The organism is Paenibacillus glycanilyticus, assembly GCF_023715145.1.
Lineage (GTDB): Bacteria > Bacillota > Bacilli > Paenibacillales > Paenibacillaceae > Pristimantibacillus > Pristimantibacillus glycanilyticus_A.
On the sequence record NZ_JAMBNP010000002.1, the window covers coordinates 346,029 to 403,699 of the forward strand.

A 57,671-nucleotide genomic window follows, 5' to 3' on the forward strand; every position below is an offset into this window, starting at 1 on the left:
CGTTACTTTCGTCCAAATCGATGCCGCCGGCAAGATCAAAAAGCTGATCGTTTAGTTCCTTCCGATCCCAACAACCGCACATTAGACAAACAAATACTAGCAAAGTTAAGCACGCTTTGCTTCTATTAATCATTCCCCGTTCTCCTCCTAATCAAGGAAAGGCTATTTCGGATTCGGCTATTTTTCGATCGTGGTGACCTTACAAAAACATCGTTAAGTTGTCGGAATCTCAAAGGCGAAACAGGGGAGAGGTAAGGAACGCCAAATGACTCCAATCGACATAAATGAATTAATAGCGAAATCGTTCCTATCGCTACCCCGTATAATCCAAACATGCCGGACAACAGAAGCATTGGGAATCTTAAAATCCGAAAAGCAACGCTCATGTTATAACGGGGAATGGCAAAAGACGCTATACCGGTCATGGATACTACGATTACCATAGGCGCGGATACAATGCCGGCTTGTACGGCTGCCTGACCAATGACGAGCGCGCCTACAATGCTAACAGCTGATCCTGTCGCCTTTGGCAGGCGAATACCCGCCTCCCGCAGTCCCTCGAACATGAATTCCATTAACAATGCCTCGATCACGCTGGGAAATGGTACGCCTTCCCGAGCCGAGGTAAGACTAAATAAAAAATTTGTCGGCATTAGTTGTGAATGAAACGTCGTAATTGCCACAAAGAGCGAAGGTAGATATAGCGATACAATAAAAAGAAACAGTCTTGTCCATCTAATAAGCGTTGAAAAGATAAACCGTTCATAATAATCTTCGGCTGACTGAAACGTAGCCCAAAACGTCATTGGGACGATTAACGCGTCTGGCGTACCGTCTATAAGCAAGACAACTTTGCCCTCCAGAAGATTGGCTGCAACAATATCCGGGCGCTCTGTATTTTGGATTTGTGGAAATGGAGTAAACGAGACGTCCTCGATCATTTCTTCCATATAACCTGAGTCTAAAATAGCATCTGTGGAAATCTGCCCGATTCGTTCCTTTACTTGACATAAAACCTTTTCATCAACAAGGCCATCCAAATAAACGACGATAGTTTTTGTGCGAGATAACGACCCGACAGTGAAGGCCTCCAGTTTAAGTCTCGTTGATTGTAATCTTTTCCGAATTAATGATGCATTCACTTCAACTTGTTCAGTAAAGCTGTCACGTGGACCACGAATCGTTTGTTCAAACGCAGGTTCCTCAATACTACGGCCTTCCTTTGCTTTTAAATCCAGTAATACGCACCGAGAATGGCCCTCCACAAATACGGCTGCGTGTCCTTGAAGAAGCCGATCAGCAGTCTCAAGAATGGAATGGGTCACGCTGCTAGTAGCAACGGAAGATAAATGAATATCCGTAAACAGATCTTTCCATTCATGGGTGTCAGGCCGAAATAGATCGTTGTTTATTTTGTTTGCGTCAGTTATACCGGTGATATAGACAATAAGAGTGGCTAAACCCTCGGGGGTTTTAAACGAGCGGAACGTGATATCGAAGCATGCATCGAACAATTGTCGAAGCATTTGCTCATTCTCCGCTATTGTTGATTTTATTGTCGGATCTTTGAAAAGAAGCGTGTCCAACGTGATTCACCTCGTCATTGCCACATCTGATTCTAATAGCTTTCCTCTGATTCCCATGCGTATACATAAAATCAATGTATTTCAAGGGCTCTTCGTAACAGTGGATGAAAGATACCAGTATTCCCCTATTATCCGCTGTGGTATAGGAAAATCGGTGCATCATGATGCGCTGCGAAGCAAAATATTTCCCTATTTAGAGTATACTTCACTTGACAATCGGACTGCAGTCCAGTTATATTATACCACAAGCGGATCACAGTCCATTTGATGGGCGAAATGTAATTGCAAATGACTACAATAAGGAGATAATAATCATGAATCAGCATAACGGTTTACAACGTGCAGTCTTTACGCATAGCAAGGATTTGGAATGGTTTACAACGATGCCGGGCGAGCAAATGGCAATTCGAATTCACAGCAGTCAGGTTGGCGGGGCGGTCACGATTATGGAAGCGCGCGTACCGTTTCTTAGCGGCCCTCCGAAGCACTTCCACAAGGAACGGGAGGAAATCTTCGAAGTACTAGAAGGCACGTTTCGTTTCCAGTGCGGCGAAGATGATTTCGAAGTTACCCCAGGGACAAGTGTCGTCGTCCCGCGCGGCGTTCCGCATGCTTGGACTAATGTGGGCACTGAGTCGGGACGTATTCTCTTCACATTCGCCCCTGGCGGAATTGATGATGTTTTCGCTAAGATTGGTCTTACGCCGCCAGAGGGCTGGCAGGAGCTATGCGAAAACTACGATACTTGGATTGTAGGTCCTCCAATGCTTATTTCAAATAAATAATAAAATAGATAAAACAACGACAACTCAATGTTTGATGGCTGTTGAAAAGCAAAGGGGCCGTCTCAAAAGGTGGTCGCTCGCTGGAGAAACGGCTCGCATCAGTAAAATAAGAATTAATTCTCACAAAAATAGTGTTGCAGAGGGCTATCCCTGCAACGCTATTTTTCGATTTTGATCCTTTGCAGCTTTCTTTAGCAAATTGTGGGCAAGCGAAAGCCACCCGACCTCTAGGCTGACTTTCGACAAGCCTCGAAGCAGGAACCGCCGGAATCCCCGGTTATTCTTAATTTGGCCAAACACACTCTCCGGTTCGTGCATTCGCCGAACCGACAAGGCATATCCATCTTCGCTCTTTAATTGCTCCCGAGCTTGTTGTTTGAGGCGAAGATATTCCATGCTGACCTTTATTTCACGATCGCCTTGTGCCTTCGTGCATCTCTCCTTCAGCGGACAGCCTTCACATGAGAGACTGCGATAATGGCGAGTGGTAATTTCATAGCCACTTTCCGTGGTGCTTTGGCTTTCGTAACGGAACAGGAGCTTTTGTCCTGCTGCACATGTCCACGTGTCCTCTTTCTCGTCATATAACCAATGCTCGAATTTACTAATGTCTTGCTTCCACGCTTTCGTGTTTTCTTTGTGATAGGTATTATATTTTACAAGTGCCCGTTGCCCCTCTGATTCCAGATAAGCATAGTTTTCTTCGCTCCCATAACCAGCATCTGCAATGATGGTCCCCGGCAATTGACCAAGCGAGGCTTTCGCTTTGTCCAGGTGTGGCATGAGACAACGCGTGTCTGTTGGGCGTTGGTGAAGGCTGTAACTAAGGATGAACTGATCTTCTGTTCCAATCTGCACGTTATATCCAGGCTTCAACTGGCCATTGCGCATATGATCTTCCTTCATGCGCATAAACGTGGCATCGGTGTCGGTTTTACTAAAGCTGTTGCGTCTTCCGAGCGTCTCTTGTTGATTCATATTTCTGCAGCCGTGGGAGGAGGTCTTTTCGCACTAGGCGAACAGCTTTCTTCAGTGGCTTGTCTTTCGGCTTTTCTTGAAGCTTGTTTTCAAGCTGCTGAACAGCCTGCTCCAGTTTTTCACTCGTGATGGCGGAAGCCTCTCCGAGTTCAGGAAGGTCGGAGTTATTTAGAGCTTGATCTTCCTGCTTCTCTGCCTCTTCAATGGCAGCGAACAAGGTCTGCACTTTCTCTTGCAATTTCAGTTTCTGTTTAACGACAGCCTTGCCCCAAACAAACGTGTAGCGATTGGCATTTGCCTCAATCTTTGTTCCATCGACGAAGTAGTGGTCGAGCTTGACGTAGTTTTCTTCAACGAGAAACTGAAGAACAGCTGTAAAGATGGTCTCCAGCACGTCTTTCATGCGTTCAGAGCGGAAGCGGTTAATGGTGCGGAAATCTGGGAGCTGTCTAGCGGCTAGCCACATGAACATGATGTTTTCGCGTACCGCTTTCGCGATTTGGCGAGAAGAGTAAATGCGCTGTGTGTAGGCATAGATAATAACCTTCATCAGCATTTTGGGGTGGTAGCTATCTCGGCCACCTCCGGGATAAGCTTTGGTGAAGAGTCTCATATCTAAACGATTGACCGCATCGTTGATGACGCGAACGAGATGATTTTCGGGGATATCTTCCTGCAAGTCCATTGGCAAGGACAGTTGATCCATGGTATATTCTTTGTACAAAAGAAGCCTCTCCTTTTTTGATGGTTGGTCGCACTTCCATTCTAACAAGGATCGGCTTCTTTTTGTTTAGTCCTTAAAGCTTTTCATTGACAGGTTAATGGCAAACCGGAGCATTTTAATGATTCTGGAGAAGCGTTAGCGGTCGCTTTTGTGAAGGGATTCCAACCTTACCTCGTTGATTCAAGGAATCCCTGAGCAATGGCGATTGGAAGAACATTAAAATGCGCAGGTTGCTGTTTAAACCCGAATACGAAGGGGGTGTCCCATCGACATTTTCATGATTTTTGGGACACCCTCTTTAAAACTGCATATAGGTCAATCCTCGAACGGAAGATACAGTTCAATCATCGACCATACCCCATCAGGCAGCAGCAGTTTTGATTGATCCCCACGGAATAACTTCGTCTTTATTAGATCTTCTTTGCCTTCCTGTACCTTTTTAACCCATCTAGGTTCCAACAGCAATCCCCTTGCGATTGCGACAAGCTCGACGCCGGTTGAAAGTGCTTTTGAAGCATCTTCCGGTGTTTTTATTCCGCCTACACCGATAAGGGCTGTACGGTTACCGATAACATCCTTAAAGATTTCCATCCGGGCACGTTTATCGTTCACGCCACGACGAGGTGTAGACCAGAAATCATGAAGGGATACGTGAATATAATCCAGTCCCTGGTCCGCGAGAGTATCTATGTTTCGAATGGCGTCCGCATCGCCAAATTTCTTGATTAGATCCTGTATCTCGGCATCGCTCAATTCGCGAGGTAGAGGAGAAGCGGAATTATCTGCCACTACGGCGCTCGGTGCTTCATTATCCTCTATTCCACTTGCCCCCTCATGAAATAATTGCAGAATGGCAAGAGCTCCATGGGATTTTAAGACTTTGCTGAGTTTGCGCAGCCCCGGAATATGTTCATCGGTCTCCGCTGCCGGTAATCCCGGATAGTGCTTTCCTTCTTTAAACGTCGTTGCCGACGTAATAACCATCCCAACGTCTTTGACACGTATGTTATAGTACGCCAATTCCTCCTCGGAAATAAATCCGCCGGGAATGAGCCCAAATGACCCATTGGGGACATAACGATCCTATTTTTTAATTCCTTGCCGCTGCGGAGTCGAAGTGGTTCGAAGATCATCTTGTTGTCTTCTCTCATTATGTTCTCTCCTTCTGGTGAATTTGAAGCGTTTCTCACACAATTCTGCTTTTTTTACTGTGTTATCCATCATTAATGCCTTCAAAATGTAGGACAATTGAAATGGACTGCGGTCCACTTTTTTTCACTATAAACGGACTTTGGTCCACTTGTCAAAGTTAATGTTGCGAATATGTTGATTTACATTTTCGCCTAAGAAAAAAAGTTAAAAATTATCGCTTGCCTTAAAGTCGGCTTTAAGGGTTAAAGTGGTTTTTGTAGCCGGCACAATCCAATTAGGAAAGTACAAATATAAGCTCAAAGGAGAGTTGCATCATGAGAACGATCGATCAAATTTATATTAACGGGAAATTCGTAAAGCCGCATGGCACTGAGGTGATGGATATTATTAATCCTGCGAATAAGGAAGTAATCGGCCGAGTGACGCTCGGGGATGAGCAGGATACTCGCGATGCGATTGCGGCAGCGAAGGCAGCCTTTATAACTTTCTCCAAGACGTCGATAGAAGAACGCGCGCAGATGCTGCAGCGTCTGCATGATGTAATGATGGAGAAGTTTGACTTATTGAATGAGGTGGCGGTCGAAGAATACGGAGCTCCAGCCGCTGCGACAGCCGGACGCACCATGTATGCGGCCAAAAACTTCCTTCATAATCTGGATGTCATGAAAGAATTCCAATTCGAGAAGCGAATCGGTCAAGCAAAGGTCGCTCTTGAACCGCTCGGCGTTATTGGTTTAATTACACCATGGAATGCGAATTACACGCATATCTCAACAAAGCTTGCTCCTGCCATTGCGGCCGGATGCACAGTGGTTATCAAAGCCAGTGAGCTAAGCGCTATTCAAACGCAGGTAATCGCCGAATGTTTTCACGAAGCCGGTATTCCTGCCGGTGTTATCAACTTCGTTAACGGCAGAGGCGACGTGGTTGGCGCGGAATTGACGCGTCATTCGGATGTGGCGATGATATCGTTCACTGGCTCCACGAATGTCGGCAGAATCATTGCCAGGGACGGAGCCGCAACGATGAAGCGACTCGTGCTAGAGCTTGGAGGGAAGTCGCCAAATGTCATTCTGGACGATGCTGATTATCATAAAGCTATTCCACTGGCCGTCATGACCGCTTTCAGCAACAGCGGACAAGCTTGCCATGTCGGATCGCGATTAATCGTTCCCCAGCATCGCTTGGAGGAAGTAAAGCAGTTGGTGATCAAAACGGTGAAAGGCATTAAAGTCGGGAACCCTTGGGAAGAGGGAACGTTTATCGGTCCCATGGTCAGCCAAAAGCAGTATGATACCGTCCAACGCTATATCCATCTAGGCGTAGAACAAGGCGCTGAATTGATCATCGGTGGCCCGGGTCATCCGGAAGGTTTGGATAACGGTTATTATGTTAAGCCTACCGTATTTGCCAATGTTACCATGGACATGTCAATTGCTAAGGAAGAAATTTTCGGACCTGTGCTATCGATTCTGACCTACACAACAGAAGAAGAAGCGATAGCGATTGCCAACGATACGATTTATGGCTTGTCTGCTTATGTTAGCTCAAGCAATCTGGAAAGAGCGAATGATGTTGCATCCCGGATTGTGTCGGGACGAGTACTCATTAATGGTTTATATGACGAGCCGAAGGCCCCCTTCGGAGGATTTAAACAGTCCGGTATCGGAAGAGAATTTGGCGCTTATGGTCTTGAATCTTATGTTGAACCAAAAACGATCTTGGGACACGATGTAATATTGCAATAAGTTACACTGGCAGCAGTTTGGGGTCCCCACAGAGGGGCCTCCTTCTTGCCTGTCCCCATTCACCTAGAATAAGTCCATTTTCATCGGATATACTATCCTCTAATCTAAGGAAAGAGGAGATAGTTAAAGGTGCGTACATTTAATCAGCATTTTATAAATGGTCAATTCGTACACTCAATCGGAAAAGAAATGCAGGAATTGGTAAACCCTTCTAATAAAAAAACGATCGGTAGACTCGTTCTAGGAAACGAGCAAGACGTGCAATTGGCCATCGCAGCTGCTAAAGAAGCATTTAAATCGTTTGCCAAAACAACGGTAGATGAACGAAGTCAGATGCTTCAGAGACTCCACGATTCTATTATGGCAAGAGAAGAGGAATTAACAAGAGCCGCAGCGGAGGAATATGGTTCTCCGTTAAAGCCATCTAAAGGCCGTACCACCTTTGCTGCGCTGACCTGCCTTTACGCCAAGGAAGCATTGAAACAGTTTTCCTTCGAGAAGATGCAAGGTACAACCAAAGTCATTCTTGAACCATTAGGCGTCATAGGCGCGATAACGCCATGGAACGCCAATTATACGCATATTTGCAATAAAATAGCCCCGGCCATAGCTACGGGATGCACGATTGTCGTGAAACCTAGTGAACTCAGCGGACTTCAGACTCATCTATTAATGGAATGCATAGCCGATGCGAAATTGCCGGCAGGTGTTGTAAATATTGTCAATGGTACAGGCCAAGTCGTAGGGGCAGAGCTTGTCAGGCATCCGGATATTGCTAAAATATCGTTTACCGGTTCGACTCCTGTAGGGAAAATTATCAGCAAAGATGCATCCGACACTCTCAAAAGACTGGCCTTAGAGTTAGGTGGGAAAAACCCCAACATCATTCTGGATGATGCCGACTTCTCCAAAGCCATCCCAATGGCTATTGCCATCGGTTTCAGCAATACAGGGCAAGCCTGTCATGCGGGAACGAGACTGTTGGTGCCTGAGAACCGATTGGACGAAGTCAAGAAATTAATAAAACAAGCTGTTGCTTCAACCAAAATTGGTAATCCCATGGATGAAGACTCCATATTAGGCCCGCTTGTAAGCCAAAAACAATACGATACCGTGCAGCGCTACATCCAAGCAGGAATTGACGAGGGGGCAGAATTAATCGTTGGAGGGTTAGGTCACCCGGAGGGATTGGATGAAGGGTTCTATGCCAAGCCAACCGTATTTGCCCATGTAACCAATGATATGAAAATCGCCAAAGAGGAAATTTTCGGTCCGGTACTTTCGGTCATTTCTTACAGAACAGAAGAAGAAGCAATTAACATTGCAAATGATACGGTATTTGGTTTGGCCGCATATGTCAGCTCCTCGGACATGGAAAGAGCTCGGCGAGTAGCTTCGCAAATAATCGCTGGGCGTATTTTGATCAACAAGGCCGTGCAAGACGATCCCTTTGCCCCGTTCGGCGGATTTAAGCAGTCCGGTTTGGGCCGAGATTCCGGCGTATATGGTTTGGAAGAGCATGTCGAACCGAAAGCCATACTTGGATATGAAGTTCACTAACCGGACCAGGCCATGATGGAACGCCAGGCGCGGTTTGATTAAGTCATGTACTTATGACAGCGACTGCAGCCTGGTTGTACACCAAGCTTAGCCACCGTTGTTTTTAGTGGCTGAAAGGAGCAGGCTCTCATGAAAAATGGCTTTAAAATCACTTTGCTCGCATTGGCGGTTACTTCAACTTTGGCACCCATGCTAGCGGCACCGGCAGTCAAGCTTCTTATGCTCGACTTCACAGAGGTGAATACGGTGCTTATTCAACTCGTCGTCACGTTCGCGTCGTTCTTTATTTTGCCGAGTTTGCTGATTGGAAACCTATTATCCAGATGGCTTTCGAAGAAAACGCTACTTGTCATCGGCCTGCTATTATATGTCATTGGCGGAGTTGGCCCCGCATTCATGAATTCAATTGGTGGAATTCTAACCCTGCGAGCGGTACTGGGTCTAGGTATCGGCTTCATTACACCTCTGATGAATGCAATCGTAGCCGAGTATTTCGAAGGCGAGGAACGCTCCAAAATGAACGGTCTCACTGTCGGGGTAAACGGTTTGGGAGGCGCCTTCTTCCTCATTATTGGCGGAGCGATTACGGCATTGGGATGGAGAGGCGTGTTTTGGACTTATTCATTCGGCATCGTATTGCTCATTATGGTATTGGCTTTTGTTCCTAGCGGCAAATCGGTTACTACTATAGGTGTAGGTGAGACCGCTAGCAACGAAAAATTGTCATTGCCGGTAGGTGTTTATGCAGTTGGTTTGTTAACGACAGGTCTTATGGTGCTGTACTATGTCATCCCGACAAACCTTGCTTCTTTTGTCGTAGATAATCATCTTGGCAACTCTGCAACATCGGGTTATTTAACAGCTGTTTCGTTCGTATTCGTCTTTCTTGCCGGGATCGTCGGTACCAAACTTCAGCATGTATTGAGAAAAGGCTCTGTTGCCTTTATTTTATTCTTATTTGGTGCAGCGTTTTTGATGTTAGGCGAGGCGCATAACCTATGGATGGTTGCTGCTGCGGTAGGTATCGTCGGATTTGGATTTGGATTTGCATACCCGATTTTGTTAAATAAAATGGCGATTGTTGCGACTGCCGCTCATCGAACGTTGGCAATCATGCTAATGACCGCTTTTGCCAATGTAGGTCAGTTTATTTCGCCGCTTATAACCAACGGGATACGATCAGCTTTGTATTTTAATTCCATTCGGGGCGTCCTACTCCTAGTAGGGGGATTAGTAACAGGTTTATTCGTAGTCTCCGTTATTAGAATGATCGTCAACAAAAAGGAACTTGCCCATGCCTGAACCTAATATAAGGAAGGGGATTGAATGAATGGGAATGTCAATAAAAGAGGCTTCCGAGCAATTAGGAATCCCCGCTCATACGATTAGGCATTACGAGAAAGAAGGCCTAATACCGTTCTTGGGGCGCGACGAACATGGAAATCGTATGTTTAAGCCTGAGGATGTAGAATGGATCAGGCTCATGACCTGCTTCCGCGTAACCGGCATGCCGATAAATCAGCTTAAGAGAATTGTAGATTTGGCACTTCAGGGAGAGTCTACACTGGAATCCAGAAAGCAAATACTAGAACAGCATAAAGAAGAATTAAACAAGCGTCAGCGGGAACTGGACCTTGCTTTTGAAGCCGTTAATCGGAAGCTCGAGCGTTACAGAGAGATCCAGAATGGAACAATAGATGAGGAGTCGGCTTTCCGGATGGAATAAAGATCTTTTTATCGTCCGGACACGGAGGCTGTTTTTCTTGTATTCTCTCAGCTAAAAAGCAGATGACTCCTGAATTCATCAGGAGTCATCTGTTTTTCATTTTGTTTTTTGAGTTAGTTATGTAAAAACTCACTCAGTTTAGTCGAAGCCGTATTCGCGCGTTCCGGGCCGGTACATGGTAAGACATAAGCTTATCGAGCCGAATTAAAACGGCTTATTGTGGAAGCAGTTAAAGTGTAATTTATTGCATTAAATCATAGTATTACACACATTCTAAATACGCTGGATACAAGCACAGTTTGCGGCAGTCTGGACAACACCTTGCTTTAAAAAGCCAGAATCAAAACAGCCTTCAGAATGTGTGTCAAAGCAAATTGCTCAAATAATGATGAATCATTTTATACTTATTTTGGATACAGTTCTCCTCGATCAGGCCACAGAACAATTCGACTTTTTTATAACTTCGATATAGGATCCTTATCAACGCCTGCTTCTCTTGCGGAGTTGCCGCATACTGATGTCTTCCCCCTGTATATGGCGAGCAGCCTTCTCGAGTATTGTTTGTCTTTGTTCTTGCGCAGCTCACGTTCCAGCATTGACCTCACTTTTTTTCAGTTCTGCTTGACAATCGGACCACAGTCCGGTTATATTAATTGATGTAAAACGGATCGCGGTCCGGTTAATTGCATTTTACTTCTAGGAAGATTGCAGGTCAATAACCAGGGACGAACGAGAACCTTAGTCTTTGGCTTTATTCCAATATTTTTATTAATTGAAGGAGGAAGAACAATGTCAAATCAATTCCAAGGAAACAACAGAAAAATCGGTGTAGGTGTTGTTGGAGCAAGCGCGACAAATCCAGGATGGGCGGTATTCGCTCACCTTCCTGCAATTCAAAACCTGCCTGATTACGAATTGCGCGCCGTAAGCACTAGCAGGCGCGATTCCGCCGAAGCATCGGCAAAGGAGTATGGTGTGGCTGGTTACGATAATTATCAGGATATGATTAATGATCCGAACGTGGATCTGATCGTTATAGCTACGAATGTGGATACTCACTACAGTATCGCTAAAGCCGCGATTGAGGCGGGTAAAATGGTGTTCAGTGAATTTCCGTTGGGCGTGACTACAGAAGAGGCTTACGATCTAGCTTCTCGAGCGAAAGCGGCAGGCGTTCGGACGATGGTCGGAACGCAGGCCAGATTTTCGCCGGCAATTCAATATGCGCATGATCTGGTCAAAGAAGGTTACATCGGAGAGGTGCTTTCTACAACGATGAATGGGACATCGCTTATCTGGGGTCCTGTTACGCCGAAGAAATTTGCTTATACGTACGATGTGACCAAAGGCGCGACTTTGCTAACATCTCCGACATTGCACGCAATCGACGGCCTGAATTATGTGCTTGGCGATTATGAAAACGTGACGGCTAAGTTCGCTATCCGTTTCCCGGAAGTGAAAGTATTGGAAGATGAATCGACGGTAAAAGTAACGGCGCCGACTCACTTGGCTATTACGGGTACGCTGATGAGCGGAGTTCTTTCAACCGTCGTTTACCGCGGCGAGACTTCGCGAGATGTAGATATGCGTTGGGAAATCAACGGAAGCAAAGGACAACTGGTAATCATTGCGGAAAATAACGGAAATATTCAAAATACCGCGCTGAAACTATTTGGAGGCGTCGGGGAACAAACGGATCTAACCGAAATGGAAGTTCCAAGCAAATATTTTGATATCGTCAAAGACATTCCAGACGGACCGAGCAAGCTTGGCAATGTTGGATATGTCTATGCAAGCTTCGCCAAAGATCTTCGCGAAGGCACGCATGTAACACCTGATTTCGCGCATGCTGTTAAGCGCCACCGTTTGGCGGATGCGATTACGAAAGCGAATGAGACAGGTACAGCGCAGAAAGTAGACAACTCTCATCCGTTCAAAGATTGATGAGAAATGGGTGACTTCACCGAGTCATAATCGCAGTTCAGTCTATATATTTCAATATAAAATTAACCCAAACGAGCCGAAAGGAGATTCATGCATGTCGATATCTACAATGAAAGCCGCGATTTTGGAGCAATTCAAAGAACCGTTTACAATCAGAGAGACTCCGCGGCCTGTTGCACGAAAAGGAGAAGTGCTTGTTAATATCAAAGCGAGCGGCGTGAATCCACTTGATTTAAAAATACGCGATGGCGCAGCCGCACATACCCGTACAACGACTCCTGCAATTTTGGGGCTTGATATGGCAGGGATCGTCGAAGAAGTTGGCGAAGGTGTTTCTGGATTTAAACCTGGAGATGCTGTTTTCGGCATGACTGGCGGAGTTGGCGGTATTCAAGGCTCCTTGGCGGAATTTGCCGCGGTGGATGCAGCTTTACTGGCTAAAATGCCGTTAACAATGTCGATGCGAGAAGCAGCTGCATTGCCGTTGATCGCCATTACCGCATGGGAAGCTCTCATTGATCAAGCAAAGGTCCAGTCGGGACAAAAAGTGCTCATTCACGGTGGTGCGGGAGGCGTCGGTCATATTGGTATCCAGCTTGCCAAGATGCGAGGTGCTGAAGTGTTCGCGACCGGATCTGAAGCGAGTCAAACTGTCATAAAAGGCCTAGGTGCCACGCCAATCAACTATACGGTCGCATCGGTTGAAGACTATGTGCTGGCGCACACTGGAGGAGAAGGCTTCGACGTCGTGCTGGATACCGTAGGGGGCACAACGTTGGATAATTCGTTCCATGCGGTTAAAAGGTATACGGGTCACGTGGTAAGTATACTGGGCTGGGGAACGCATAGCCTCGCGCCTCTCTCTTTCCGTGCGGGAACGTATTCTGGTGTATTTACACTAATGCCTTTACTTACTGGCAATGGGCGAGCGCATCATGGCGAGATTCTCCGCGAAATCGCGGCATGTTATGACCAAGGCTTGTTAAAACCGATTTTGAACGAGCGGTTATTTACTTTTGATCAAATCGAGGATGCTCATCGCGCTATGGGTGAAAAGCAAGTCGGAAAAATTGTAGTGAGTATCGAGTAAAGGAATACGAAAGTCATAGCGGTAGGCTATCGTTACAGGTAAACTATCTATTAAAAAGTGCTGTTCGTGACGTGTGTACGACAGCACTTTTTTTGTTTGTGTTTGTTCTTATAGCATGTATTAATGAACATCCGACAACTTATCAGGTATATTTAGAGGTGAAAAAGCTATGAGTTACGATGATACTCATCATTTAATATCAAAATTTATGAATGAAAGTAACGATAAGGTATATTGTTTTATAGAAGCTAAACATTTAGCGGGTGAGTCTTTACACGTAAGAGGTACTGCAAAGATATCGTTAATACTACATATGCTGCATTCAATAGATGTACCTTTTGTAAAACAATATCAAAATGAATACTTGATACACTTGTTGTGTTCTGAACTACTCAACAAGAAAATTTCGCACTTTGTACTTGAAAATATTCAGGAATTAAAAACTATCAAAAATAGGGTTGAGATATTTGAAGTTTTGAGATATCTGAACATTAATACAGACATTAGTTAGGTTTGTTTGCGTAAGTGATAGTATATCGGCGAGCTTAACGGCAGAAATTGTAAGAAATAGCGATTTTTTGGGGTAATTTGATTTCGTAGTAATTTCGTTTATAAAAAATCCCGATCAGCGTGCCGGTCGGGATTTTTTTGTTGAAATTTTGTTTTTCTATCTTCTATACATTTAAGTTCTCAGTAATTATGAAAACCAGGCTACAATGAGCCGTTTTCAGAAATTACTTTCTCAATAATTTTGAAAGTGACTCTTAGCACATCAAGCTTTTACGGTGCTATATTCTCAATAATTCTGACGTCAGACACTCCTCATCAGCAGCAGAGCAAAAGCTGTAGATGAGGCTGTCTTTGTTGAAATTAACGGTTAAGCTCGGGAACATGCTGTTCCACGTAAGAGCGGACTTCCTCCGCATCGTCCAGATCAAGCACCGCTTCCGCAAGGGAAGCAAGCTTCGAACGGTCAAGGCGCGAGAGGAGTGCGCGGGCAGGAAGGACGGCGGAAGCGCTCATGCTGAACTCATCCAGTCCCATGCCCAGCAGGATCGGAAGCGCAACAGGCGTTCCGGCCATTTCGCCGCACATGCCAACCCATTTATTCTCTTGATGAGCCGCCCGAATAACCTGATCGATCAGCCGGAGGACAGGAGGATGGAGCGGATCGGATAAATAGCCAAGCTTCGGATTCATCCGGTCTGCGGCCATCGTATATTGCACAAGATCATTGGTTCCGATGCTGAAGAAGTCCACCTCGCGGGCGAAACGGTCCGCCATTTGGGCGGCAGCCGGAATCTCGATCATAATACCGGCTTCGATTTGTTCGTTAAAGGCGATATTCTCGCTTCTAAGCTCCTGCTTGGCTTCTTCGAGCAAAGCCTTCGCTGCACGCCATTCGGCAAGCGCAGCAATCATCGGGTACATGATCTTCAAATTGCCAAAGGCACTTGCGCGCAGCACCGCTCGCAGCTGGGTCTTGAACAGGTCCGGCCGGTCCAGACAGATCCGGATCGCGCGGTAGCCGAGGAACGGATTGTCTTCCTTCTCCAGCTGAAGGCCTGGAAGCTCCTTGTCTCCGCCAATATCCATCGTTCGGATAACGATAGGAGCATCAGGTCCAAAGGCTTCGGCTGCTTCTTTGTAAGCCGTGAACTGCTCCTCCTCTGTCGGCAGATCGGGACGGCCCATGTACAGAAACTCGGTACGGAACAGGCCAACGCCTTCGGCACCGTGTTCCCGTGCCTGACGGGCATCCTGCACGGAGCCAATGTTGGCAACAAGCTCGACCTGATGACCGTCCGCGCTTATGGAAGGCTTGCCGCGGTATTGATCGAGGAGCGCGCGTTTACCTGCAGCCTGCTCCTGCAGCGCCTGATAATGAGCTAACTCTTTGTCCTCCGGCTCAATGAGAACAAGCCCAGCAGCGCCGTCAACGATGACCAATTGGCCCTCTTCAATATGAAGGGCGCCTTCGCCGGCGCCAACGATTGCCGGAATGCCAACCGATCGCGCAATGATGGCAGAGTGGGAGGTACGTCCACCCGCTGCCGTTACAAAGCCGCCAATAACCGACGGATCAAGCTGAGCGGTATCCGATGGTGTCAAATCGAAGGCGAATAGAATCGATTTCTCATTCTTGTTAGCAACGGGCGCTTTGGCTGCCTCGGAATCCGATGCGTTGCCCAGCTTGCGGATGACGCGGCGGCTGACATCGCGTACATCAGCCGCGCGTTCCCGCAAATACTCGTCATCCAGTGAGGCGAGCATCTCCGCAACCTCTTCGCCGGATTCATTCATGGCAGACTCCGCCTTGTAGCGTTGCCCGCGTATCCGTTCCTGCGCCGCACCAATCAGCTCTTCATCTTCAAGGAGCATCAGATGGGCTTCGAATATTTCCGCTTCCTTCTCGCGGCCGTCTGACTTCATCCGTTCAAGCAGCGCTTCAAGCTCGACGCGCGCGGCTGCAACAGCCGAATCAAACCTGTTCAACTCGGCTGCTTCATCACCGGATTCCACATAGGTAATCCCTTCTGGGACAGCATCTTCGCGAAGAATAACCGCACGGCCGATTGCGTAGCCTTCCGACGCGGCGATTCCTTTAATCTCGGTTGCCATCATAACGGGCCTCCTTACTCTGCTTCCGCAGTAGCCAGTACAGCGCCAATAGCGTCAACCGCGGCTTCGGCTTTCTCTCCTTCGGCACTTACGGTTACGGTATCGTTGTGCTTAGCTCCGATCGACAAGACGTTAACCAGGCTTTTCGCGCTGACTTTCCGTCCGCCTTTCTCCAGATAAACCGTACCCTCACAAATTTTTGCGGCTTCAACGATTTTTTTGGCAGGACGGGCGTGGATGCCCGTCGGGTTCATTACTACGTATGCTTTCTCCACCATAATGCCTCCTAAAAGGAATAATCACAAAACGGACCGGGTTCATGCTGCATGTGCAGTGATTATTCGTACTTCGTAAGTTTTTTATATTTGGTTACATGCGTTTTTTAATCTGTTCCTTCAAACGCTCCGACTGGGTTCCGAAGATCGCCTGCACGGCGCCTTTGCCAAGACGCATAACGCCAGCCGCGCCAAGACGTTTCAGTTCGGCGTCGTTTACGGCTTTCTCGTCTTTGACAATCAGGCGAAGACGGGTAATGCAGGCATCGATGCTTTCGATGTTGCCGGATCCGCCGAGCGCTGCGAGAACTTGACTTGCCTTATCGTCGGCTGCGCCTGCCGGGGCACTATCCTTGCCGCCATCTTCAACCAATTCATCATCTTCGCGGCCCGGCGTCTTCAGGTTCAGCTTCACGATAACGACGCGGAACAGGACGTAGTACACAACAGCGTATACGAGACCAATCGGAATAATCAGCCAGCCCTTCGTAGAGAGCGGATAGTTGATTGCGTAGTCAAGGAAGCCTGCTGAGAAGCCAAAGCCATGGTGAATGCCAAGCTCAACAACGAGCCATGCAGAGATACCGGTTAATACGGCATGGATGACGTACAGCACAGGAGCTACGAACATAAACGCAAATTCAAGCGGTTCTGTAATACCTGTCAGGAACGAAGCCAGAGCAGAACCGATAAAGATCGAGGAAACAAGCTTGCGTTTTTCCGGTTTGGCCGTGTGAATAATCGCAAAGGCAGCAGCCGGAAGAGCGAACATCATGATCGGGAAGAAGCCGGTCATGAACATGCCCGCAGTTGGGTCGCCCGCGAAGAAGCGGTGCAGGTCGCCGTGAACCACATTGCCGGCAGCATCGGTGTAATCACCGATTTGGAACCAGGCAATAGCATTGATGACATGGTGCAGACCAAACGGAATGAGCAAGCGGTTGGCCGTCATGAAGATAAAGGCGCCGAGACCGCCAAGGTCCACGATCCAGCGGCCGAACGTATCAAGCCACGATTGGACGGGGCCCCAGATGAGACCAAAGATCAGACCAACGATAACCATTGCAAACGAGGTAATAATAGGTACAAAACGTTTGCCGCCAAAGAAGCCGAGCCAATCCGGCAGCTTGATGTCATGATACTTGTTATAGAAGTAGGAAGCGACAAGACCCGCAATAATACCGCCCAGTACACCCATGTTAAGCGTAGTGTCTTTATCGACAAGACCCGTGAATACCGTGGGGATCTTGCTGAGTACGTTGGTAAGCACGAGATACGCAATTACGGCAGCCAGCGTAGCTACCGCGTCGCCGGCCATCCCGATCGCAACGCCAATCGCGAAGATAAGGGGCAGGTTGTCAAAGATCGCGGAACCGCCGGCGGCGAGGAATGGAGCAATGTAATGGTTCAGGAACTCGCCGAAGCTGCCGAACCCGAAATCTTTTACATAATCGATATTACCGAAACGAAGCAATAGGGCTGCCGCAGGCAAGGCTGCGACGGGAAGCATTAGAGATTTACCGATTTTTTGCAAAAATGCGAGCATCTTATCTCACTCCATGTCAATAGTTTAGGTTTTCAGAACAACCTTGATCGTATCCGGATCCCCGGCCGTGACGGTCTTGAATTCGCATTCCACTTTCTCAGCGCCGTCCTCGTTCGCTACGATAATCGGAGTTACAACCGGGTAACCGGCGCTCCGGATTTTGTCCAGATCGCATTCAAGCAGGGTTTGACCCGCTTTGAAGGAATCGCCCGTGCTCACGAGTGCCTTGAAGCCATCGCCATTCAGGGCTACGGTATTGATTCCAACGTGAATGAGCAGCTGCAGTCCGGAGGAATGCTCGATGATCAGCGCGTGATGCGTATCGATCAGATGGCTGACTACACCGTCGAACGGTGCGATAACGCGTCCTTCCGAAGGCTCGATCGCAACGCCGTCTCCCATTAAGCCTTGTGCGAAGGCTTCATCCGGCACCTCGCTGAGCGGAACAAGCTTGCCGCTCAGCGGTGCAGCTACACTAACGGAATTCGTTTTTTTGCCAAACCATTTCATATGATCTTCTCCTTGCTATCCATGTTGTTGTTTTCTATGTTTTAATCTTCATCCACGGACCGGAATAATCGGTACAGGTGCATGGCGAGATAACCGATTTCATCGGAGGAGACCTTAACGCTTAGTCTTTCTCCAATCATTTGCGCGATAATTTCGGCATGCTTATGTTCCGAGGGCAGCTTTACTCTGATCTCTGCGGCAAACGGATTCTCGGATTCCTTGTTCTGCAGGATCCGCTCCATCATATAACGCAAATGCATGATCAGCCTTGCGTAATCAGAGCTCTTCTTGGGAAGAGGCGCTCCACGCCAGCCTTCGATCCGCTCTACGATCTCGTTCATCAGCTCCGTTAACTGAACCAGCTGTCCTGCGGTAACGGACCCTGCTGCCGAATATACGTGATACGTCAGAAATCCAACCTCATCTTCAGGGATGGAGAGATCGAATTTCTCGCTGATCATTCTGGCGGCTTTGGCTGCAATCTTGTACTCCTGGGGATAACACATCTTCGTTTCGTACAGGAAAGGATTGACGATTTCCATGCCGTTTCTTAACCGGTAGACGACAAATTGAATATGGCTCGGCAAGGCGAAATACACTTTCGGATCAACCGGGGTTCCCAGCTGCTCCCGAATTTCATCAATGATCTGCTCGGAGATCTGCACCACTTCAGGGTCCAATTCTTCAAGCAGGGAATGGTATTGCACCGCTTTATCCCGGTCGTCGAGCCGGTAACGCTTTTCAATTCGTGGGTCTTCCGCATCGATGTATTTCTGGCCCTTGCACGAGAATCCAATGCCTTTGCCAAACAATACATATTCTCTCGATGAATTCGGCTCCATCGTAAGAATGACATTGTTGCCAACGATCCGATCGATCCGAAGTGGTCCCGTAAGTCCCACGTCAATCCCTCCTCTCAGTAGTAAATTCCCCATTTTGAGCACAAAAAAACCAAGGAAAGACACCGCCGTTATTCCGGGCGGATACTTCCTTGGCTAATGCCTAGTCGAACTAGTAACATGCCGTAAGGCTTGTTATATATTTGGCTCGTTATCACTATAAAACATGGAACCGTTTACGTCAATTGAAAAATATTCATGGCTTCGTTTCCATTGCCGTGATTCTCGAGACCTAATACGCGCGTATGGCGGAGCACCTCTCTTAATCGGCTTTCATATAATAATAGATAAGATGCATTTGGTAGATTACGAGTTGGGGGGGACAAAATGGCGACGCTTATTTCCCATTTCTATAATGAGCAATATTTATTGCCTTGGTGGCTGATGCACCATGTCCCCTTATTTGATCATGGCATTTTGATTAACCGCGGATCGACGGACAGCTCGGTTGGGATCATACGGAAGCTTGCCCCGCATTGGGAGATAAGGGATTCGAAAGTGCCGGATTTCCATGCCGTGAAGGTGGACCGGGAAGTGATGAATATCGAGAAGCAGGTATCCGGCTGGAAAATGGTGCTGAATACGACCGAGTTTCTTGTCAGCCGTTACCGCAATCAGCTGTTCGCGGTCCTGGATTCTCTAGGAGGGGACATGTATTCGATTCGGACGATCACAATGATTGATCCTCCCGGCTACTATCATGATCCTGTTTATGCCTTGCCGCTCGTCAAGCAGCGATATCATGGCTTGTTCCCGGCTGATCCTAATGCTTTGTACAACGGGAGATTTATCCACAAGCACAGAAGTGGCGACTATACGGCGGGCAGGCATTGGACGACCAAGCCTTACGAGGTGCTGCGGCATCCGGCCTTTATTATGAAATTTTCGTTTAGTCCCTGGAATGGCCCAATGCGCGCAAGAAAGCTGCAGATTGCTCCGACCATTCCGCAAGACGCTTTGCGCAGCAACATGGGGGGACATCATCTCTATAATAGTCAGGAGCTTGAGGCCCTTTATATGGCGAGTGCGGTTATTGCAGAAGACATGCGCCATATCCCGGAATTCCGGGCGATAAGGCTTTGAAAGGATATAACGACGGAAGGTGTGGTAGACGATGCATAAAGTAGCGGTGACCGGAGCAACCGGCTGGATTGGCCGTTATGTTGTCGCCCTCCTTCTCCGCAAAGGCTACGAGGTTCATGCCACTTATCGAAAAGCGCCTCTTGCGGCAGGGGGACACTGGCATCAGGTGGATCTGCTGAGCGCGGATAACGCAGCCCGTTTTATTGAGGAAGTAAGGCCGGATTCCCTCGTTCACCTTGCCTGGGAGGCGGTTCCTCCGGCATGCTACCGGTCTCTGGTCAATTATGAATGGACAAGGAACAGCATGGCCCTTATTCAGCAGTTTGTCCTTTGCGGCGGGAAGCGGATAGTTGTATCGGGGACCGGTGCGGAATATGCATGGGATGAAGGGGTGCTGCTGACGGAATCGGCATCGCCCGATTCTTATGCGCACGCTTATGCGGCCAGCAAAAACAGCCTGCGGATCTGGCTTGAGTCCTATGCCGGAGTAGCCGGCTTCAGCGCGGCGTGGGGAAGATTGTTTCATATGTATGGCCCTTATGATCCCGGCAATCGGCTTGTGGCTTCCATGATTACGTCTTTGTTGAACAAGCAGGAGGCGTATTGCAAATACGGCAGTCTTCACCGGGACTATTTATACATTGAGGACGCGGCGGATGCGCTGGTTGCTTTATTGGAAAGCTGCTGCGAAGGAACCGTTAATATCGCATCCGGTCATCCCGTTCAACTGCAGCAGCTTGTAAGGCAGATTGGCAGCATGATGGGACAGGAAGAGAATATCCGGTTTGGAGTTGAAAGGCCGAATGAACCGGTATTTGTAGGGGTGGATATATCAAGACTTGCTAATGAAGTGAAATGGAAATCTTCCTATTCGCTAGCTGAAGGGCTGGAGCGGACAATCAGATGGTATGCAGACCAGGCCAAGTAACCTGACTTCTGCGCCGGTCCACTCTGATATGGACGCTTCTTTTTTGCGGGTATTGCTTGACGAGAGGAGCAGAATTAGGCACAATTACTTACTAGAGAATTATACTTACTATACGTATACTACTTACTTTACGTACATGAATAGGAATGGAAGCAAAGCTAATCATTAGATTATCGAATCACGGTTGGCTTTGCCGAGGAGGAAATAAAGGATGGATTCATCAAAGAATGACGGGAAGTTCGAGTTTGGCGTTTATACCCTAGGCGATCTTGCGCTTGATCCTCGGACGGGCGGGCTCAAAAACGCAGGAGAGCGGATCAAGGAAATTATTCAGGCGGCTAAAGCCGCGGACGAAGCGGGAATCGATGTGTTTGGCGTAGGGGAGCATCACCGCCTCGATTTTGCCTTATCCTCGCCTCCGGTTCTGCTCGCGGCGATCGCGCAGGCGACCTCCCGCATACGCCTCACAAGCGCAACAACCGTGCTTGGGACGGCAGACCCTGTTCGCGTATTCGAGGACTTTGCAACGCTGGACCTTATCTCGGGAGGGCGAGCAGAGATTATTGCGGGACGCGGCGCTTATATTGAATCCTTCCCTTTGTTTGGCTTCGAGCTGAATGATTATAAAGAATTGTTCGCTGAAAAGCTGGAGTTAATGAAACAGCTGAATCTCTCCGACCGCATTACATGGAACGGCCGTCTTCGCACGCCTCTGGAGAATGCGGAGATTGCGCCGCGTCCGGAACAACCGGGAATCCCCGTATGGGTAGGCGTCGGCAGTACGGCGGAGAGCGCCGCTCTCGCCGGCCGTCATGGGGCGGGGATGGCACTTGCCTTGCTCGGAGGTGAAGCTTCCAAATACAAGCATTTGGTTGATTGTTATAGAGAGGCCGGCACCGCTGCCGGCTACCGTGAAGATGAGCTAAGAGTAGCTATAACCGGCCACTGTTACGTGGCCGAGACGACAGAGCAGGCACTGGAGGAATTTTATGCCGGTTATTCGGCGTATTATTCCCAGTTCATGGGCGGCAAGGAGAACGGGATTTCTCGCGAGGATTTCGGGAAGCTGGCGGACTCGCTCGCCATTGGCAGCCCGCAGCTGATTGCGGAGAAGATTGTTGAACAGCATAAGCTGTTTGGGCATTCCCGGTTTATGGCTCAAATGGACATTGGCGGCATGCCGTCAGGGCAAGTGGAAGCCTCGATCAGGCTGCTTGCGAAGGAGGTTGCGCCGCTTGTCCGGGAAGCCCTGCAAGTAAAGGTGTAGTCAAGCTGATGCCTAATCCTTCCCAAATCTTACTATTCATACTAGACAACTCGGAAAAACAGCGTTATACTCAATCCAATCATTAAAACAATCTAATGGAATAAGGATCTTCGGGGCAGGGTGAAATTCCTGACCGGCGGTAAATGCCGCTTCTGCTTGCAGAGGCTAAAGCAAAGCCCGCGACTCCCTGAGCTGACAAGCGGCAAGGGGACTGACTTGGTGCAAATCCAAGGCCGACGGTATAGTCCGGATGATAGAAGATCACTTAAATAAGCCTGCAGAAGGCGGGAAACCGCCGGTATGCATGTTTATTTGAGACGGCCCCGATTCGCTAGCAACCAGGCGGATCGGGGCTTTTTCAATGCGGGACGCTGCTGCTCCAACATAAACGGCTGCAGCCGCGTACGCTTGCTCCGTCCTGTATTCAGAAAGGGTAATCGTTATGAGCAATATGACAGCATCATCAATGGTTCGTACCAAATCACCTGTGAGACCGGAGTTTTGGCTGGTCGTCCTGGGAGCCGCGCTATGGGGCGTGGACCCCGTATTCCGGATTATTTTGCTGAGAACGATGACGTCCACGCAAATTGTACTGCTCGAGCATGTCATCTTGTTCCTGGCAGCAGCGCCGGTCTTGTGGAAGTACAGGGATGATCTTCGAGGAGTCCGTCTCCGTCAGCTTGGAGCCTTGCTGTTTGTATCCTGGGGCGGCTCGGCGCTTGCGACGATCTTGTTCACGCAAGGGCTGGTGCATGGCAATGCCAATGCGGTTCTGCTGCTGCAAAAGCTTCAGCCGCTCTTCGCTATCGTGCTGGCGAGGATTCTTCTGAAGGAGCTTCTGCCGAAAAAAATCGGCCCGCTGCTTGTTGTCGCGATGGTCGGAACGTATCTGCTGACGTTTGGCTTTACGCTTCCATTCGGCCATATGAATGAGTTTGTCCAGGTAGGCAGCCTGCTCTCGCTTGGCGCTGCCGCGTTATGGGGCGGTTCCACGGTAATGGGGCGTTACCTGCTTGGCAGCATGAAATACGAGTCCGTTACTTCATTACGATTCATCTTGGCTTTACCTTTGTTGGTAGTTGTTACCTTGTCCGAAGGGGCGGCATGGAAGCTGTCCGAAGGGACGGATATTGGCGCGGTTATCGTCAATCTGCTGCTGCAGGCGCTTTTGCCGGGACTTGTCAGCTTGCTTTTCTATTATAAGGGGTTAAGCAAGATCAAGGCTTCCTATGCGACAATTGCGGAACTCAGCTTCCCCATGGTTGGCGTTCTCCTGAACTGGACGGTGTTCGGACAGGTGATCACGAGCGCGCAGCTGGTTGGCTTTGTCTTTATATGGTTTACGCTATTTATGATTTCAAGACAACAAAATTAAGAGCGGCTCTTGCGCCTTTAACCGCTTTCACATCTGCTGAAATGCTGATATACTGCGGTTGGAGGTGTAGGAATAATGGAGAATAGAACGATCAAATGGGGCATTCTTGGAGCCGGCTGGATTGCATCCCAATTCGCGCGCGATTTGGCGCATGCCAAGAATGCTGAATTTACGGCTGTTGGCTCCCGCTCATTAGACAAAGCGGAAGACTTTGCCGGTAAATTCGGCGCCAAGCGTGCCTATGGAAGCTATGAGGAGCTGGTGAATGATGCCGAGGTCGACATTATATATGTAGCGACTCCTCATCCGTCCCATAAGGAAAACGTCCTGCAATGTCTGCGTGCGGGCAAGGCGGTATTATGCGAGAAGCCGTTTACCGTAAACGCGAAGGAAGCGGAAGAAGTCGTGCAGTTCGCAAGAGATAATAAAGTCTTCTTGATGGAAGCCATGTGGACACGGTTCTTGCCGGTCATCCGCAAAGTTCGCGAATGGATCGCGGAAGGCCGGATTGGCGAGGTTCGTCTTCTGAAAGCCGACTTTGGCTTCCGTACCGGAGTTAATCCGGAAGGGCGTTTGTTTAACCCGGCGCTTGCCGGCGGCGCATTGCTGGATGTGGGCATTTATCCGCTCTCTTTCGCTACTATGCTATTAGGCGCCACGCCTAAGCAGGTGCTCACTACGGCTCAACTGGGCGATACCGGCGTGGATGAGGAATGCAGCATTTTGCTCTCCTATGACGCTGGCCAAACAGCCATGCTGAGCGCGGCAATCCGCCTGAATTCAGGCAGCGATGCTTACATAGTCGGGACTGAAGGCTCGATCCGTATTCCTTCCTTCTTTAATGCCAAATCCGCAACTCTTGTGGCAGCGGACGGTACGGAAGAGACGTTTGCCGATGACCGTACAACGCTTGGGTATGTTTATGAGGCGGAGGCGGCAGGACAATATCTCCGCGAGGGCAAGCTCGAGAGCGAGATTATCCCGCTTGACGAAACCCTGCACCTGATGCGCTTGATGGACGGTATCCGCCAGCAATGGGGACTGCGTTATCCATTTGAATCCTAAAGATAGAAAAGGACCGGTTCTGTACCGGTCCTTTTGTTATTAGAATAAAAAAAAGCGGCCCGTATTCGGGGTACGGGCCCAAGAGACAAGCTATATCAAATAGGGAGTATGGTTTATTATGTTCTGCCAAGATTAAACAAAGCTGAAAACTTCATTAGTTTCACATAAAAAAATAAAGACAAATGCCAGCAAAGCTACGGTATAATGTTCAAATAAATTGTTTGCTATTAATAGCGATAAGGGTGATTACATATGGAGAATGTGAATTTTTGCCTGGCATGCGGAGATAAGCTGGAAGTACGCGAGATCGGCGGGGAAAATCGCAAGGCCTGCCCTAGCTGCAGCTTTGTTCATTGGGGGAATTACAGTATTGGAGTGGGCGCGTGCGTCGTTAAAGACAATAAAGTCCTGCTCGTTCGGCGTGCCCAGGAGCCGGGCAAAGGGTATTGGACAACGCCAGGCGGATATATTGAGCAGTTCGAGCAGATTAGGGGCTCGATTGCCCGCGAAGTATGGGAAGAGACGGGCGTCCGCGCGATCGTGACCCAAATTATCGGCTTGCGCGACCGGCCTCATACCGTACATGATGTCTACATCACCTTCGAAATGGAATACATAGACGGCGTGCCTCGTCCGGACGGGGTGGAGGTAGACGGCGCGGGCTTCTTCAGCCTCGAAGAAATGGAGACGATGAACGTCGCCGACTTGACTGTCTGGCAGGTTGATATCGCCTTAAACGGCGGCGACGGCGGCCTCCTGGAGGATAAAAAACCAATCCGCGAGAGCCTTGCGAAGTACGGGCTATACCGGACCAAGTAACTGCGTCAGTCGTATCAGGAACATCCAGTCTTCTGGATTAACGCCGTTCATAAAGAGAGCCCCGGAATCAAATCCGGGGCTCTCTCTATTGTATAAACCAGCCATAAAATACACTTATGGCATACTTATGGCTCTCCACAAAACAGGTGGAGTGGGCGGAGGGAAAGGTAATGTCTGAAGGAGCGAAGCGCTTGCCTTTGTGCTCGTGAGATACCCTTTGACCAGTTAAATTCAAATCTCATGAGTACAACAGCAACCGAAAGACATTCCTTTTCCGCAGTCCCTGGATCACCTATTTTCCATCCTCACATCTGCTGCTTCGTCTTAAACAGCGTGTTTATCGATCCGCCATTATTAATGATCTTCAACGCCGTAGCCAAAAGATCCGCCATCGGCAGAACAACGAACTTATCCGAACGGTTCGGATCAATCGCGATCGTATCCGTGATGACTACCTCTTTAATATAAGGATGCGACAGCTTCTCCAGGGCATTCTCCGAGAACAGGCCATGTGTCGCGCAAATGTAGGCATCATGGGCACCGCGTTTCTTCAATGCTTCAACAACCTTGATAATGGTACCGCCAGTATCAATTAAGTCTTCGATGATAATTGGAGTCCGGCCTTCGACTTCACCGATAATATGCGTGATTTTGGAAGTGTTATGGGCAGGACGGTTCTTGATCATAATCGCAAACGGACAGTCCATATAGTTCGCGAGCTTTTCCGCCGTTGTAGCACGTCCGGCATCCGGGGAGACAACGACTGGATTTTTGATGTTCTTGCTCTTCAGATAATCCGTAATGAGATCAAGAGCGGTAATATGATCGACCGGGATTTCGAAAAAGCCTTGAATCGGATCGGCATGAAGATCCACCGTAATAAGCCGGTCAGCTCCAACGGTCGTCAGCACGTCGGCAACAAGCTTGGCCGATATCGGCTCGCGCGGAGCGGATTTCCGTTCCTGACGGGCATAACCGTAATAAGGCATGATAATATTGATGGTTTTGGCGGAAGCCCGTTTCGCTGCATCAATCATAATCATAAGCTCGACGAGATTTTCATTCACTGGATGAGACAACGATTGTACGATATAGACGTGAGCCGAGCGGATTGATTCTATGTAGCGTAAGCTGATTTCACCGCTTGCCTGTCTAGAAATTTCAATATCTCCAAGCGGAACATTAAGCTTCCGGCATAGCTCTTCCGCGAGCGGCCGGTTCGACGAGCCGGAAAAGATTTTTACATTTTGCATCCGATTTTCTCCTTACGTTCATTATACAGATAGTCCCATTATAGCCTTTCCGGCTACAAATTCAAAATGACCTAATACCCAAGGTGAAACGGCTATCCAAATGAAATGAAGAAAAGCAGTCTTGAAAAGTCTGTTTCAGACTCTTCAAGACTGCCCGATCACCGCTTATTTGCTCACGATTTCCTGAATAGCTTTCTCCAGCTTGTCAAAGAGCTGGTCTTTATCAATCGATCCGCCTTGGTACTCTTGCATGGCAGCACCCCAGCCTTGCGGTACGCCGTCCGGGTAACGGCCCCAATGCCAGCCGCCCGCTGTTGCCGCTTGCTCAGATACCGCTACGCCCATTTGACCGATTTCGTCAGCTGTAGGCTTGATCGAAGTAAGAGCCGGAATGAATTTGAATTCTTTTGTCAGGTACGTTTTGCCCGTCTCGGAAGTGACCATCCAGTTCAGGAATGCTTTTGCTTCTTCCGCGTTTTTGGATTTGCTGTTTACGATCCAGAAGTTCGCGGGACCTGTGTAGATGTGAGCGTTGCCGCTGTCGTCAATCGGAATAGGGAGAAGGCCAACGTTCAGCTTCGCTACTTTGTCGACATCGCCTTGGATCCAGTTACCTTGCTGGATCATCGCGGCTTTACCGGATGCGAAGTTCGCAACTTGCGTGGCATAATCCGTTGTCAGCTTGTCTTTTTGGCTGTATTTGAATACCACGTCAACATAGTTAATCCATTTCTTGAATACATCGTTGTCTTTGAAGTTTGTGCTGCCGTCTTTTGTTCCGTTGATGAAAGCGATAGGGTCCGGCTGCTCAGCAAGACCAACGTTGATTGTGTGGTGACCAATCGACCACCATTCGTTTGTTGTCGAGAACGGCGTGATGCCCGCTGCTTGGAGTTGCTTAGCTGCTGCCTCTAGCTCCGTCAATGTTTTAGGAAGAGTAGTAATGCCGGCTTTCTCAAACAAGTCCTTGTTATAGAAAATGCCGTAGCCCTCGATGTTCATCGGCATGCCGAGCAGCTTGCCGTCTACTTGCGCGGGACCTGCCGCTGCCGGGATTACGTCCTTCGCCCAAGCTTCGCCGGACAAGTCTGTTGCACGGTCATAGTAAGCTTCAAGCGCGGCGTAACCTTCGGAGTTGAAAATTTCCGGTTCGGAGCCGGAAGCGATTTCAGCCTTCAGCAGGGCATTATAGTCTTCGCCGCCGCCATGCGTTTCAACTTCAACCTTAACGCCGGTTTCTTTCTCATATTCTTCAGCCATGCGGTTAAGCGCATCGGCGATTTCCACTTTGAATTGGAATACCTTGATCGTTACGTTCTTTTTAGGAGTTGTAGTTGCTTCAGTTGTTGCGTTCGCCGACTCGGCAGGTTTATTGGTGGCTTCGGAACCCGAGTTATTGCCGTTGTTGCCGCAGCCGGCGGCCGTCAAAGTCAGGATTGCCGCAGCCAGAAGAATAGAAAGCTTTTTCATTTTTGTTAACCTCCCCATTTTTGTCAAAAGGTTGTTCTCTTTACAAGTTTGATTATATGGAAGCTTAAAGCCAAGAAACACAGACGTTTTTGTCGTGAAAAGTGCAAAATATTGATTTTACCCTTTGAGCGACCCTGAAGAGATTCCCTCGATAATATGTTTTTGCAGCATCAGGAACATGATAATAATAGGCGTAATGCCCATCGTCAGACCGGCGAGAGCTAGATCCCATTGCTTGGTATATTGCCCAAAGAAGCGGGTAATCGCAAGCGGAATCGTCGTCAGGTCTTTGTTCGAGCCGATAATAAGCACCGGCAGCAGGTAGTCGTTCCAAATCCATAAGCCGTTCAAAATAATGACGGTTACAATAATCGGGCGAAGCAGCGGGAACACGATCCGCCAGAATACGCCGTAAGGCGAGCATCCGTCAACGACAGCGGCTTCTTCAATCTCAAGCGGGACGCTCTTGATAAAGCCGTGGAACAGGAAGACGGACAGCGATAATCCAAAGCCGAGATAACAGATGACGATGCCAAACAGATTCGCGCGAAGCTCCAGGAAGCTGGTTACGCGAACAAGCTGCAGCATAACCGACTGGAACGGGATGATCATCGCCGAGATGAAGCAGGTGAACAGAATTTTATTGAACACCGTTGGCTTGCGGACAAGCCGGTAGCCGGTCATGGCGCTGATTACGACAATTCCGGCCACGCTGATGCCGGTAATGAGAACGGAATTCCATAAGGCTTTCGGGAATTTAATAATATCCCATACCTTCGAGTAATTCGAGAACAGGTACTTGTCCGGGAGAGAAGCGGCATCCACCATAATCTCGCCAAGCGCTTTAACCGAATTGACTAGCACGAAGTAAAAAGGAGCTATGAAAAGCAGAGCAAGCAATATGGCTGCAGCTGCAATGGCCCAAAGCCGGGAACGGGAAGCCGTCATTTACGCTTCAACCTCCTTACGTTTGGTCAGCCACACTTGCGTGACGGCAATGATGGAGACGGCAAAGAAGAACAGCATCGCTTTGGCGGTTCCAAGACCGTAACGGTTGTTGACAAGCGCCTCGGCATAAATGTTATAAGCAAGCGATTGGGTGGAAGTACCGGGACCGCCTTTGGTAAGGGATAAGTTCAGGTCGAACATTTTGAACGCGCCGGAAGTGGTCAAGAACAAGCAAACCGTAATGGCCGGCATCACAAGCGGCATAATGACCTTGCGTACGGTCTGGAAATAGGTCGCTCCGTCGATCGTTGCGGCTTCCATCAAGTCCTTCGGTACTCCAACGATAGCCGCGATGTAAATAACCATCATGTAGCCGGTTGTCTGCCAGACGAAGACGATAACGAGTCCCCAAAAGCCGGTCTCCGGCGTGCCGAGCCATGGAAGCTCGAAGAAGTGCCAGCCCGTCATTTCGCCGATGGTTTTGAAGCCTTTGGTAAAAATAAACTGCCAGATGTAGCCGAGCAGGATACCGCCAATCATGTTAGGCAGGAAGAAAATCGTACGGAGCGTATTGCGTCCCCGCATCGGGCGGGTCAGCAGGAGCCCCAGAAGAAGAGCGAGAATATTCGTAACGACTACCGTAACGACAGTAAATTTGAGCGTAAACTTAAAGGCTGCCCAAAACTTGTCATCGTTGGTGAAGATGCGGTGGATATTGTCCATGCCGATCCATTTGGCTTTGTCGAGGTCCAGCCCGTTCCATTCCGTGAAGGAAAAGTAGAAGCCAAGCAGGAACGGGATAAGCACAATAATCGTGAAGACGATCATTCCCGGTCCGACAAATACGAGCTGCTGCATCCATTCGTTTGATCTTTTTCGTAAATTCAATGTGAGTCCTCCTTCGTAATGCGGCTTCCTAGTTGGTGTATAGCTAGACTATAAACAGTTATTGAAATTTGAACCACCGATAGATATGATGGGTTAGGTGTAAAATATTGACCTTGGAGGTAGGACGTCATGTTTGCGTTCGCAACAAGCATCAACCGAAAACTGATGGCGCTCTTGCTTGCCGTCACGATTATTCCGATCACCGTATCAATGATTATCTCGAATTATTACATCAAGGATAAGGTCACGGCGCAGTCGATTCACGAGAATCAGAACCTGCTTGCGCTCGGCAAAAATAACATACTGGGCTATATGGACAAGATCAACGAAAACTCGCTTGACGTGTATTTGAATATCAACAAGTCCAACTCGCTGTATGCCTTGATTGAACGGGGAGAGTCGCCTAATGTGAACGTTCCGCTGTTCGACGAGAAAAATAATCTGCAGATTTACGCCCATATGCTGAACATTTATCAGTCTACGAACGGCATTCATCAAATTCAGCTGCAGATCGGGGAAGGGAAGCTGACGTACCTGATGGCACGGGGGTTTTTCCGCAGAGGGATCAATCAGCCGCTGGAATGGCCGGTTGGACAAGGCACGAGTCCGAAGCCTTTCGTTGAGGCGACGCATACAAGCGCGCATTACAATCTGGATTGGAGCTCTGCCGTCAAAGAGGAAAGCGTTTTCACCCTCCGCCGGCCGATTATCCGTACACCTAGCGATGAAGTGATCGGTTATTTGTCCATGGATGTCAAATCCGAAGAACTGAATCAAATCTGCCGGCAGCTCACGATGTCGACCGAGGAGCAGCTCTATATTCTCGACCGGAGCCGTAATTTCGTATGCTCGGTGAATGGCCGGGAAGATCAGTCCCAGCTGAAATGGACGGATCAGGTACTTGCTTCCGAGCAGGGAAACGGCGTCATCAAATGGAAGGATCAGTCTTTTTCCGGCATTGTGATCTATGATACACTGAGTACCAATTATATGGATTGGGTCGTTGTGAAGCAGCTTCCTTACTCGTATCTGTACGAGAGCGCAACGGCGATCCGGACGATCAATACGTCTGTCATCGCCATCTTTATGGTGCTTGCGGTTATCGCAAGCTTCCTGGTCAGCTATCAATTCACGAAGCCGATCAAACGGCTCATCGGCCATATTAACCAGGTTCAATCCGGGAATTTCAATGTCGCCGTTCCCGTGGACCGGAAGGATGAGATCGGCATATTGGCAAGGCGTTTCAACACGATGATTCAGACGATCCGGGACCTGATTAACAGTGAATACCGGCTTGAAATCGCCAATAAGACCAATCAGCTGAGAGCGATGCAGGCACAGATCAATCCGCATTTTCTGTACAATGCCCTGCAGTCGATCGGGACGCTTGCCCTGCATGCCGGAGCTCCCAAGGTGTATACGCTTATTACGTCCATTGCGAAAATGATGCGTTACAACATGAACACGAGCGAGTCGATTGTTCCATTTGTGATGGAATTAAATCATGCCAAGGCCTATCTGGAGCTTCAGCAGCAGAGATTTAACGAGCAGCTGACCGTGCATTACGCTATTGATCCGGCGTCCCTGCAGGTGCAAGTGCCGAAGATGCTGCTGCAGCCGCTGATAGAGAACTATTTCAAGCATGGCTACGAAACATCAGGACGGAACGGAATTCTTCGGCTATTCTCGGAGGTCACGGATGATGGAGGCTGGCTCACGATTCGACTCGAGGATAATGGCAGCGGAATGGATCAAGAAAAGCTGCGCGAGTTGAGACAGCTGTTGTTCCGTTCGACGGGAGCATTGCTGGAGGAGCAGAAGAGTATTGGCATCAGCAATGTGTGGATGCGGCTGAAGCTTTATTATAGCGAGGAAGCGGAGATGAGCATGGACTCATCGCCTGCGGGAGGATTTACCGTTACCCTGCGAATACCCGTGCAAGAGCTGGAGGAACGAGCATGAAAATACTGATTGTAGACGATGAACAACATGTGCGCGAAGCGATCAAGCTGCTGATTGATTGGGAGCTGCTTGGGATCAAAGAGATCTATGAAGCCGATAACGGCGATACAGCCATTGAGCTGCTGGGGAAGATTCAGCCGGAGATCGTCATTACGGATATGCGGATGCCAAGCAAGGATGGCGTGGAGCTGCTGGCCTGGATGAAGGAGCATGGGCGCAGGAGCAAAGCAATCGTCATCAGCGGTTATGATGATTTCCATCTGGTGCGCAGCTCGATGAAATACGGCGGTCAAGACTATTTGCTAAAGCCGATTGATCCCGAGCAGCTGATGGAGGCGCTCCAGAAAGCAAAGCATAGCTGGGAGCAAGAGGAAGAAGCGCGTAAACGGGATCAGCAGCGAAGCATAGAGATGAATCAGATCAAGCCCGTTTATCGGGACAAGCTCTTCTCGTCGATGATCAGCGAAGCCGGCGCGGGCGGTCAAGTGGCGGTTCCCGCCGTGCTGAGGGAGGAGTTCGGGCTTGACGGCGTTGAGCAATGCCAAGTGATCATTCTGAGCACGGGAATGCTGGAGCCGCAGATCTCCCGGAAGTTTGACGGCAACCGGGACCTGCTTACCTTTTGCCTGATTAACGTGTGCAACGAAATATTGAAGCAGAGGAATGGCGGCTTCGCATTCCGTTATTGGAACAGCGACAACGAGATTATTATTTTGCTGTGGGACCGGCTTGCGGACTGGGAAACGCTGCTGAGCCTCATAACGGAAGGAATCTTGAAGTCGATTCATGGACGGTTTCATTACGGGGTGGGGCAGCCGCAGCCTTTTCCTAGCGGATTATCTTTATCGTATCAAGCGGCCCGATTGGCGCTTAAACAGCGTAATTTGCTGGAGGAGAGCAGCTTTATTCATAAAAGCGAGCAAGCCTTTAAGGCTGGAGTATATTCCCTGAGCATCGCCTCTTATGAAGAGCGCTTCAGGCTTGCGGCGTGGAGCGGCAAGGAGAAGGATATGGGGACGGCGGTAGACAGCTTCCTGGAGACGGCTCGGCAGCTGCCGGTCATTACGCAAGAGCAGATGGAGTTATGGCGCTTTGAATATGAGTCGATGCTAAGCCGCTGGAGACAGGATCTTGCGGCGAAACAGGACATGCAGGCAAGCGCTGAACCGCCTTCCGGCCGGCCGTTATTCCTGCTCTTGGACGAGCGGGGGAGATTGTCTTTGGAATTATGCAGGCGCGAGCTTATGAACGGATTAACCGCGTTTGCGGCTATTGCCGGCGCCGGAGGCAACAAAGAGCATAGCATCATGCGGGATATTGCGAAATACATGGAGCAGCATTATAACCGAGAGGTGACGCTTCAGGACATATCCGACAGGTTCTATCTAAGCCGGGAGTATATCTCACGTCGCTTCAAGCAGGAGATGGGAGAGAATGTATTCGATTATCTTGGCCGCATAAGGGTCGAGAAAGCGAAGCTGCTGCTGCAAAATCCGAACCTGAAGATCGCCCAGATCGCCGAGATGGTCGGGTATGACGACGATAAATATTTCAGCAAGGTGTTCAAGAAGTTTGAGGGGCAGTCGCCCAACCAGTACAGGAAATTGTGATGCGCGCAAGATTCAAGTAAGGTTCAGGCGTAACTACGAATTCGAATGTTCTTCCGACCGCTGTTGCTCGGGGATTCCTTGATTAGATTATTTTTAAGGTTGGAATCCCCAAGCAAAGGCGGGCACTGCGTTTCTCCAGAATCATTCGAGCTTCTTCGTTACCGTTTAACCTTCTTAAAAAGTGCGCTCATAAAGGAAAAAAGCGATATGTAAAGGAGCTGGCCATGAGGCAGCTCCTTTTTTGATGGATAGCAGGATTGGTTTGTTATTCGATCATGCTTTTTGTGGCGTGGTACATGCTCTCCGCGTATTTGTCGATTTCATCGCGCGACATGCGGAGGCGGTCTACGGAGGTGCCGTAGCCGATCTCCGGCTTGCCTTCCGCAAGGCCCTGGAAGATGCCTTCAGCGAAGGCGTCGAGCGGTTCTCCGTGCACGTGCAGGCCAGCTCCGCCCAGGTTGGTATTTACTGCCGGAGGGGCTATCTCAATGACCTCAACGGATGTCTCCGAGAGCTGATGTCTCAGACTCATCGTGAAGGAATGAAGTGCCGCTTTCGTAGCAGAATAGATCGGTGCAATTGCAAACGGAGTAAAGGCAAGACCCGATGTGACGTTAAGGATTGCGGCATTTTCCTTAGCTGCAAACACTGGAGCGAACAGCATCGAAAGATGGAAGGGAGCCTCAATGTTTGTTGTGATTTCTTTGTTGAAATAGGCCCAATCCAATTTCGCATCGGCTTTTAACACGCTGAACCTTTGCTGGATTCCGGCATTGTTAACGAGCACATTAACTTCCGGATAATTGGCTGTTACCCAATCAAACAAGGCGATCCGCTCGGCTTCATTTTCTAAATCACTGACACGAGTTATAAGGCCCGGGAGCTTCTCTTGTGCTTCTTGCAGAACATTCTCGCGTCGTCCAGTCACAATAACGGTATTTCCTGCTTGGATAAAGCGCTCTGCAAAAGCGAGTCCGATTCCGGAGCTTCCGCCTGTAATAAGAATCGTATTTCCTGAAAGTTTCATCGTAGCGCCTCCTGAGTGCGTTTAATATAACGCGTGATTTTCTCCTGGATTCCTTCCAGGGACTCTGTCATTGACGATATTTCAGCTAGTACAACCTGTTTATGGTTGTTCAGCATATCAAGCCGTTGTTCAATCGTGCTGTCCCCCGCAACTACCCAATCGATATATTGCTTGATATCGCTTATGGACATGTTTGTGTTCTTCAAACAGCCAACCGTTACAAGAAGCGAGATTTGATCTTCCGAAAATAACCGCCTCCCTGCGCTATCGCGCTCGATTAAGGGCAGCAGGCCTTTTTTTTCATAAAAACGCAAGGTTGATTCCGGTATTTTTAATCTAGCCGCAGCCTCGCCAATTGAATAATATTTCATCTGGAGTCCTCCAATATGATGTCGACGAAATTATCATACGACTTAAACCTTGGTTTAAGTCAAGCGGAATGATGAGATGAAAATTTTACACAAACATCATGCAGATTTTATATACCGCAACATGTCCTTTTATATACTTATTTCGACGGATTCCATGGACTAGGGTGGTAGAGCAAATGTTGAAAAAACGCGACCTGCATGAATGTCATTCCTTATACAGCTTGATGATCGACCCTGCGGTGTTTCCTTACGTTCGTTATAAATCTCAATCCTACGAAGAGTATCTATTCGCTACCAAGCAGCTGATTGTTGAAGAAGAGCAGAAGACGGCCATCTCCAGAACCATCCTTGATGAGCTGGGACATCCCATCGGCACCATCGATTTATATGATATTGTGAACAAAACAGGCTTCTTGGCCACCTGGATTGGCATTCCTTATTTCGGAAAGGGTTATAACCAGCGGGCAAAGGAATCATTTTTTGCGGAGCTGTTCTTTGAGCATGGGATAGAAACCGTCTATCTGAAAATCCGAAAACAAAATATCCGGTCGAAAAAGGCGGTGGAAAAACTGCCATATGCCCAGTTGGCCAACGAGATCAAGCCGCTTATGTACCAAATGATCAATCATGCGCAGCCTATTTACGATTTGTATCAAGTGGAACGTTCAAGCTTCTTGGAAGGCTGTGCGGCTTTTCCGCAGGATATTGCCACCTAACCAAAAAACGCCGCAAGGATTTTCCCTTGTGGCGTTTTTTTATATAAAAATTATTGCGGTTTGCACGCTTCCGAGCAGTGGCGCTCATGCTCCGCTTCGCATTCCTCGCAGCAGATATGCCGCTTGTCGCAGGTCACGTTCGCGCAGTTCACGTAACGGTCTTCCGGCTTGCCGCAATGATGGCAGGCACCGATTACGACATCTTCTTCCGTCCGGTTGATCGGCACGGAGATCCTGTCGTCAAACACATAACATTTGCCATCCCATAAACGGCCCTTTACTTCCTCGTCTTTGCCGTAAGTGACAATGCCGCCCTCGAGCTGGGCAACATCCGTGAAGCCTTCTTCCAGAAGCACTCCCGTCAGCGTCTCGCAGCGAATTCCGCCCGTGCAGTAGGTAAGGATCGGCTTGTTCTTCGCATCCTCGGGCAGGTTCTTGCGGAGCCATTCCGGGAATTCGCGGAACGACTCGACCGTAGGTCGGATTGCGCCGCGGAAGTGTCCGATATCATATTCATAATCGTTCCGGCCGTCAATGATAATGACGTCATCCTGCTGAAGCTGCTCGTAAAACTCCTTCGGAGACAGCCGCTTGCCCGTCAGAACGTTTGGATCCATCTTCTTCTTGTAGCGCAAGGTTACAAGTTCGTTCTTGTGGCGGACGAATAGCTTCTTGAACACATGACCTTCGGATTCGTCAATCTTGTAGACGATGTCCTTGAATAGGGGATGTTCGTTCATATAAGCCATATAGGCATCCGTCTGTTCAATCGTGCCGGAGCAGGTGCCGTTAATCCCTTGATCGGAGATGAGGATACGTCCCTTCACGCCAAGCTGCTTGCAGAAGCGCAGATGCTCGGCAGTGACTTGCTCGGGGTTCTCCACATGCACGTATTTATAATAAAGCAGAATGCGGTAAGGTTTATTTTCGGTCATTGGCTTACTCTCCAAAAAACTGTTTGATTTCCTCTTGCACGGCTTCTTCCACCTGTTTGAGGCATTCTTCCTTGGTGTCCGCGTAAATCCGGGTCTCGTTCACCATCGCATAAGGTCTTGCCCGGCACAAATTGCACATATTCAGGCAATCGGTGCGCATGACCGCGGATTCCGGGAATTTCTCCTCAAGCTCCTCAAGAGGCAGCAGCGCCATTTCGTTGCGGGTGCATACCTCGACAACAACCAGCCCTAGTCCCATCACTAATCACCGACCAGACAAAACTTTTAATTGACGTTTCGGCTCGTCATTTACTTTACATTCCGGCGAGCAGTAGCTCTCATGTTCAGCCTCGCATTCAGGGCAGCAAATATGCTTGCGATGGCAGAGATCGTCCGCGCAGTTGATGTAGCGGTCTTCCGCTTTGCCGCAGTGGTAGCACTTGCCAACGACAATATCTTCGTCCGTCCGGTTGATCGGCACGGAAATGCGCTCATCAAATACATAACATTTGCCGTCCCACAGATGACCTTTTACTTCTTCATCTTTACCGTAGGTGACGATGCCGCCCTCCAGCTGATTCACGTCCGAAAAGCCTTCTTCCAGAAGGACGCCGGTCAGGGTCTCGCAGCGGATGCCGCCCGTGCAATACGTTAGAATCTTTTTGTTCTTCGCGTCTTCCGGCAAGTTCTTGCGGATCCATTCCGGGAATTCGCGGAAGGATTCGACCGTTGGACGGATCGCGCCGCGGAAGTGTCCGATATCATATTCATAATCGTTGCGGCCGTCGATAATAATAACGTCATCTTGCTGTAATTGCTCATGGAATTCCTTCGGCGACAGGTGTTTGCCCGTGCGGACGTTAGGATCAAGCTTCTTGTCGTAACGCAGGGTAACAAGCTCTTTCTTGTGACGGACGAAGATCTTCTTGAATACATGGCCTTCGGACTCGTCAATTTTATAGACCATATCGGCAAACAGAGGATTGCTGCGCATATGCGCGATATAAGCATCCGTCTGCTCGACGGTACCCGAGCATGTGCCGTTGATGCCTTGCTCGGAGATCAGAATGCGGCCTTTAACGCCAAGATCCTTACAGAATTGAAGATGCTCTGCAGTAAGCTCCTCAGGGTTGTCGATGTGAACATATTTATAGTACAAAAGAATACGGTAAGGTTTGTTTTCGCTCATGTCTAACGCTCCATTATATAAGATTATCACTATATGTTAAAACTCTTAAATGACTTAGTCAACAACGATTCGAAGGCATTCTGTTGAACAAATCATGCCTATTACCACAATAGAATTTATGTGTTTTCAAAGCAATGGAAAATATTCTGCGATAAAAATGACTTAAAGTACAGGTCTTCATGGATTCATTACCTCTTTGAGGAAAATGGACGAGCAGACAGGCAAAGTGGCGTCTTTCCGGGTGACCACGCCGATGGCGCGGGTGGGGAGAACCTCTGTCAATTTCGCCTCGAATAACGTTCCGTTATTCAGCTCCTGCTGGGCGAACCGGCGGGTGAGGAAAGCCGTTCCGTAGCCCCTCTGCGCGAATTCGATAATCATCTCCGTGCTCGTCAGTTCAATATCCGGTTCCTTGTAGATACCATGGCCGGCGAGCCATTGCTCGACGAAGAGCCGGGTACTGCTGCCCGTAGTAGGCAATAATAAAGGAAGCTTAAGAAGCTCCTGAACGGATACTGGCTCCGCTGCCAGTTCCTTATAGGCTTCGCCAACAAGGAAACAGTCCTGTATGGACATCAGCGGCTGAATCGCCAGCTCCTGATCGTCAAAGGGCAAATGCACAAAGCCAAGATCGATATTCTCTTCTTTAAGCTGCTTCGAGATCTCGTTGGTCTTGCTTTGCTGTAGACGGATCCGAACCTGCGGATGCTCCGCGTGAAAATGCTCGATATGAGGCAGCAGAATATGCTTGATAATCGGGCCGCTTGCTCCGATCCGAAGGTCGCCTCCATGCAGGTTCGCAAGCTCCAGCAATTTGCGTTCTCCGCGCTCAATAAGGTGGAACGACTGCTCGATATAGTCCAGCAGTGCTTTTCCTTCTATAGTAAGCTTTACGCCCTTGGAGCCGCGGTCGAATAATTTGACCCCGAACGAATCCTCCAGCTGCTTGATCGCGTAGCTGACCGATGGCTGGGTTACGTGTAGAATTTCGGCAGCTTTTGTAAAGTTGCCCGTTCTTGCCGTGTATAAGAAAATCCGGTAGCTTTCCAGGTTATTCGATTTGTTTGGCATAAACCCTCTCTATTGCAAGGCTATTGTATTGTGATTTCATTTATCGCACATTTGAAATTATAATGAATTTAAACAAGATAGTCAAAAGAGAAAGGTTGGTTGTTTATATGTCAGGAAGCAGCTTTGGCACTCATTTCAAAATGACAACGTTTGGCGAATCGCACGGCGAGGCAGTTGGAGTAATTATTGACGGCGTTACACCGGGAGTTGAGCTTACGGAAGCGGATATTCAGGTGCAGATGGACCGCCGCAAGCCGGGTCAATCCTCGGTTACGACTCCGCGTAAAGAATATGATATTATCCGCATTCTGTCCGGTGTCTTCGAGGGCAAAACGACAGGCGCGCCGCTGGCCGTTATGTTGAACAATACGGACATGAAATCGAAGGATTATGAAGCGAACCGCCGATTGTTCCGCCCGGGTCATGCCGATTTCACATACGTGCAGAAATACGGTCACCGCGATCACCGCGGAAGCGGACGTGCTTCGGGCCGCGAAACGGCTGGCCGCGTAGCCGCTGGCGCTATTGCCCGCAAGCTGCTGGAGCGCCGCGGCGTCTCCATCGTGGCGTACACGAAAGAAGCAGGCGGAATTAAATGCGAGACGTTTGACGAGACCGTTATTGAGAAAAATCCGATGCGCGCTGCTGATCTGAACGCGGCGGACAGAATGGTAAAACTCGTGGAGGAGCTCGCGGCGGCAGGCAACAGCTGCGGCGGTGTCGTGGAATGCATCATCCGCGGCGTGAAGCCGGGGATTGGCGAGCCGGCGTTTGATAAGCTGGATGCGGAGCTGGCGAAGGCCATGCTGTCGATCGGCGCGGTAAAAGGCGTTGAGTTTGGCGCAGGCTTCTCGGCTACAACGATGCTGGGCAGCGAGCATAATGACGGAATGGACGCCAACGGCTTCCTGACGAACAATGCCGGCGGCATTGTTGGCGGCATCAGCACGGGTCAGGATATTGTTTTCCGTATCGCGGTAAAACCAACCTCGTCGATCTCGCTTCCTCAGCAAACGGTTGATGAGGATGGTACGGAGCACACCATTCAAACGATTGGCCGCCATGATCCGTGCATCTGCCCTCGCGTTGTGCCGGTTGTAGAAGCGATGGCTTGCATGGTGCTTGAAGATTTGTACAAACGCCACGCTGCTCTTCATGATTAATTTTATTTTATCAATAAATATTACATCCCTCGTAGAAAATAAACTATAATGATTGGTGTTATGGTTTATCATGCAAGAAAGAAGGGGAATTGGACTTGACGCCGTTTGAATTTCTAACTACTTTGCTGTCCATTGTATTTATTGATCTTATCCTGGCTGGAGATAATGCGATTGTAATCGGTATGGCGGCAAAACGGCTTCCGAAGGAACAGCAGAAGAAAGCGATTCTGTACGGTACCTTCGGAGCCGTGTTGCTGCGGATAATTGCCACGGTGCTGGTTGTGTATCTGCTGGAGATTCCTTGGCTGCTTGTAGCAGGGGGGCTTATGCTTCTCTGGATCGCGTACAAGCTTCTGGTACAGGAAGAGGATCATGGCAACATTAAAGCGGGCAATACGCTGTGGGCCTCCGTATGGACCATTGTTATTGCGGATGCGGCAATGGGACTGGATAACGTTATCGCCGTAGCAGGCGCCGCTCATGGTCATACGCTGCTGGTCGTCATTGGTCTGCTCATCAGCATTCCTATTGTTGTATGGGGAAGCACCTTGTTCATCAAGCTGCTTAGCAAGTTCCCCTGGATTATCTACGCCGGTTCTGCCGTATTGGCTTATACGGCTTCCAAGATGATTACGCATGAACCGGCCTGGCAGGATTGGTTCGAGGCTAATCAGGTCGTCAAATGGCTTGTGATTGCTATTGCGGTCGTAGCGGTGCTTGGCGCCGGATTGTGGACGAATGAATGGAAGAAGAAGCATCCGGAAGCTGCTCACGAGTAGCTGACGATAAACCGCCCTTCAAGCAAATTTGCTTGGAGGGCGGTTTTGTTTTATCTATTTTTTAGCGTCAAACACTGATTTTTGTACCTTTATGTCTGGTATTTGTATAGAGGTTTTCCAATTATCCCCTTACAATGGGCATGGTCAAGCCTTTCAACAAGAAGAAGCGCACATTGAAATTCATGTAACAGGTACAAGTCACAAGGATAAGAAAGGAGGAGCCCGAACCGCGCATTCCCGTCTTTGCCTATGATGGTTACTATGAATGGAGGTTGAAATGGATGCTAGCCGCTCGCAAAAACTACTCAACAGCTTGGACAAAGCTTCTTATTATATGTATGCTTTCTACTTTTCTAATACCGCTCAACATGACTCCCGCATTTGCAGCTGATTCGGCTGTTGTTAAGGAGGATTTCTCCGCCTATCCCGTTGGTGCTCTTACAATTGGAAGCGGTAACAATTGGACGAAGGAAGGAACCGCTCCGGCTGTCGAGGTTGTTAACAATGCGGATACGAGTAAACAATATGCCGCAATAAGTCATGATTTAACGGGCTCCTCCTACTTCGGTCAACGCTTCGCTCCCCAGACCGGAGGCATGATTCTGCAATTCGATCTTAACATGCCAACAAGCAAAGGCGGCACCTTTTGGGTGATGGAAGGAAAGGTTAACGCCACAAACGCGGCGGTTACGCGCATGGTGATGGACGGCGGCGTGTTCAAACTGCAAAATGGACCCACCCTTGTCACATATGACACCACGCACTGGTATCGCTTCACGATGATCTATAATATCCCGCAGAAGAAATACGCATTATCCATTCAAGATTTGAATACGGGCGATACCGTAACCTCGAACGAAAACTTCTACAGCGCCAGAGAGCGGATCAGCAGCTTTGGCTTTTTCACCAACGCCGGCGGCGGCCGCTATAATCTGGCCAATATCCAAGTAACCGCGCTTGATCTCGCACTTTCGAATGTACAGCTTAGCGCGGGAGAATATGCGCCAAACTTCTCCTTTGACCCTACAAACAACAATTACAATATCGATGTGCCATACTCATCGAACAGTCTGACGGTTACGCCAACCGCGAGCCATGCGGCAGGCGTTCGTCTGAAGGTCGGTGATTCCGATGTTGAAAGCGGTTCCGCGGCCGAAGTTCCGTTAAGCGGAGCCTCGTCATCGGTTGAGATCACGGTTGCTTCCAAGGATTATCCGGATGTAGCCCGCACGTATACGATTGCTGTCCATAAGCTGGACAAGGCTCCCGTCGTGACGGACCTGGCTGCGGAAGGACAAGACGGCAAGGTGCTTATCGGCTGGAAGGCCCCGATTGATCCGGCTTACAAAGAGGCCAATATTTACAAGGTAAATGGAGACGGATCGGAGACACTTGCAGCTTCCGTGCCAAAAGGAACGTACATTGCCGCCGTTAACGGACTTGAGAACGGGACGGAATATTCGTTTAACTTAAAGGCCGTGTACGAATACGAGGGTGAAGAGATCACCGAGTCAGCTCCCGTAACGATTAAGGCAAAGCCGCAGCTGCTGCCAGCCCGGCAAATGGAGGACTTGGGACGTGGTCTTGTCGCGATTGGACAAGATGATCATGTCTTCCTCTCCTGGCGTCTGCTAGGTACGGAACCGGATAATATCGGCTTTAACGTGTATCGTGACCGGGTGAAAATCAACTCCGCTCCCGTTCAATCGAGCACCAACTATGTGGATGAAGAGGGAAGGGCAGATTCCTCCTATTATGTTCGAGCTGTTCTGAACGGTACGGAGCAGGAGCCATCCGAAACGGTTCAGCCATGGAATGCCAGTTACTTGAACGTGCCGCTAGATAAACCAGCAGATGGCGTGACGAGTGCGGCCGAAGCTTACAGCTACCGCGCAAATGACGCTTCCGTAGGTGATTTGGATGGAGACGGCGACTACGAAATCGTGCTGAAATGGGATCCAAGCAATTCGAAAGACAATTCCCAATCGGGTATTACCGGCAATACGTATCTAGATGCTTACCAAATGGACGGTACGCGCCTGTGGAGAATCGACATGGGTCCAAACATCCGTTCAGGAGCGCATTATTTGCACCCGATGGTCTATGACCTGGATGGAGACGGTAAAGCGGAGATCGCTGCACGTACGGCTGACGGCACGATTGACGGCACAGGTACGGTTATTGGCGACGCGGCAGCAGACTATCGCAATTCCGGCGGTTACGTATTGGAAGGGCCGGAGTTTTTCACGATCTTTGAAGGAGCAACAGGTAAGGCGTTAGCTACGGAAGATTATGATCCGCCAAGAGGCAATATCGGAGACTGGGGAGATACGTACGGCAACCGGATCGACCGATTTGGCGCAGCGATTGCCTATTTGGACGGCGTGCGTCCTAGCCTTATTTTACAACGCGGTTACTATACCCGAATGGTGCTGGTTGCGTACAACTGGAGAGACGGCGAACTGAGCAAGCTGTGGAAATATGATTCCCCGGCCCAATCGTACGGACAAGGCAATCATCAGCTCAGCGTGGCGGATGTGGACGCGGATGGCAAGGATGAGATTGTGACCGGCAATTCGGCCATTAATGAAGACGGGACATTGCTTTGGAGTACCAACTATGGCCATGGAGATGCGATGCATCTTGGCGATCTGAATCCTTCCCATCTGGGACTCGAGCTATGGACCGTGCATGAGGAGACCGGCGCTCCGTACTCGGCAACGATGATTGATGCCCGGACGGGACAGGCTTTGTATGGACAGCCTCAGGTTGGCGCGGATACGGGCAGGGGCTTGTCGGCTGACGTAGATCCAAGATACAAAGGCGAAGAATCCTGGGCGATTGATGCCACAAAGTCGGGTGCAACGGAAAGCAACATGAATGGCTTTATGTTTAACTCGGAAGGCACAAAGATCTCGACTCAAATCCCAACCTCAAACTTTGCGATCTGGTGGGATGGAGACTTAAGCCGCGAGCTGCTTGATCATGACTGGAATGCTTCAACGGGCAACGGCGTTCCGAAGATCGATAAATGGGATTACGAGAATAACTCGCTTGATCGCCTTGAAACGTTTACCGGCACGTATTCCAACAACGGGACTAAGGGCAATCCGTCTCTGCAGGCCGATCTGCTCGGTGACTGGAGGGAAGAGGTTGTTGTAAGAACGGAAGACAGCAGCGCGCTTCGTATCTATTCAACAACAGACGTTACGGATCAGAAGATCCGCACGTTAATGCATGATCCGGTATACCGGTTAAGCATCGCCTGGCAGAACACCGGCTATAATCAGCCTCCGCATACAAGCTTCTATCTGGGCAACGGAATGGAAGCGCCGGATGCGCCAAACATGTATCTCGTACAAGCGCCCGTTACTTCCGTTAACGGCGTATCGCTTAACAAATATGCCCTCAGCTACAAGGTTGGCGGGACAGAAACCTTAACGGCGACGGTAAATCCGGAGGATGCCGCTAATAAACAGGTAACGTGGTCATCCAGCAATACAGCTGTTGCTACGGTGAATGCTTCCGGGGTTGTGACGGCCGTCGGTGCAGGTACGGCTAATGTTACGGCAACTACGGAAGACGGTCATCGCATCGCCACGGCTGTCGTGACCGTAACAACAGCCGGCGGCGGTACGACACAGCCGGATACGCCTTCAACGGGAACAACGGGTTCCGTGACGGTTCAAGACGGTCAGATAACGGTCGAGTCTAGCGCGGATGCATCCGGCAACGTTGCCGTTTCGATTAAAGACCAGGATATTCAAAAGGCATTGGCGCAAGACAATGATCAGCTGCTCGATATAAGGGTAAAACCGGGTGCGGGAACAAAATCCGTTACGGTAGATACTCCTGTTCGCGGCGCGCATCATATTCGGATTGCTTCCGGACTTGCGACCTTTACGGTAAGCGGAGAGCTGCTCACGGAGAAGTCGGCCTCCAAACTTCAAGTGAAGGTATCGAAGGTCGAGGACAACCAGCTGTCCGCCGAGGCGAAAAAACAGCTGGGCGGTCATGCGGTGTACGATATCGAAGTCAGTCTGGACGGTGTTAAGCTGACGGATCTGAAGCCGGGAAGCATTCAATTGGCTATTCCCTATGTATTAGGAGACAAAGAGGATCCGAATCAAGTGGTCGTCTATTACGTGAATGCAAACGGTCAGCTTGAAGTCGTTAAGAACGCCAGATACAACAAAGCGACGGGTATGGCGGAGTTTACGCCAGCTCACCTGAGCAAGTACAGTGCGGCTAATGCGGGTCTCTCCTTCTCCGATCTTGCTAAAGCAGCCTGGGCAAAAGACAGCGTTCTATTCCTCGCCGCGAGAGAAGTTATTCAAGGGGTTGGAGCAGGGAAGTTTGAGCCTAACAGCCATGTGACGCGCGCGGCATTCCTGAAAATGCTGATGGGTGCATTAGAGCTGAACGATCCGGCAGCAACAGGAACGTTTACGGATGTGTCAAGCGGCGCTTGGTATGCGGAGTCGGTATTTAGCGCACAGAAGCTGGGGATTGTAAACGGCAAGCCTGATGGCAGCTTTGGCGTGAACGATGATATTACCCGCGAAGAGATGGCGGTGATGATTTACCGTGCGGCTCAGCTGGTTAAGCTTGATCTGGCCGGCGATTCTGCGGTGAAGCCATTCCTTGACCAAAGTAAAATCAGCAGCTATGCTTCGGAAGCCGTACAGTCGATCTATAAAGCCGGACTGATTCAAGGAATGGGTGATGGCAGCTTTAAACCTCAGGGGGATGCAACTAGAGCGGAGGCTGCTCAGCTCATATATAACCTGTTTACGAAGGTGAACGGGTAAAGAAAAATATATCGAAAGAAAAAAAGGTGAGCCGCTAAGGACTCACCTTTTTCTTATAAGGAATGAATTAGTTCTTGATCATTTGACGCAGAACGGTTTGCAGGATGCCGCCGTTACGGTAGTAGTCAACGTCCACGAGGGAGTCGAGGCGTACGATAACTTTGAACTCAAGCTGCGAGCCGTCTTCTTTTGTCGCAATAACCGAAACCAGGTCGCCAGGCTGAACATCGTTCGTCAGACCAACGATATCGAAGGTCTCGAAGCCTGTCAGACCAAGCGCCTGCCAGCCTTGGCCAGCTTGGAATTGGAGCGGAAGAACGCCCATGCCAACCAGGTTGGAACGGTGGATACGCTCGAAGCTCTCTGTAATAACGGCTTTAACGCCGAGGAGGAACGTACCTTTAGCTGCCCAGTCACGGGAGCTGCCCGTACCGTACTCTTTACCGCCGAGTACAACCAGGTTCGTTTTGTCCGCTTGGTATTTCATCGAAGCATCGTATACGGAAGTCACTTCGCCGGTAGGCTGGTAAGTCGAGAAGCCGCCTTCTGTGCCTGGTGCCATGTGGTTGCGGATACGGATGTTCGCGAATGTACCGCGAACCATAACTTCGTGATGACCGCGGCGGGAGCCGTAGGAGTTGAAGTCTTTCTTCTCAACGCCGTTAGCGATCAGATATTTACCGCCTGGAGCATCTGGACGGATGCTGCCTGCAGGCGAGATATGGTCCGTTGTAACCGAGTCGCCGAGAGCAAGCAGAGTTTTCGCTGCTTTGATGTCTTCAACGTCGCGGATGCCGTCAGCAAGGCTGTCGAAGAACGGCGGGTTAGCGATGTAAGTGGATTTTGGATCCCACTCGTACAGTTCGCCTTCCGGTACCGGAATCGCGTTCCAACGCTCGTTTTGCGTGTATACATTCTCGTATTTTGCACGGAACATTTCCGGGGACAGCGAAGCGCTCATCGCGTCGGCGATTTCTTGGTTCGTTGGCCAGATGTCTTTCAGGAAGACAGGCTCGCCTTGCGGATCGAAGCCGATTGGCTCGCTAGCAAAGTCGATGTTAACCGTACCAGCCAGCGCGTAAGCAACAACAAGCGGCGGCGATGCCAGGTAGTTCGCTTTGATTTGCGCGTGGATACGGCCTTCAAAGTTACGGTTACCGGACAATACGGCAGCAACCGTCATGTCGTTGTCGGCGATTGCTTGGCTTACGTCTTCAGGCAATGGACCGGAGTTACCGATACAGGTTGCGCAGCCGTAACCGGCAACGTGGAAGCCAAGTGCTTCGAGGGACTCGAGCAGGCCAGCTTTTACGAGGTAGTCGGTAACAACCAGGGAGCCTGGAGTCAGGGAGCTCTTCACGTATTCAGGCTTAACGAGACCGCGAGCGACAGCTTTTTTCGCAACAAGGCCCGCGCCTACCATTACGCTAGGGTTGGAAGTATTCGTACAGGAAGTGATAGCGGCCAGAACGACTGCGCCAGCTTTCATTTCGCTTACTTTACCGTTAGCGTGGTTGATTGTAACAACTTCGTCCGTTTTCTCGTCAGTCAGGCCATAGCCGCCTTTGTCGACCGGCTTGCGAACGATTTCGTTCCAAGCATCCTTCATCGAAGTCAGCTCGATACGGTCTTGCGGACGTTTAGGACCGGCAAGGGAAGGAACAACCGTCGACAGGTCGAGTTCAACCACTTCAGTGAAGACAGGGTCCGGAGTTGCGTCCGTACGGAACATGTCTTGGGCTTTGTAGTAAGCTTCAACCAGCTCGATTTGCTCTTCCGTACGGCCAGTTGCGCGCAAGAAGTCGAGTGTAGTAGCGTCAACCGGGAAGAAGCCGATTGTTGCGCCGTACTCAGGAGCCATGTTGGCAACCGTTGCACGGTCAGGAAGGCTGATGTTGGACAAGCCGGAGCCGAAGAACTCGACGAATTTGCCGACAACGCCTTTTTTGCGAAGCATTTGAGTGATAGTCAGGGCAAGGTCAGTCGCCGTTGCGCCTTCTGCCAGACTGCCAGTCAGTTTGAAACCGATAACTTCCGGAGTTACGAAGTAAAGCGGTTGGCCAAGCATGCCAGCTTCCGCCTCGATACCGCCAACGCCCCAGCCAACGATACCAAGACCGTTGATCATCGTCGTATGGGAGTCGGTACCTACGAGGGAATCCGGGAATACGAAGGTTTCGCCGTCAACTGTTTTTGTAGCGGCAACGGATGCCAGGTACTCAAGGTTAACTTGGTGAACGATACCCGTATCCGGCGGTACAGCACGGAAATTATCGAATGCCGTTTGTGCCCAACGGAAGAAGCGGTAGCGCTCTGCGTTCCGTTCGAATTCGATACGTTGGTTGATTTCAAGCGCGTCCGGGGAACCGAATGCGTCAACCATGACCGAGTGGTCGATTACGAGATCGACAGGTACAAGCGGGTTGATTTTTTTAGGGTCGCCGCCGGCTTTTTTAACCGTTTCGCGCATTGCCGCAAGGTCAACGACAACCGGTACGCCGGTCAAGTCCTGCAGAACGATACGGGATGGGATGAAAGGAATTTCTTTGTCATCGCGGTTAGCCGCCCAGTCAGCGAGTTGTTTAACATGCTCTTTTGTAATGGCACGGCCGTCGAATTGACGAACAGCGCCTTCGAGCAATACTTTGATCGAAAATGGAAGTTTGGAAATGTCACCTAGTCCTTGGTTTTCAAGTCCTTGTAGGCTGTAGTAAGCATACGACTTACCGCCGACTTCCAGGCTGGACCGTACGGAGTAGTGGTCTTGATTTGCCATGTTCGGGTATTCCTCCTTGAATGGTGTTGACGATTTTGTTGTTTCATTCTGTGAAACTCTATTTCAAAAATCGTTATGTCTTTATTATAGCTTGTGATGTGAGGTTCGTAAAGCGGATTCAGACAGACATTGGCGGAAATTCACGGTTTTTCGTATAGGGAATGGGATGAAGGAGCAGTTACTTTTGAGCAGTCACTTCCTATTCTATAGAAGATGCGATAGAACTTCGGTATAATGGACATGATGTCATTGTGAAAAGGAGAGAGTGAAACATGACTACAACGAAAAAGCTTGGCAACGTCAAGCTGTCTATATTAGATCTTGCGCCAATTGTAGAGGGCTCCACCGCCTCGGACGCCTTGCGCAACAGTTTGGATCTTGCTCAGCACGCCGAGAAATGGGGCTATACCCGCTATTGGGTAGCCGAGCATCATAGTATGCCGGGTATTGCAAGCTCGGCAACTTCATTAGTAATTGGGCATATCGCGGGCGGCACTTCAACGATTCGGGTAGGATCCGGCGGGATCATGCTTCCGAATCATGCACCGCTGGTTATTGCGGAGCAGTTCGGCACGCTGGAATCGCTCTATCCCGGACGAATTGATCTGGGTCTTGGCCGTGCGCCGGGCAGTGACCGGCAGACGATGATGGCGCTGCGCCGTGACTTGTACGGCGGAGAGAATTTCCCGGAAATGCTGGAGGAGCTGCGCGCCTTCTTCAAAGGTCCGGAGTCGGAGAAAGCGGTTCGTGCCGTACCGGGCGAAGGCTTGGATGTGCCGATCTGGCTCCTTGGTTCGAGCGATTTCAGCGCAAGGTTGGCAGGGCAGCTTGGCTTGCCGTTTGGCTTCGCCAGCCATTTCTCGCCGGACTTTACGCTGCCGGCATTGGATATTTACCGCAGCAGCTTCAAGCCTTCGGTATATTTGGATCAGCCGTATGCCATGGTAGGCGTGAACGCGATCGCAACGGAAACGGATGAGCATGCGGAATGGCTCGGAACAACGCTGGAGCAGCAGTTCCTGAATCTGATCCGCGGAGGCGTGCCAAGAAAGATTCAGCCGCCGGCTGATCTGGAAGGCTTCGCGAATCCGTACGAGCTGTCGGCTGTTCGCAATCAGCTTCGTACGGCAATCAAGGGAAGTCCGCAGACGGTCGAAGCTAAGCTGAACGCTTTTATTGAACAGACGCAAGCCGATGAAGTGATCATTAACACGGCGATCTATGATCATCAAGAGCGCCTGAAATCCTACGAGCTGATTGCGCAGCTCGGATTAATCGGCAGCAAGGGATAAGCGGGAGAGCAGCCTTAGGGCTGCTCTTTTGGAGTTTGCCGAAGGCTTAACGATGTCCGGCATCGCCAAGGTGCTGGAATCAGCCGCTTGAGCAGAAAAAAAGACGAGGCAGGGATACCTGCTTCGTCTTTTTGCATTTTTATATTAGCGGAGGTTCGGAACGTCTACTTCCGGGCTCGTATCCGCTTCATAATCGACACCGTCGGTTTCGAAGCCGAACAGCTGGAAGAACTCGCGGCGATAGCCCTCGAGATCGGACAATTCGTATACGTTCTCCGTCGTAATCTCGCTCCACAGCTTGTCTACTTCTGCCTGCACGTCTTCGCGCATTTCCCAGTCATCCATGCGGATGAGACCTTTTTCGTCAACCGGCGTAGGGCCGTCGATATACAGGCGGGTTGCGAACATGCGGTACATTTGCTCGATGCAGCCTTCGTGGATGCCTTTTTCCTTCATGACTTTGAAGAGGGCCGAGATGTACAAAGGAACGACTGGAATCGCAGAGCTTGATTGGGTAACCAATGCTTTGGCGACGGCGACGTAAGCGCGTCCGCCAATTGGCGACAGCTGCTCGGTCAGGCGTTGAGCCGTTACTTCGAGATCGTTTTTCGCGCGGCCGATTGTGCCGTCACGGTATACCGCATGCGTAATTTCCGGACCAACGTAAGAGTAAGCAATCGTTGTTGCGCCTTCAGACAGAACACCTGCCGCCTCCAGCGCGTCCATCCACATTTGCCAGTCCTCGCCGCCCATAACGGTAATCGTTTGGCTGATTTCATCTTCCGTAGCCGGTTCGATCGTTGCTTCCGTAACAACGCCGTTGTGGAAGTTAACCGTTTTGTTCGAATAGGTTTGGCCGATTGGCTTGATAACGGAGTTAAACACTTCGCCCGTTGTCGGATGAACACGGCGCGGTGCTGCAACACTGTACACAACCAGGTCAACAGAGCCAAGCTCCGTGCGGATTAGGTCAATCGTTCTTGCTTTGGTCTCATCGGAGAAAGCATCGCCGGAGAGGCTGAACGATTTCAAGCCGGCTTCTGCAGCAGCTTTCTCGAACGCCGCGGAGTTATACCAGCCTGGCTTCGCCGTACGGGAGCCTTCAGCTCCTTTGCTGGTGAATACGCCTACCGTGCTGGCGCCGGCACCAAACGAAGCTACGATGCGGGATGCCAGACCATAACCTGTGGATGCGCCGATGACCAGCACATTGCGAGGGCCGGAGATTTTGGGCTGAGACTGCACATATTCGACTTGACGCTGTACTTGCTCTGCGCATCCAACGGGATGGGCGGTTGTGCAAATAAAGCCGCGAGATTTCGGTTTAATGATCATATGGTAAAATCCTTTCTTCATTAAAATCATAAGTATAGGTTCTATCAATATAACAAGCCATTTCTCATTTTACCGATTTTTAGCTCCAAAGGGAAGTTCACGCACAAATGAAATCACAAAAACTAGGGCCAAGCCCATATTCGCAGCCGATGCTGCCGGGTTAGCCCTAGTCGAGTAAGTATTGTTCAGGTTTAAAACACGGCTTTCTAGAAGCGGCCGGCGATTTGCTGTTCGGCAAGCTGGACGAGACGTTTGGTAATCGATCCGCCTATGGAGCCCATGTCGCGCGTGGTCATATTGCCGTAGTAGCCGTCAGCGGGAAGCTGAATGCCCAGCTCTTGCGCGATCTCGAACTTTAATTGTTCAAGCGCGGCGCGAGCTCCGGGTACTAACAAATTATTTCGGTTCGCCATTGTTTTGGCCTCCTAAAAAGAATGATCACACAAATGGTCGGACTCGACCATTCATGATGATTCTTGCATCGTAAGCATGAGTTTAAAGAATGATCACACAAATGGTCGGACTCGACCATTCGTGATGATTCTTGCATCGTAAGCATGAGCTTAAAGAATGATCACACAAATGGTCGGACTCGACCATTCGTGATGATTCTTGCGTGGTCGTGATTAGACGGTTGGTGAAGTTATTATGCGATGCCGGGAAAAGGATTATACGTCATTTTCTCCTTATTTTACCGATGATGTACGGTTTGAATATTGGGGTCATGACTGTAATCGGGCCAAGTTGCATAAACTGGATATATTCCATACTGTAGGAGACGTGATACAGATGAAGGATTTGTTCGGAAGAGCCGTATCGTTTGGACTTGGATTTGCGGTGACAAGCAAGGAACAGGTCGAGAAGCTGGCGGAGGAATGGGTGCGAAAAGGGGAGATAACGAAAGCCGAATCTTCCGTATACGTGGATGAGCTGCTTAAGAAAGGCGAAGAAACGCGCAACAAAATAGAAGAAATGATCCGTGACCGCGTGCAATCCATCATCGGGGAGAAGTATGTAACAAGAGAGCAATACGAGCAGCTGGAGCAGCGGGTGGCTGCGCTGGAGCATAAAGAAACTCCCGTGGATTGAACTGAGGCGGATGTATGAGCGTAAGATCAAAATTCCGGCATTTGCAGCGTTATCGGGAGATTGGGATCGCATTTGTCCGCAACGGCTTTGGGTATATCGCCAAGGATTTGGGACTGCCGGAAACGGGAATGCTGCTGCATGGCGGCGAGAGACAAGGCATTCGCAAACGCGGAGTCGGCGAGCGGCTTCGCATGTTTCTGGAGGAGCTTGGGCCCACCTTCGTTAAGCTTGGCCAAATGGCAAGCATCCGGCCCGACTTGATTCCGGCCGGCATTATCGCGGAGCTGGAGCGGCTGCAGGATCATGTCCAGCCTTTCTCCTATTCGGAGGCCGTACATATTATTGAAGATGAACTAGGCTCGCCGCTTGAGCGTTTGTTTGCGGAATTTAGCGAAGAGCCTCTGGCATCCGCTTCGATCGGGCAGGTGTACCGGGCCAAGCTGCTGGACGGCACATTGGTGGCAGTCAAAGTGCAGCGCCCCAATATCCAGAAGGTTATCGAGACCGATCTGGATATTTTGTCGGAGCTTGCCCGCGTGGCAGAGCACCGTCTGGAATGGGCGCGCAACTACCGGCTTCGGGATATGATTGACGAGATTGCAAGGGCGCTCCGGGCGGAGCTTGATTACGGATTGGAAGCCAGAAGCGCCGAACGGTTTGCCGCTCAGAGCAGCAGGCTTGACGGAGTGATCATTCCGGCTGTTTATTGGGAATATACGAGCAAGCTGGTTCTGACGATGGATTACATGGAAGGCATCAAGCTGTCGGATAGCGGTCGCCTCGAGCAAGAGGGCTATGACATTAAAAAGCTCGCCGAACGCTACGCGAAGGCGATTTTTAACCAGGTGCTGGTCGACGGCTTTTTCCATGGGGACCCGCATCCGGGCAATGTGCTGGCTCTGCCTGACGGGAACCTGGCTTTTCTTGATTTCGGGATGGTCGGGCGGTTGTCTCCGGATATGAAAAAGCATTTTGCCACCTTCGTGATTGGTTTGCGCAATCAGAGCACAAGTACCATTATCCGGGCGATTAACGGAATGGGCTTTATTCCGGATGATACGGACAGGAAGGCGCTCCGGGCGGATGTCGATGAGATGAGGGACAAATATTACAAGGTTCCGCTCAGCCAGGTGAAAATAGGACAGTCGGTGAACGAGCTGTTCGCACTGGCGTTTCGTCACGGGATACGAATTCCGTCCGAACTGACGCTGCTCGGCAAGACGTTCCTTACCATGGAGGGCGTAGTAACGGCGCTTGATCCCGCATTTAGCGTCTTTGACGTAGCTGAACCGTTTGGCCGGAAGCTGGTCATAGAGAAGCTGGATCCGCGCCGGATTGCGCGCAAATGGGCGGATGATATTCCGGATTATCTGGAGCTGCTGTCGGAGGTTCCGCTTAGTCTGCGGAGCGTTCTGAATACGATGCGAAAGGGCAGGCTGGGGCTGGATCTGGCGATCCCGGAGTTAAATGCCGTTCTGAAAAAAATGGACCAGATCAGCAACCGGCTAAGCCTCAGCATTGTGCTGCTGTCGTTCAGCATTATTATGGTCGGCCTCATCATCGGCTCATCGATGGGTCATCAGAATACGGTGCTGTGGAATATACCGGCGATTGAGATCGGGTTTGGGATTGCGGCTATTCTTTTTGTGTGGTTGATCGTCGCGATTATTCGGAGCCGATAGATTTATTTGAATGTCGTCGTTTTTTGAAGCCATTTCATTAATAGCAAATAAAAAAGCTGTCCTCCCGCATGGGAAGACAGCTTGACGTGTTAGATAGACAGCTTCTGGCCGGGCTCGAGGAGCTGGCCTTTTAAGCCTTTTGCCTCCAAAGCCTGAACGAAGGCTTCTGCGTCCTGACGGATAACCGGGAACGAGTTGTAGTGAACGGGGATTGTCAGCTTGGCGTTAAACCATTCAGCCGCCTGCAGGGCATCTTCGGGACCCATTGTGAAATGGTCGCCAATCGGGATAAGCGCAACGTCGATGTTATGACGGTCGCCGATCATTTTCATATCCCCGAACAAAGCGGTATCGCCGGCATGGAGAATGGTTTTGCCATCCACGGTAATAATGTAGCCGGCTGGCATGCCGCCGTAGATAATGCGCTGCTCTTCCGCAATGGTAATGCCCGAGCTGTGGAAGGCCTGGATCATCTTCGCTTTGGCAAAGCCAAGATCAACCGTACCGCCGATGTTCATGCCAATCGTTTCAAGTCCTTTCCAGGACATGTAAGTTGCCAGCTCAACGATAGCGACAACAGGCGCGTTGTTCGCGCGCGCGATAGGCTCCGCATCCAGAATATGATCCATGTGGGCATGCGTCAGGAGAACCGAGTTCACTTTAATGTCTTCCGGCTTCGTTACAGCCAGTTCATTCCCGCGGAGGAAAGGGTCGATGACAAGCGAGTTATCGCCCGAAGTAATTTGGACACAGGAATGCCCGTGAAAAATAATATCAGTCATTGCAGCAGCTCCTTAACTGTTTTGGTGGACAAGTCTCGTGGTAAGTTTAATGCGTACGCCGGATGGATCGGTGACGAATGCGGTACCGTCCTGCTGTTCTACGGAAATGCCCGAGGCAAGAAGCCGCTCAAGGGCCGAGGATAGCGCTCCGGAATCAGGATAGACAATCGTGAAGTAATCAAGTCCCGTAGATTGAGGGGAAGGAGCGGGAGCTCCGATGCCGGCCCAAACGTTAAGCCCGATATGGTGATGATAAGCTCCGGCCGATACGAACAGAGCGCGCATTTGGGCGTAATCCCCGACAATATCGAAGCCAAGCAAGCCGTTGTAAAAGGCTTTTGATTCCGGAAGGCCTACCGTATGCAGATGAACATGACCCATGATGGTCTCGGGCGGCAAACCTTTCGTTATATCTTCTTCGCCGGCCTCCTGCAGTAGTCCTTCCCAATCGATCGGATCCGTGGCCATCACATAATCGCCGTTTGGATCGCGCTTCCATTCGGAGCGTGGTCTGTCGGCATAAATCTCGATTCCGTTATTATCCGGATCGGAGATATACAGCGCTTCGCTGACCAGGTGATCGGCTTGTCCGAGCGGAATGCGGTGGGCGATAAGCCGTTTCAGGGCTAGACCCAGCTCTTTGCGGTTCGGAAGCAGCAGGGCGTAATGGTACAGCCCGGTTGTCCTTCTCCGCTCGGGTGCCGCAATGGCATCCGGTATTTGCTCAAGCAGAACGAGAGCTGTCTTGCCATCGGCAGTCAATGCGGCAGTCAGGTCGGTCTGCTCCAGAATCCTGAGGCCAACGACCTCGGTGTAGAAGCGGAGAGATTGTGCAAGGCTGCTGATTTTGAGTTTTACAGCGCCTAGGACGGTATCTGGATGGATGCTTATGGACATGATGAAGCCCTCCTTCTCTTGGTTACTTTTCGTAAATTAATATAGATAATATACTTAGTGTTGTCAAGTTATGGGTTTGTGAAGTCGGGGGCAGGGCGGAGGTGCTTGCAGCCGAAAAGACGAAGATTATGTACCTTTGTTAGTTTGGAATAATAAAGCGATTACGATACACGATAACGAGATTTGGCGATAGAGCCGGGCAAAAAAATAAAGCCCGCGAAGTCCGCGGGCTCATATCAATTATTTAATTAAACCTGCATGGACAAGACCGTTGCGGATTCCGCCGTCGCTCACATGCGTCGTGATGTAATTCGCGAAGGGCTTCAGCTCTTCGTGGGAGTTGCCCATGGCGATGCCAAGGCCTACGACCTCCAGCATTTCTTTATCGTTCAGACCGTCGCCGAATGCAATGGCTTCTTCCGGCGCGATGTTGAGCAGCTTGAGCAAAGCTTTGATGCCTTGCGCTTTGGAGCCGTCGTTTGTAAGAACGTCCATCGCCGTATCATGCCAGCGGATAAACCGCAGACCCGGATTCGCCGTTCCGTATAGATGCTCTTCGTCCGCTGTACAATGCAGGAAGATCTGGTAGACATCTTCCTTCTGCCAGAAGTCCGGATCAAAGCCCGGCTGTGCCACGCGAAGCGAGGCTACGGAATTAAACACATGCGGATGCGATTCGGTATTGCGGTAGAAGGAATCATGTCCTTCGAATACCAAGGTATGCTTGTTCGTTGCGGCGTGGTTAACCAAGGCTTCCACGTCTTCGCGAGGTATAGGGCGCCGATAAATGGCCTCACCCTTGTACACGACATACGCGCCGTTCAGGCTGACATAAGAATCAATTCCAAGCTGCTCGGCAATCGGAGCGAAGAAATACGGCGCTCTGCCCGTAGCGATAACAGCAGGGATACCGCTTGCTTGCAGGTCCCGGATGGCATCAATCGTATCTTGAGGGATTTGTTTTTCTTCATCCAATAACGTGCCGTCGATGTCAAAGAAAGCAATTTTATAAGGCATAGCTGACCTCTCCCATTCTCCTGTTTACGTATCATCTATATATGGACGTACTATACCATCGAATTCCGTCATTAGGCAAGCTTCAAAGGCTGGAAGATGCAACATTTGGGATGTGAACATTTGCATAAATCGGTGTAAAGAAGTAGGAGTTAAACCCATTTTGCGATATAATCAATGTTGGGTTTTCTATAATTGGGAAATAAGGAGAATGCACATAATGGAAAAAACATTGATCTTCGGGCACAAAAATCCGGATACAGACACAATCTGCTCTGCGATTGCCTACGCGGAATTGAAAGCAAAACTTGGTTTTGACGTTGAAGCGGTACGCCTTGGCGACGTTAACGGCGAAACGCAATATGCACTGGACTACTTCAAGACGGAAGCTCCTCGTTTTGTCGAGTCGGTCGCTGGCGAAGTAAACAACGTCATCCTGGTCGACCATAACGAGCGCCAGCAGAGCGTTTCCGATATTGATCAAGTACGAGTTGTTGAAGTTATCGATCACCACCGCATCGCTAACTTTGAGACAGCAGGTCCTTTGTACTTCCGCGCTGAGCCTGTAGGCTGCACGACGACAATCTTGAACAAGCTGTACAAGGAAAACGGCGTAGCGATCCGCAAGGAAATCGCCGGCCTTATGCTCTCCGCCATTATCTCTGACTCCCTTCTGTTCAAATCGCCGACTTGCACGGAGCAAGACGTGGCAGCAGCTCGCGAGCTGGCTGAGATCGCTGGCGTGGACGCAGACGTTTACGGTCTGGAAATGCTGAAAGCCGGCGCGGATCTTCGCGACAAAACAATCGAGCAGCTCCTGTCCCTTGACGCGAAAGAATTCGCGATGGGCAGCGCAAAAGTGGAAATCGCTCAAGTCAATGCGGTTGATACAAACGATGTTCTCGTTCGCCAAGCTGATTTGGAAGCAG

Annotated in this window: 48 protein-coding genes, 1 pseudogene and 1 riboswitch (2 of these 50 cut by a window edge); of the genes and pseudogenes, 24 read left to right on the top strand and 25 right to left on the bottom strand. The window is 49.8% G+C overall.

Annotated elements, in window-relative coordinates; translation table 11 throughout:
• Both M3194_RS06775 and M3194_RS06780 read right to left on the bottom strand, forming a co-directional pair.
• Nucleotides 1-133: the 5' portion of a Ger(x)C family spore germination protein gene (locus M3194_RS06775; protein WP_251652675.1), read on the bottom strand. The gene continues 1,016 nt to the left of window position 1, outside the view; 133 of the gene's 1,149 nt are visible here — the first part of the coding sequence; the start codon lies at nt 131-133; its stop codon lies beyond the left edge, outside the window.
• Nucleotides 126-1,586, bottom strand: a complete 1,461-nt coding sequence (locus tag M3194_RS06780; RefSeq protein WP_251652676.1) for a spore germination protein — start codon at nt 1,584-1,586, stop codon at nt 126-128. The genes M3194_RS06775 and M3194_RS06780 overlap by 8 nt, the downstream gene beginning before the upstream one ends.
• A 314-nt stretch (nt 1,587-1,900) precedes the next feature.
• Here M3194_RS06780 and M3194_RS06785 point away from each other — a divergent pair, with 314 nt between their 5' ends.
• Entirely contained in the window at nt 1,901-2,371 is a 471-nt protein-coding gene (locus tag M3194_RS06785; protein ID WP_251652677.1) for a cupin domain-containing protein, read from the top strand.
• A 144-nt stretch (nt 2,372-2,515) separates the two neighbouring features.
• On the opposite strand, the pseudogene M3194_RS06790 reads toward M3194_RS06785, so the two are convergent.
• Nucleotides 2,516-4,073 (bottom strand): annotated as a pseudogene (locus M3194_RS06790) (IS1182 family transposase).
• 315 nt (nt 4,074-4,388) lie between these two features.
• Entirely contained in the window at nt 4,389-5,123 is a 735-nt protein-coding gene (locus M3194_RS06795; RefSeq protein ID WP_463674784.1) for an oxidoreductase, read from the bottom strand.
• A 416-nt stretch (nt 5,124-5,539) separates the two neighbouring features.
• Here M3194_RS06795 and M3194_RS06800 point away from each other — a divergent pair, with 416 nt between their 5' ends.
• The 7 genes from M3194_RS06800 (at nt 5,540) to M3194_RS06830 (ending at nt 13,804) form a co-directional block, all read left to right on the top strand.
• On the top strand, nt 5,540-6,973 hold the full coding sequence (locus M3194_RS06800; protein ID WP_251652679.1) for an aldehyde dehydrogenase family protein: 1,434 nt from the start codon (nt 5,540-5,542) through the stop codon (nt 6,971-6,973).
• A 129-nt stretch (nt 6,974-7,102) separates the two neighbouring features.
• Nucleotides 7,103-8,533: an aldehyde dehydrogenase family protein gene (locus M3194_RS06805; RefSeq protein ID WP_251652680.1), complete on the top strand. Its 1,431-nt coding sequence runs from the start codon at nt 7,103-7,105 to the stop codon at nt 8,531-8,533.
• A 129-nt stretch (nt 8,534-8,662) separates the two neighbouring features.
• Nucleotides 8,663-9,835, top strand: coding sequence for an MFS transporter (locus M3194_RS06810; protein WP_251652681.1), 1,173 nt, complete (start codon nt 8,663-8,665; stop codon nt 9,833-9,835).
• 28 nt (nt 9,836-9,863) lie between these two features.
• The gene (locus tag M3194_RS06815) at nt 9,864-10,259 is read left to right on the top strand and encodes a MerR family transcriptional regulator (RefSeq protein ID WP_251652682.1); all 396 of its coding nucleotides are present in this window, start codon (nt 9,864-9,866) and stop codon (nt 10,257-10,259) included.
• A 789-nt stretch (nt 10,260-11,048) separates the two neighbouring features.
• Nucleotides 11,049-12,203: a Gfo/Idh/MocA family protein gene (locus M3194_RS06820; RefSeq protein ID WP_251652683.1), complete on the top strand. Its 1,155-nt coding sequence runs from the start codon at nt 11,049-11,051 to the stop codon at nt 12,201-12,203.
• Between the two features lie 94 nt (nt 12,204-12,297).
• A complete protein-coding gene (locus M3194_RS06825) occupies nt 12,298-13,293 on the top strand; it encodes a zinc-dependent alcohol dehydrogenase family protein (RefSeq protein ID WP_251652684.1) in 996 nt (331 codons plus the stop codon).
• Between the two features lie 169 nt (nt 13,294-13,462).
• Nucleotides 13,463-13,804: a hypothetical protein gene (locus tag M3194_RS06830; RefSeq protein WP_251652685.1), complete on the top strand. Its 342-nt coding sequence runs from the start codon at nt 13,463-13,465 to the stop codon at nt 13,802-13,804.
• A 359-nt stretch (nt 13,805-14,163) separates the two neighbouring features.
• Here M3194_RS06830 and ptsP read toward each other — a convergent pair whose 3' ends face one another.
• The 5 genes from ptsP to M3194_RS06855 all read right to left on the bottom strand — a co-directional run bounded on the left by ptsP (nt 14,164) and on the right by M3194_RS06855 (nt 19,148).
• Complete coding sequence (gene ptsP, locus M3194_RS06835; RefSeq protein WP_251652686.1) at nt 14,164-15,918, bottom strand: phosphoenolpyruvate--protein phosphotransferase; 1,755 nt, start codon at nt 15,916-15,918, stop codon at nt 14,164-14,166.
• Nucleotides 15,919-15,929: 11 nt separating this feature from the next.
• Nucleotides 15,930-16,193, bottom strand: a complete 264-nt coding sequence (locus M3194_RS06840; RefSeq protein ID WP_251652687.1) for an HPr family phosphocarrier protein — start codon at nt 16,191-16,193, stop codon at nt 15,930-15,932.
• Nucleotides 16,194-16,284: 91 nt separating this feature from the next.
• Nucleotides 16,285-17,736, bottom strand: a complete 1,452-nt coding sequence (gene nagE, locus M3194_RS06845) for an N-acetylglucosamine-specific PTS transporter subunit IIBC (protein ID WP_251652688.1) — start codon at nt 17,734-17,736, stop codon at nt 16,285-16,287.
• A gap of 24 nt (nt 17,737-17,760) precedes the next feature.
• On the bottom strand, nt 17,761-18,246 hold the full coding sequence (locus M3194_RS06850) for a PTS sugar transporter subunit IIA (RefSeq protein ID WP_251652689.1): 486 nt from the start codon (nt 18,244-18,246) through the stop codon (nt 17,761-17,763).
• 41 nt (nt 18,247-18,287) lie between these two features.
• Complete coding sequence (locus tag M3194_RS06855; RefSeq protein WP_251652690.1) at nt 18,288-19,148, bottom strand: PRD domain-containing protein; 861 nt, start codon at nt 19,146-19,148, stop codon at nt 18,288-18,290.
• Nucleotides 19,149-19,472: 324 nt separating this feature from the next.
• Between M3194_RS06855 and M3194_RS06860 the strand changes: the two genes are divergently transcribed.
• From M3194_RS06860 to M3194_RS06885, 6 genes are all read left to right on the top strand, one after another.
• Nucleotides 19,473-20,228, top strand: a complete 756-nt coding sequence (locus M3194_RS06860; RefSeq protein WP_251652691.1) for a glycosyltransferase family 2 protein — start codon at nt 19,473-19,475, stop codon at nt 20,226-20,228.
• 31 nt (nt 20,229-20,259) lie between these two features.
• Nucleotides 20,260-21,156, top strand: coding sequence for an NAD-dependent epimerase/dehydratase family protein (locus M3194_RS06865; RefSeq protein ID WP_251652692.1), 897 nt, complete (start codon nt 20,260-20,262; stop codon nt 21,154-21,156).
• 211 nt (nt 21,157-21,367) lie between these two features.
• A complete protein-coding gene (locus M3194_RS06870) occupies nt 21,368-22,423 on the top strand; it encodes an LLM class flavin-dependent oxidoreductase (RefSeq protein ID WP_251652693.1) in 1,056 nt (351 codons plus the stop codon).
• Nucleotides 22,424-22,525: 102 nt separating this feature from the next.
• Nucleotides 22,526-22,689, top strand: a riboswitch (FMN riboswitch).
• A gap of 176 nt (nt 22,690-22,865) precedes the next feature.
• Nucleotides 22,866-23,798: a DMT family transporter gene (locus M3194_RS06875; protein WP_251652694.1), complete on the top strand. Its 933-nt coding sequence runs from the start codon at nt 22,866-22,868 to the stop codon at nt 23,796-23,798.
• 75 nt (nt 23,799-23,873) lie between these two features.
• Complete coding sequence (locus M3194_RS06880) at nt 23,874-24,863, top strand: Gfo/Idh/MocA family protein (RefSeq protein WP_251652695.1); 990 nt, start codon at nt 23,874-23,876, stop codon at nt 24,861-24,863.
• Nucleotides 24,864-25,115: 252 nt separating this feature from the next.
• Nucleotides 25,116-25,682, top strand: coding sequence for an NUDIX hydrolase (locus tag M3194_RS06885; protein WP_251652696.1), 567 nt, complete (start codon nt 25,116-25,118; stop codon nt 25,680-25,682).
• A gap of 305 nt (nt 25,683-25,987) precedes the next feature.
• Here M3194_RS06885 and M3194_RS06890 read toward each other — a convergent pair whose 3' ends face one another.
• The 4 genes from M3194_RS06890 to M3194_RS06905 form a co-directional block, all read right to left on the bottom strand.
• Nucleotides 25,988-26,935: a ribose-phosphate diphosphokinase gene (locus M3194_RS06890; protein ID WP_251652697.1), complete on the bottom strand. Its 948-nt coding sequence runs from the start codon at nt 26,933-26,935 to the stop codon at nt 25,988-25,990.
• Between the two features lie 165 nt (nt 26,936-27,100).
• Nucleotides 27,101-28,405, bottom strand: a complete 1,305-nt coding sequence (locus tag M3194_RS06895) for an ABC transporter substrate-binding protein (protein ID WP_251652698.1) — start codon at nt 28,403-28,405, stop codon at nt 27,101-27,103.
• A gap of 117 nt (nt 28,406-28,522) precedes the next feature.
• Nucleotides 28,523-29,353: a carbohydrate ABC transporter permease gene (locus M3194_RS06900; RefSeq protein ID WP_251652699.1), complete on the bottom strand. Its 831-nt coding sequence runs from the start codon at nt 29,351-29,353 to the stop codon at nt 28,523-28,525.
• A complete protein-coding gene (locus M3194_RS06905) occupies nt 29,354-30,211 on the bottom strand; it encodes a carbohydrate ABC transporter permease (RefSeq protein WP_397334296.1) in 858 nt (285 codons plus the stop codon).
• A gap of 159 nt (nt 30,212-30,370) precedes the next feature.
• On the opposite strand from M3194_RS06905, the gene M3194_RS06910 reads away from it, so the two are divergent.
• Entirely contained in the window at nt 30,371-32,203 is a 1,833-nt protein-coding gene (locus M3194_RS06910; protein WP_251652701.1) for a cache domain-containing sensor histidine kinase, read from the top strand.
• Nucleotides 32,200-33,813 carry a response regulator gene (locus M3194_RS06915; RefSeq protein ID WP_251652702.1) on the top strand — a complete coding sequence of 538 codons (1,614 nt, stop codon included), beginning with the start codon at nt 32,200-32,202 and terminating at the stop codon, nt 33,811-33,813. The genes M3194_RS06910 and M3194_RS06915 overlap by 4 nt, the downstream gene beginning before the upstream one ends.
• Before the next feature lie 265 nt (nt 33,814-34,078).
• On the opposite strand, the gene M3194_RS06920 is transcribed toward M3194_RS06915, so the two are convergent.
• Together M3194_RS06920 and M3194_RS06925 are read right to left on the bottom strand one after the other, a co-directional pair.
• On the bottom strand, nt 34,079-34,840 hold the full coding sequence (locus M3194_RS06920) for an SDR family oxidoreductase (protein WP_251652703.1): 762 nt from the start codon (nt 34,838-34,840) through the stop codon (nt 34,079-34,081).
• Complete coding sequence (locus M3194_RS06925; protein WP_251652704.1) at nt 34,837-35,211, bottom strand: MerR family transcriptional regulator; 375 nt, start codon at nt 35,209-35,211, stop codon at nt 34,837-34,839. Before M3194_RS06925 ends, M3194_RS06920 begins: the two co-directional genes overlap by 4 nt.
• 176 nt (nt 35,212-35,387) lie before the next feature.
• Between M3194_RS06925 and M3194_RS06930 the strand changes: the two genes are divergently transcribed.
• The gene (locus M3194_RS06930; RefSeq protein ID WP_251652705.1) at nt 35,388-35,927 is read left to right on the top strand and encodes a GNAT family N-acetyltransferase; all 540 of its coding nucleotides are present in this window, start codon (nt 35,388-35,390) and stop codon (nt 35,925-35,927) included.
• A 50-nt stretch (nt 35,928-35,977) separates the two neighbouring features.
• Here M3194_RS06930 and trhO (M3194_RS06935) read toward each other — a convergent pair whose 3' ends face one another.
• From trhO (M3194_RS06935) to M3194_RS06950, 4 genes are all read right to left on the bottom strand, one after another.
• On the bottom strand, nt 35,978-36,862 hold the full coding sequence (trhO, locus tag M3194_RS06935) for an oxygen-dependent tRNA uridine(34) hydroxylase TrhO (RefSeq protein WP_251652706.1): 885 nt from the start codon (nt 36,860-36,862) through the stop codon (nt 35,978-35,980).
• Nucleotides 36,863-36,866: 4 nt separating this feature from the next.
• The gene (locus tag M3194_RS06940; protein WP_251652707.1) at nt 36,867-37,121 is read right to left on the bottom strand and encodes a DUF1450 domain-containing protein; all 255 of its coding nucleotides are present in this window, start codon (nt 37,119-37,121) and stop codon (nt 36,867-36,869) included.
• 6 nt (nt 37,122-37,127) lie between these two features.
• Entirely contained in the window at nt 37,128-38,051 is a 924-nt protein-coding gene (trhO, locus tag M3194_RS06945; RefSeq protein ID WP_251652708.1) for an oxygen-dependent tRNA uridine(34) hydroxylase TrhO, read from the bottom strand.
• 177 nt (nt 38,052-38,228) lie between these two features.
• Complete coding sequence (locus M3194_RS06950) at nt 38,229-39,122, bottom strand: LysR family transcriptional regulator (protein ID WP_251652709.1); 894 nt, start codon at nt 39,120-39,122, stop codon at nt 38,229-38,231.
• A gap of 107 nt (nt 39,123-39,229) precedes the next feature.
• Here M3194_RS06950 and aroC point away from each other — a divergent pair, with 107 nt between their 5' ends.
• The 3 genes from aroC (at nt 39,230) to M3194_RS31210 (ending at nt 45,875) form a co-directional block, all read left to right on the top strand.
• Nucleotides 39,230-40,285: a chorismate synthase gene (gene aroC / locus M3194_RS06955; RefSeq protein ID WP_251652710.1), complete on the top strand. Its 1,056-nt coding sequence runs from the start codon at nt 39,230-39,232 to the stop codon at nt 40,283-40,285.
• 89 nt (nt 40,286-40,374) lie between these two features.
• A complete protein-coding gene (locus tag M3194_RS06960) occupies nt 40,375-41,064 on the top strand; it encodes a TerC family protein (protein WP_397334287.1) in 690 nt (229 codons plus the stop codon).
• A 281-nt stretch (nt 41,065-41,345) separates the two neighbouring features.
• Nucleotides 41,346-45,875 carry a rhamnogalacturonan lyase family protein gene (locus M3194_RS31210; RefSeq protein WP_285889159.1) on the top strand — a complete coding sequence of 1,510 codons (4,530 nt, stop codon included), beginning with the start codon at nt 41,346-41,348 and terminating at the stop codon, nt 45,873-45,875.
• Nucleotides 45,876-45,942: 67 nt separating this feature from the next.
• On the opposite strand, the gene acnA is transcribed toward M3194_RS31210, so the two are convergent.
• Complete coding sequence (gene acnA / locus M3194_RS06980) at nt 45,943-48,651, bottom strand: aconitate hydratase AcnA (protein WP_251652712.1); 2,709 nt, start codon at nt 48,649-48,651, stop codon at nt 45,943-45,945.
• A 272-nt stretch (nt 48,652-48,923) separates the two neighbouring features.
• On the opposite strand from acnA, the gene M3194_RS06985 reads away from it, so the two are divergent.
• Nucleotides 48,924-49,943, top strand: coding sequence for an LLM class flavin-dependent oxidoreductase (locus M3194_RS06985; protein ID WP_251652713.1), 1,020 nt, complete (start codon nt 48,924-48,926; stop codon nt 49,941-49,943).
• A gap of 144 nt (nt 49,944-50,087) precedes the next feature.
• Here M3194_RS06985 and fabV read toward each other — a convergent pair whose 3' ends face one another.
• Together fabV and M3194_RS06995 are read right to left on the bottom strand one after the other, a co-directional pair.
• Nucleotides 50,088-51,278 carry an enoyl-ACP reductase FabV gene (gene fabV / locus M3194_RS06990; RefSeq protein WP_251652714.1) on the bottom strand — a complete coding sequence of 397 codons (1,191 nt, stop codon included), beginning with the start codon at nt 51,276-51,278 and terminating at the stop codon, nt 50,088-50,090.
• Nucleotides 51,279-51,484: 206 nt separating this feature from the next.
• On the bottom strand, nt 51,485-51,691 hold the full coding sequence (locus M3194_RS06995; RefSeq protein ID WP_251652715.1) for an alpha/beta-type small acid-soluble spore protein: 207 nt from the start codon (nt 51,689-51,691) through the stop codon (nt 51,485-51,487).
• A 376-nt stretch (nt 51,692-52,067) separates the two neighbouring features.
• On the opposite strand from M3194_RS06995, the gene M3194_RS07000 reads away from it, so the two are divergent.
• Nucleotides 52,068-52,367, top strand: coding sequence for a phasin family protein (locus M3194_RS07000; RefSeq protein WP_251652716.1), 300 nt, complete (start codon nt 52,068-52,070; stop codon nt 52,365-52,367).
• Between the two features lie 14 nt (nt 52,368-52,381).
• Nucleotides 52,382-54,049: an ABC1 kinase family protein gene (locus tag M3194_RS07005; RefSeq protein WP_251652717.1), complete on the top strand. Its 1,668-nt coding sequence runs from the start codon at nt 52,382-52,384 to the stop codon at nt 54,047-54,049.
• Between the two features lie 89 nt (nt 54,050-54,138).
• Here M3194_RS07005 and M3194_RS07010 read toward each other — a convergent pair whose 3' ends face one another.
• The 3 genes from M3194_RS07010 to M3194_RS07020 form a co-directional block, all read right to left on the bottom strand.
• Complete coding sequence (locus tag M3194_RS07010) at nt 54,139-54,831, bottom strand: metal-dependent hydrolase (protein WP_251652718.1); 693 nt, start codon at nt 54,829-54,831, stop codon at nt 54,139-54,141.
• A 12-nt stretch (nt 54,832-54,843) separates the two neighbouring features.
• On the bottom strand, nt 54,844-55,728 hold the full coding sequence (locus tag M3194_RS07015) for a VOC family protein (protein WP_251652719.1): 885 nt from the start codon (nt 55,726-55,728) through the stop codon (nt 54,844-54,846).
• A gap of 240 nt (nt 55,729-55,968) precedes the next feature.
• A complete protein-coding gene (locus M3194_RS07020; protein ID WP_251652720.1) occupies nt 55,969-56,745 on the bottom strand; it encodes a Cof-type HAD-IIB family hydrolase in 777 nt (258 codons plus the stop codon).
• Nucleotides 56,746-56,962: 217 nt separating this feature from the next.
• Here M3194_RS07020 and M3194_RS07025 point away from each other — a divergent pair, with 217 nt between their 5' ends.
• Nucleotides 56,963-57,671: the 5' portion of a manganese-dependent inorganic pyrophosphatase gene (locus M3194_RS07025; RefSeq protein WP_251652721.1), read on the top strand. 221 nt of this gene lie beyond the right edge of the window; only the first 709 of its 930 coding nucleotides appear in the window; it begins with the start codon at nt 56,963-56,965; the stop codon falls past the right edge of the window.

Bases quoted from the DNA above. Each gene is read 5' to 3' on its own strand.
- acnA (WP_251652712.1), bottom strand. From the start codon at position 48,651: ATGGCAAATCAAGACCACTACTCCGTACGGTCCAGCCTGGAAGTCGGC.
- M3194_RS06930 (WP_251652705.1), top strand. From the start codon at position 35,388: ATGTTGAAAAAACGCGACCTGCATGAATGTCATTCCTTATACAGCTTG.
- M3194_RS06995 (WP_251652715.1), bottom strand. From the start codon at position 51,691: ATGGCGAACCGAAATAATTTGTTAGTACCCGGAGCTCGCGCCGCGCTT.
- ptsP (WP_251652686.1), bottom strand. From the start codon at position 15,918: ATGATGGCAACCGAGATTAAAGGAATCGCCGCGTCGGAAGGCTACGCA.
- aroC (WP_251652710.1), top strand. From the start codon at position 39,230: ATGTCAGGAAGCAGCTTTGGCACTCATTTCAAAATGACAACGTTTGGC.
- M3194_RS06885 (WP_251652696.1), top strand. From the start codon at position 25,116: ATGGAGAATGTGAATTTTTGCCTGGCATGCGGAGATAAGCTGGAAGTA.
- M3194_RS31210 (WP_285889159.1), top strand. From the start codon at position 41,346: ATGCTAGCCGCTCGCAAAAACTACTCAACAGCTTGGACAAAGCTTCTT.
- M3194_RS06830 (WP_251652685.1), top strand. From the start codon at position 13,463: ATGAGTTACGATGATACTCATCATTTAATATCAAAATTTATGAATGAA.
- M3194_RS06905 (WP_397334296.1), bottom strand. From the start codon at position 30,211: ATGCAGCAGCTCGTATTTGTCGGACCGGGAATGATCGTCTTCACGATT.
- M3194_RS07005 (WP_251652717.1), top strand. From the start codon at position 52,382: ATGAGCGTAAGATCAAAATTCCGGCATTTGCAGCGTTATCGGGAGATT.
- M3194_RS06940 (WP_251652707.1), bottom strand. From the start codon at position 37,121: ATGGGACTAGGGCTGGTTGTTGTCGAGGTATGCACCCGCAACGAAATG.
- M3194_RS06880 (WP_251652695.1), top strand. From the start codon at position 23,874: ATGGAGAATAGAACGATCAAATGGGGCATTCTTGGAGCCGGCTGGATT.
- nagE (WP_251652688.1), bottom strand. From the start codon at position 17,736: ATGCTCGCATTTTTGCAAAAAATCGGTAAATCTCTAATGCTTCCCGTC.
- trhO (WP_251652706.1), bottom strand. From the start codon at position 36,862: ATGACCGAAAATAAACCTTACCGCATTCTGCTTTATTATAAATACGTG.
- M3194_RS07010 (WP_251652718.1), bottom strand. From the start codon at position 54,831: ATGACTGATATTATTTTTCACGGGCATTCCTGTGTCCAAATTACTTCG.
- M3194_RS07000 (WP_251652716.1), top strand. From the start codon at position 52,068: ATGAAGGATTTGTTCGGAAGAGCCGTATCGTTTGGACTTGGATTTGCG.
- M3194_RS06820 (WP_251652683.1), top strand. From the start codon at position 11,049: ATGTCAAATCAATTCCAAGGAAACAACAGAAAAATCGGTGTAGGTGTT.
- M3194_RS06920 (WP_251652703.1), bottom strand. From the start codon at position 34,840: ATGAAACTTTCAGGAAATACGATTCTTATTACAGGCGGAAGCTCCGGA.
- trhO (WP_251652708.1), bottom strand. From the start codon at position 38,051: ATGAGCGAAAACAAACCTTACCGTATTCTTTTGTACTATAAATATGTT.
- M3194_RS06785 (WP_251652677.1), top strand. From the start codon at position 1,901: ATGAATCAGCATAACGGTTTACAACGTGCAGTCTTTACGCATAGCAAG.
- M3194_RS06910 (WP_251652701.1), top strand. From the start codon at position 30,371: ATGTTTGCGTTCGCAACAAGCATCAACCGAAAACTGATGGCGCTCTTG.
- M3194_RS06985 (WP_251652713.1), top strand. From the start codon at position 48,924: ATGACTACAACGAAAAAGCTTGGCAACGTCAAGCTGTCTATATTAGAT.
- M3194_RS06815 (WP_251652682.1), top strand. From the start codon at position 9,864: ATGGGAATGTCAATAAAAGAGGCTTCCGAGCAATTAGGAATCCCCGCT.
- M3194_RS07015 (WP_251652719.1), bottom strand. From the start codon at position 55,728: ATGTCCATAAGCATCCATCCAGATACCGTCCTAGGCGCTGTAAAACTC.
- M3194_RS06950 (WP_251652709.1), bottom strand. From the start codon at position 39,122: ATGCCAAACAAATCGAATAACCTGGAAAGCTACCGGATTTTCTTATAC.
- M3194_RS06870 (WP_251652693.1), top strand. From the start codon at position 21,368: ATGGATTCATCAAAGAATGACGGGAAGTTCGAGTTTGGCGTTTATACC.
- M3194_RS06850 (WP_251652689.1), bottom strand. From the start codon at position 18,246: ATGAAATGGTTTGGCAAAAAAACGAATTCCGTTAGTGTAGCTGCACCG.
- fabV (WP_251652714.1), bottom strand. From the start codon at position 51,278: ATGATCATTAAACCGAAATCTCGCGGCTTTATTTGCACAACCGCCCAT.
- M3194_RS06875 (WP_251652694.1), top strand. From the start codon at position 22,866: ATGAGCAATATGACAGCATCATCAATGGTTCGTACCAAATCACCTGTG.
- M3194_RS06915 (WP_251652702.1), top strand. From the start codon at position 32,200: ATGAAAATACTGATTGTAGACGATGAACAACATGTGCGCGAAGCGATC.
- M3194_RS06900 (WP_251652699.1), bottom strand. From the start codon at position 29,353: ATGACGGCTTCCCGTTCCCGGCTTTGGGCCATTGCAGCTGCAGCCATA.
- M3194_RS06860 (WP_251652691.1), top strand. From the start codon at position 19,473: ATGGCGACGCTTATTTCCCATTTCTATAATGAGCAATATTTATTGCCT.
- M3194_RS06810 (WP_251652681.1), top strand. From the start codon at position 8,663: ATGAAAAATGGCTTTAAAATCACTTTGCTCGCATTGGCGGTTACTTCA.
- M3194_RS06800 (WP_251652679.1), top strand. From the start codon at position 5,540: ATGAGAACGATCGATCAAATTTATATTAACGGGAAATTCGTAAAGCCG.
- M3194_RS06825 (WP_251652684.1), top strand. From the start codon at position 12,298: ATGTCGATATCTACAATGAAAGCCGCGATTTTGGAGCAATTCAAAGAA.
- M3194_RS06865 (WP_251652692.1), top strand. From the start codon at position 20,260: ATGCATAAAGTAGCGGTGACCGGAGCAACCGGCTGGATTGGCCGTTAT.
- M3194_RS06925 (WP_251652704.1), bottom strand. From the start codon at position 35,211: ATGAAATATTATTCAATTGGCGAGGCTGCGGCTAGATTAAAAATACCG.
- M3194_RS06840 (WP_251652687.1), bottom strand. From the start codon at position 16,193: ATGGTGGAGAAAGCATACGTAGTAATGAACCCGACGGGCATCCACGCC.
- M3194_RS06895 (WP_251652698.1), bottom strand. From the start codon at position 28,405: ATGAAAAAGCTTTCTATTCTTCTGGCTGCGGCAATCCTGACTTTGACG.
- M3194_RS06890 (WP_251652697.1), bottom strand. From the start codon at position 26,935: ATGCAAAATGTAAAAATCTTTTCCGGCTCGTCGAACCGGCCGCTCGCG.
- M3194_RS07020 (WP_251652720.1), bottom strand. From the start codon at position 56,745: ATGCCTTATAAAATTGCTTTCTTTGACATCGACGGCACGTTATTGGAT.